At 71.6% G+C, this 57671-nt stretch carries 49 protein-coding genes and 2 pseudogenes (2 of these 51 cut by a window edge); 24 read left to right on the top strand and 27 right to left on the bottom strand.

Going from position 1 to position 57671, the window contains the following annotated elements; genetic code table 11:
* Window positions 1-173: the 3' end of a hypothetical protein gene (locus AB0B29_RS12425; protein ID WP_362237634.1), read on the top strand. 775 nt of this gene lie to the left of the window's left edge; only the last 173 of its 948 coding nucleotides appear in the window; its start codon lies off the left edge, out of view; the stop codon is at window positions 171-173.
* Here AB0B29_RS12425 and AB0B29_RS12420 read toward each other — a convergent pair.
* The gene (locus AB0B29_RS12420) at window positions 163-2214 is read right to left on the bottom strand and encodes a phosphocholine-specific phospholipase C (protein ID WP_362237631.1); all 2052 of its coding nucleotides are present in this window, start codon (window positions 2212-2214) and stop codon (window positions 163-165) included. The genes AB0B29_RS12425 and AB0B29_RS12420 overlap by 11 nt on opposite strands.
* Window positions 2215-2383: 169 nt before the next feature.
* On the opposite strand from AB0B29_RS12420, the gene AB0B29_RS12415 reads away from it, so the two are divergent.
* Window positions 2384-3667 carry an MFS transporter gene (locus tag AB0B29_RS12415; protein WP_362237628.1) on the top strand — a complete coding sequence of 428 codons (1284 nt, stop codon included), beginning with the start codon at window positions 2384-2386 and terminating at the stop codon, window positions 3665-3667.
* Here the strand turns inward: AB0B29_RS12415 and AB0B29_RS12410 are convergent.
* The 3 genes from AB0B29_RS12410 to AB0B29_RS12395 all read right to left on the bottom strand — a co-directional run bounded on the left by AB0B29_RS12410 (window position 3646) and on the right by AB0B29_RS12395 (window position 7687).
* A complete protein-coding gene (locus tag AB0B29_RS12410) occupies window positions 3646-4710 on the bottom strand; it encodes a hypothetical protein (protein WP_362237625.1) in 1065 nt (354 codons plus the stop codon). The two genes, AB0B29_RS12415 and AB0B29_RS12410, sit on opposite strands and share 22 nt — an antisense overlap.
* Before the next feature lie 176 nt (window positions 4711-4886).
* A complete protein-coding gene (locus AB0B29_RS37750) occupies window positions 4887-5327 on the bottom strand; it encodes a peptidoglycan-binding protein (protein ID WP_436845836.1) in 441 nt (146 codons plus the stop codon).
* Window positions 5328-5455: 128 nt separating this feature from the next.
* On the bottom strand, window positions 5456-7687 hold the full coding sequence (locus AB0B29_RS12395; RefSeq protein WP_362237623.1) for an alpha-L-fucosidase: 2232 nt from the start codon (window positions 7685-7687) through the stop codon (window positions 5456-5458).
* A gap of 651 nt (window positions 7688-8338) precedes the next feature.
* Between AB0B29_RS12395 and AB0B29_RS12390 the strand changes: the two genes are divergently transcribed.
* Window positions 8339-9751 (top strand): non-reducing end alpha-L-arabinofuranosidase family hydrolase, encoded by a 1413-nt coding sequence (locus AB0B29_RS12390; RefSeq protein ID WP_362237620.1) that lies wholly within the window; start codon window positions 8339-8341, stop codon window positions 9749-9751.
* 83 nt (window positions 9752-9834) lie between these two features.
* Here AB0B29_RS12390 and AB0B29_RS12385 read toward each other — a convergent pair whose 3' ends face one another.
* Window positions 9835-10941: a ricin-type beta-trefoil lectin domain protein gene (locus AB0B29_RS12385; RefSeq protein ID WP_362237618.1), complete on the bottom strand. Its 1107-nt coding sequence runs from the start codon at window positions 10939-10941 to the stop codon at window positions 9835-9837.
* 574 nt (window positions 10942-11515) lie between these two features.
* Between AB0B29_RS12385 and AB0B29_RS12380 the strand changes: the two genes are divergently transcribed.
* From AB0B29_RS12380 to AB0B29_RS12370, 3 genes are read left to right on the top strand one after another with little or no spacing between them, the layout of a single operon-like run.
* Window positions 11516-12586, top strand: a complete 1071-nt coding sequence (locus tag AB0B29_RS12380) for an aromatic ring-hydroxylating dioxygenase subunit alpha (protein ID WP_362237615.1) — start codon at window positions 11516-11518, stop codon at window positions 12584-12586.
* Window positions 12583-12762, top strand: a complete 180-nt coding sequence (locus tag AB0B29_RS12375) for a hypothetical protein (protein ID WP_362237612.1) — start codon at window positions 12583-12585, stop codon at window positions 12760-12762. The genes AB0B29_RS12380 and AB0B29_RS12375 overlap by 4 nt, the downstream gene beginning before the upstream one ends.
* Window positions 12759-13694 (top strand): PDR/VanB family oxidoreductase, encoded by a 936-nt coding sequence (locus tag AB0B29_RS12370; RefSeq protein WP_362237610.1) that lies wholly within the window; start codon window positions 12759-12761, stop codon window positions 13692-13694. The genes AB0B29_RS12375 and AB0B29_RS12370 overlap by 4 nt, the downstream gene beginning before the upstream one ends.
* A gap of 57 nt (window positions 13695-13751) precedes the next feature.
* Here the strand turns inward: AB0B29_RS12370 and AB0B29_RS12365 are convergent, their stop codons facing one another.
* From AB0B29_RS12365 to AB0B29_RS12335, 7 genes and pseudogenes are all read right to left on the bottom strand, one after another.
* Window positions 13752-14423 (bottom strand): GntR family transcriptional regulator, encoded by a 672-nt coding sequence (locus AB0B29_RS12365; RefSeq protein WP_362237608.1) that lies wholly within the window; start codon window positions 14421-14423, stop codon window positions 13752-13754.
* A gap of 37 nt (window positions 14424-14460) precedes the next feature.
* Entirely contained in the window at window positions 14461-15462 is a 1002-nt protein-coding gene (locus tag AB0B29_RS12360; RefSeq protein ID WP_362237606.1) for a proline racemase family protein, read from the bottom strand.
* 5 nt (window positions 15463-15467) lie between these two features.
* Complete coding sequence (locus AB0B29_RS12355; RefSeq protein ID WP_362237604.1) at window positions 15468-16358, bottom strand: dihydrodipicolinate synthase family protein; 891 nt, start codon at window positions 16356-16358, stop codon at window positions 15468-15470.
* Window positions 16355-17800, bottom strand: coding sequence for an FAD-dependent oxidoreductase (locus tag AB0B29_RS12350; RefSeq protein ID WP_362237601.1), 1446 nt, complete (start codon window positions 17798-17800; stop codon window positions 16355-16357). The genes AB0B29_RS12355 and AB0B29_RS12350 overlap by 4 nt, the downstream gene beginning before the upstream one ends.
* A 118-nt stretch (window positions 17801-17918) precedes the next feature.
* A pseudogene (locus tag AB0B29_RS12345) lies at window positions 17919-18215 on the bottom strand ((2Fe-2S)-binding protein); the annotation flags it as partial.
* Complete coding sequence (locus AB0B29_RS12340) at window positions 18212-19366, bottom strand: NAD(P)/FAD-dependent oxidoreductase (protein ID WP_362237598.1); 1155 nt, start codon at window positions 19364-19366, stop codon at window positions 18212-18214. The pseudogene AB0B29_RS12345 and the gene AB0B29_RS12340, both read right to left, overlap by 4 nt.
* An 82-nt stretch (window positions 19367-19448) precedes the next feature.
* The gene (locus AB0B29_RS12335; RefSeq protein WP_362237596.1) at window positions 19449-20108 is read right to left on the bottom strand and encodes an MmyB family transcriptional regulator; all 660 of its coding nucleotides are present in this window, start codon (window positions 20106-20108) and stop codon (window positions 19449-19451) included.
* Window positions 20109-20346: 238 nt separating this feature from the next.
* Between AB0B29_RS12335 and AB0B29_RS12330 the strand changes: the two genes are divergently transcribed.
* From AB0B29_RS12330 to AB0B29_RS12320, 3 genes are all read left to right on the top strand, one after another.
* The gene (locus tag AB0B29_RS12330; RefSeq protein WP_104781073.1) at window positions 20347-21006 is read left to right on the top strand and encodes a helix-turn-helix domain-containing protein; all 660 of its coding nucleotides are present in this window, start codon (window positions 20347-20349) and stop codon (window positions 21004-21006) included.
* Window positions 21007-21038: 32 nt separating this feature from the next.
* Window positions 21039-21569 carry a toxin-antitoxin system, toxin component gene (locus AB0B29_RS12325; protein WP_104781072.1) on the top strand — a complete coding sequence of 177 codons (531 nt, stop codon included), beginning with the start codon at window positions 21039-21041 and terminating at the stop codon, window positions 21567-21569.
* Window positions 21570-21746: 177 nt separating this feature from the next.
* A complete protein-coding gene (locus AB0B29_RS12320) occupies window positions 21747-21971 on the top strand; it encodes a hypothetical protein (RefSeq protein WP_031109019.1) in 225 nt (74 codons plus the stop codon).
* Between the two features lie 36 nt (window positions 21972-22007).
* On the opposite strand, the gene AB0B29_RS12315 is transcribed toward AB0B29_RS12320, so the two are convergent.
* Entirely contained in the window at window positions 22008-22667 is a 660-nt protein-coding gene (locus AB0B29_RS12315; protein WP_362237593.1) for a 4'-phosphopantetheinyl transferase family protein, read from the bottom strand.
* The gene (locus AB0B29_RS12310; protein ID WP_362237590.1) at window positions 22664-23524 is read right to left on the bottom strand and encodes a metallophosphoesterase family protein; all 861 of its coding nucleotides are present in this window, start codon (window positions 23522-23524) and stop codon (window positions 22664-22666) included. The genes AB0B29_RS12315 and AB0B29_RS12310 overlap by 4 nt, the downstream gene beginning before the upstream one ends.
* A gap of 254 nt (window positions 23525-23778) precedes the next feature.
* On the opposite strand from AB0B29_RS12310, the gene AB0B29_RS12305 reads away from it, so the two are divergent.
* On the top strand, window positions 23779-24915 hold the full coding sequence (locus AB0B29_RS12305) for an ATP-grasp domain-containing protein (RefSeq protein ID WP_362237587.1): 1137 nt from the start codon (window positions 23779-23781) through the stop codon (window positions 24913-24915).
* A gap of 47 nt (window positions 24916-24962) precedes the next feature.
* Here AB0B29_RS12305 and AB0B29_RS12300 read toward each other — a convergent pair.
* The 4 genes and pseudogenes from AB0B29_RS12300 to AB0B29_RS12285 form a co-directional block, all read right to left on the bottom strand.
* Window positions 24963-25076 (bottom strand): annotated as a pseudogene (locus AB0B29_RS12300) (alpha-L-fucosidase); the annotation flags it as partial.
* Between the two features lie 5 nt (window positions 25077-25081).
* A complete protein-coding gene (locus AB0B29_RS12295) occupies window positions 25082-28123 on the bottom strand; it encodes an alpha-mannosidase (protein WP_362237584.1) in 3042 nt (1013 codons plus the stop codon).
* Between the two features lie 55 nt (window positions 28124-28178).
* On the bottom strand, window positions 28179-29519 hold the full coding sequence (locus AB0B29_RS12290; RefSeq protein WP_362237581.1) for a 6-phospho-beta-glucosidase: 1341 nt from the start codon (window positions 29517-29519) through the stop codon (window positions 28179-28181).
* Window positions 29516-30280 carry a DeoR/GlpR family DNA-binding transcription regulator gene (locus AB0B29_RS12285; RefSeq protein ID WP_362237578.1) on the bottom strand — a complete coding sequence of 255 codons (765 nt, stop codon included), beginning with the start codon at window positions 30278-30280 and terminating at the stop codon, window positions 29516-29518. The genes AB0B29_RS12290 and AB0B29_RS12285 overlap by 4 nt, the downstream gene beginning before the upstream one ends.
* A 150-nt stretch (window positions 30281-30430) precedes the next feature.
* Here AB0B29_RS12285 and AB0B29_RS12280 point away from each other — a divergent pair, with 150 nt between their 5' ends.
* The 9 genes from AB0B29_RS12280 (at window position 30431) to AB0B29_RS12240 (ending at window position 43235) form a co-directional block, all read left to right on the top strand.
* Complete coding sequence (locus AB0B29_RS12280; protein WP_362237576.1) at window positions 30431-31483, top strand: carbohydrate kinase family protein; 1053 nt, start codon at window positions 30431-30433, stop codon at window positions 31481-31483.
* A gap of 44 nt (window positions 31484-31527) precedes the next feature.
* Window positions 31528-32805 (top strand): extracellular solute-binding protein, encoded by a 1278-nt coding sequence (locus AB0B29_RS12275; RefSeq protein ID WP_362237573.1) that lies wholly within the window; start codon window positions 31528-31530, stop codon window positions 32803-32805.
* Between the two features lie 126 nt (window positions 32806-32931).
* Entirely contained in the window at window positions 32932-33816 is an 885-nt protein-coding gene (locus AB0B29_RS12270; RefSeq protein ID WP_362238666.1) for a carbohydrate ABC transporter permease, read from the top strand.
* A gap of 5 nt (window positions 33817-33821) precedes the next feature.
* A complete protein-coding gene (locus AB0B29_RS12265; RefSeq protein ID WP_436845846.1) occupies window positions 33822-34661 on the top strand; it encodes a carbohydrate ABC transporter permease in 840 nt (279 codons plus the stop codon).
* 139 nt (window positions 34662-34800) lie between these two features.
* Window positions 34801-35787 carry an ectonucleotide pyrophosphatase/phosphodiesterase gene (locus tag AB0B29_RS12260; protein ID WP_362237568.1) on the top strand — a complete coding sequence of 329 codons (987 nt, stop codon included), beginning with the start codon at window positions 34801-34803 and terminating at the stop codon, window positions 35785-35787.
* Window positions 35784-38717: a glycoside hydrolase family 2 TIM barrel-domain containing protein gene (locus AB0B29_RS12255; protein WP_362237565.1), complete on the top strand. Its 2934-nt coding sequence runs from the start codon at window positions 35784-35786 to the stop codon at window positions 38715-38717. Before AB0B29_RS12260 ends, AB0B29_RS12255 begins: the two co-directional genes overlap by 4 nt.
* 94 nt (window positions 38718-38811) lie before the next feature.
* Window positions 38812-40647, top strand: a complete 1836-nt coding sequence (locus tag AB0B29_RS12250; protein ID WP_362237562.1) for a LamG-like jellyroll fold domain-containing protein — start codon at window positions 38812-38814, stop codon at window positions 40645-40647.
* A 19-nt stretch (window positions 40648-40666) separates the two neighbouring features.
* Window positions 40667-42355, top strand: a complete 1689-nt coding sequence (locus AB0B29_RS12245) for a PHP domain-containing protein (RefSeq protein WP_362237559.1) — start codon at window positions 40667-40669, stop codon at window positions 42353-42355.
* A 52-nt stretch (window positions 42356-42407) separates the two neighbouring features.
* Window positions 42408-43235, top strand: a complete 828-nt coding sequence (locus AB0B29_RS12240) for a PaaX family transcriptional regulator (protein ID WP_362237556.1) — start codon at window positions 42408-42410, stop codon at window positions 43233-43235.
* Here the strand turns inward: AB0B29_RS12240 and AB0B29_RS12235 are convergent.
* From AB0B29_RS12235 to AB0B29_RS12220, 4 genes are read right to left on the bottom strand one after another with little or no spacing between them, the layout of a single operon-like run.
* On the bottom strand, window positions 43226-43681 hold the full coding sequence (locus tag AB0B29_RS12235; RefSeq protein ID WP_362237553.1) for a MaoC family dehydratase: 456 nt from the start codon (window positions 43679-43681) through the stop codon (window positions 43226-43228). The two genes, AB0B29_RS12240 and AB0B29_RS12235, sit on opposite strands and share 10 nt — an antisense overlap.
* Before the next feature lie 8 nt (window positions 43682-43689).
* Window positions 43690-45192, bottom strand: coding sequence for an acyl-CoA synthetase (locus AB0B29_RS12230; RefSeq protein ID WP_362237550.1), 1503 nt, complete (start codon window positions 45190-45192; stop codon window positions 43690-43692).
* Between the two features lie 10 nt (window positions 45193-45202).
* Window positions 45203-46078 carry an amidohydrolase family protein gene (locus AB0B29_RS12225; protein WP_362237547.1) on the bottom strand — a complete coding sequence of 292 codons (876 nt, stop codon included), beginning with the start codon at window positions 46076-46078 and terminating at the stop codon, window positions 45203-45205.
* Window positions 46079-46089: 11 nt separating this feature from the next.
* Entirely contained in the window at window positions 46090-47007 is a 918-nt protein-coding gene (locus AB0B29_RS12220; RefSeq protein ID WP_362237544.1) for an SDR family NAD(P)-dependent oxidoreductase, read from the bottom strand.
* Between the two features lie 264 nt (window positions 47008-47271).
* Between AB0B29_RS12220 and AB0B29_RS12215 the strand changes: the two genes are divergently transcribed.
* From AB0B29_RS12215 to AB0B29_RS12200, 4 genes are all read left to right on the top strand, one after another.
* Window positions 47272-47697 (top strand): MarR family winged helix-turn-helix transcriptional regulator, encoded by a 426-nt coding sequence (locus AB0B29_RS12215; RefSeq protein ID WP_362238663.1) that lies wholly within the window; start codon window positions 47272-47274, stop codon window positions 47695-47697.
* A gap of 80 nt (window positions 47698-47777) precedes the next feature.
* Complete coding sequence (locus AB0B29_RS12210) at window positions 47778-49124, top strand: MFS transporter (RefSeq protein WP_362237541.1); 1347 nt, start codon at window positions 47778-47780, stop codon at window positions 49122-49124.
* Window positions 49121-50491, top strand: coding sequence for an alpha/beta hydrolase family protein (locus AB0B29_RS12205; RefSeq protein ID WP_362237538.1), 1371 nt, complete (start codon window positions 49121-49123; stop codon window positions 50489-50491). Before AB0B29_RS12210 ends, AB0B29_RS12205 begins: the two co-directional genes overlap by 4 nt.
* Window positions 50488-51231, top strand: coding sequence for an IclR family transcriptional regulator (locus AB0B29_RS12200; RefSeq protein WP_362237535.1), 744 nt, complete (start codon window positions 50488-50490; stop codon window positions 51229-51231). Before AB0B29_RS12205 ends, AB0B29_RS12200 begins: the two co-directional genes overlap by 4 nt.
* Window positions 51232-51350: 119 nt before the next feature.
* Here AB0B29_RS12200 and AB0B29_RS12195 read toward each other — a convergent pair whose 3' ends face one another.
* The 4 genes from AB0B29_RS12195 to AB0B29_RS12180 form a co-directional block, all read right to left on the bottom strand.
* Complete coding sequence (locus AB0B29_RS12195) at window positions 51351-52202, bottom strand: oxygenase MpaB family protein (RefSeq protein WP_362237532.1); 852 nt, start codon at window positions 52200-52202, stop codon at window positions 51351-51353.
* A gap of 132 nt (window positions 52203-52334) precedes the next feature.
* The gene (locus AB0B29_RS12190; RefSeq protein WP_362237529.1) at window positions 52335-53216 is read right to left on the bottom strand and encodes an SDR family oxidoreductase; all 882 of its coding nucleotides are present in this window, start codon (window positions 53214-53216) and stop codon (window positions 52335-52337) included.
* Between the two features lie 42 nt (window positions 53217-53258).
* Window positions 53259-54878, bottom strand: a complete 1620-nt coding sequence (locus AB0B29_RS12185) for a phytoene desaturase family protein (RefSeq protein ID WP_362237526.1) — start codon at window positions 54876-54878, stop codon at window positions 53259-53261.
* Window positions 54871-55380, bottom strand: a complete 510-nt coding sequence (locus AB0B29_RS12180; protein ID WP_362237524.1) for an SRPBCC family protein — start codon at window positions 55378-55380, stop codon at window positions 54871-54873. The genes AB0B29_RS12185 and AB0B29_RS12180 overlap by 8 nt, the downstream gene beginning before the upstream one ends.
* A 307-nt stretch (window positions 55381-55687) precedes the next feature.
* Here AB0B29_RS12180 and AB0B29_RS12175 point away from each other — a divergent pair, with 307 nt between their 5' ends.
* The gene (locus AB0B29_RS12175; RefSeq protein ID WP_362237521.1) at window positions 55688-57082 is read left to right on the top strand and encodes a glycoside hydrolase family 16 protein; all 1395 of its coding nucleotides are present in this window, start codon (window positions 55688-55690) and stop codon (window positions 57080-57082) included.
* An 87-nt stretch (window positions 57083-57169) separates the two neighbouring features.
* Here AB0B29_RS12175 and AB0B29_RS12170 read toward each other — a convergent pair whose 3' ends face one another.
* Window positions 57170-57671, bottom strand: partial view of a helix-turn-helix domain-containing protein gene (locus AB0B29_RS12170; RefSeq protein ID WP_362237519.1) — the 3' portion only. Its footprint extends 410 nt past the window's final position; the window shows 502 of its 912 coding nt (coding positions 411-912); its start codon lies beyond the right edge, outside the window; its stop codon occupies window positions 57170-57172.

Raw genomic sequence — 57671 nt, 5'->3', positions numbered from 1 at the left:
TCGCGTCCTGGGGCGTGGTGCTGCTGAGCCGGACGGCACCCGCGGCGGCCCCGGTCGACGACGACCACCCGGTGGCCGCCGTCCTGGCCCTGGAGCCCGGCTCGGCCACGCCCGAACCGGCTCTGGTGCCCCGGCCGCACGATCCGGGGCACCTCACTCCCGCTACGCGGTGATGATCGCCGGGTCGCTGACCCCCGGCTGCCCGTTCTCGACGTGCCCGGCGAACCGCCGAAGGAACGCCTTGTCGCCCTCTGCGGTGACGGTCAGGTCGTACCAGCGGTGGCCGGCAGCGGGGTCGACGGTCCGGCACACCTTCGCACCCGGACGGACGGTGACGGTCGCGGGCCGGCCGCCGTACGCGTCGGTGAGCTTCAGGCGGACCGTGCCGGAGCCCTTGTTGGTGAAGGTCAGCTCGATGTGGTCGCCGGTGTGGCGGGCCGTGACCTCGCAGCCGGCCGCCTTGTTCGAGCCCTTGAAGACGCGCACGAAGCCGCCCGGGCCGTGCACCGTCAGGTCGTAGGAGCCTTGGGAGTACGCCGAGTTCCAGGTGTCGGAGAGCGTCTTGCCGGCCCCGGTGGTGTAGGTCCAGGGGCCGTCGGTGCGGTTGCCCGAGGTGACGTGGAAGGCGCCGCCCGCCTTCGCGCCGGAGGCGAAGGTGAGGGTGAGCTTCCCGGCCGCGGTGTCGACCGCGGCGTCCACGTGCGGGGCGTACTTCAGCGGCCGGGTGCGGCGCAGGCCGCGTTCCTGGCGGGGCATGCGCGGGTCGGCCGGCGGGACCGGCTTGTAGTCGGGGTGGCGTTCGCGGTCCTGCGGCTCGTACGCGTCGGTACCGGGCAGCGGGGCGGGGCGCGCGTCCTTGCGGGAGAAGTCGAACGCGGACGTCAGATCACCGCAGACGGCGCGGCGCCAGGGCGAGATGTTGGTCTCGCGGACGCCGAAGCGGCGCTCCATGAACCGCAGGATCGAGGTGTGGTCGAGCGTCTCGGAGCAGACGTAGCCGCCCTTGCTCCACGGGGAGACGACCAGCATCGGCACCCGGGGGCCGAGGCCGTAGGGGCCTGCCGTGTTCTTGGCGTCGCCCGGGAAGAGGTCGAGGGAGACGTCCACGGTGGACAGGCCGCGCGAGGCGTCCTTCGGGGGCAGCGGCGGCACCACGTGGTCGAAGAAGCCGTCGTTCTCGTCGTAGGTGATGAACAGGGCGGTCTTCGACCAGACCTCCGGGTCGGAAGTGAGGGCGTCCAGGACCTGCGCGATGTACCAGGCGCCGTAGTTCGAGGGCCAGTTGGAGTGCTCGGAGAAGGCCTCGGGGGCGGCGATCCAGGAGATCTGGGGCAGCTTTCCGGCCTTCACGTCCGCCTTCAGCACGTCGAAGTAGCCGTCGCCGGCCTTGGCGTTCGTGCCGGTGCGGGCCTTGTCGTACCAGGGGTCGCCGGGCTTGGCGTCGCGGTACTTGTCGAAGTACAGCAGCGAGTTGTCGCCGTAGTTGCCACGGTAGGCGTCCTGGATCCAGCCCCAGGAGCCCTGGGCGTCGAGTCCGTCGCCGATGTCCTGGTAGATCTTCCAGGAGATGCCGGCCTGCTCCAGGCGCTCGGGGTAGGTCGTCCAGCCGTAGCCGAGTTCGTCGTTGCCGAGGACGGGGCCGCCGCCGGTGCCGTCGTTGCCGGTGCACCCGGACCACATGTAGTAGCGGTTGGGGTCGGTGGAGCCGATGAACGAGCAGTGGTAGGCGTCGCAGACCGTGAAGAAGTCGGCAAGGGCGTAGTGGAAGGGGATGTCCTCGCGGGTGAGGTACGCCATGGTCGTGGTGCCCTTCGCGGGCACCCACCGGTCGTACTTGCCCCCGGCGTAGGCCTGGTGGCCGTCGGGCCAGGAGTGCGGCAGACCTTCCAGGAACTGCATGCCGAGGTCGTCGGCGTCCGGGTGGAACGGCAGGATCTCCTTGCCGTCCTTCTCCTGGTGCCAGACCGGTTTGCCGTTGTCGAGGGTGACCGGGCGGGGGTCGCCGAAGCCGCGGACTCCTCTCAGGGTGCCGAAGTAGTGGTCGAAGGAACGGTTCTCCTGCATGAGGACGACGATGTGCTCGACGTCCTCGATCGACCCGGTGCGGTGGTTCGCCGGAAGGGCGGCGGCGCGCTGGATGCTGGCGGACAGGGCGCTGAAGGCCGTGGTGACACCCGCGAGTTGGAGAAAGCGGCGCCGGTTTACTTCGGACATGAAGGACAGACCTCTCATCCTGAGGTGCGGGATGGCCGGAACGTGACGGAATCTGCGCGGAAGGAGTGTTTCAGGCACACCAAACGCCAAGGAAGGGGCACGTGACACTCGTGTGAAAGTCGCCGGTACGGAGGGTGTGCCGGGGCCTTGTCAGGGGAGGGTGAGGGGCGTGACAGAGACGCAGACGGTTTCCCCGCCGACGAAACGGCCCGTTCGACAGCTCCTCGCCGCCTCGGTCGGCAACGCGGTGGAGTGGTACGACTGGTACGCTTACACGTTTCTGGCCACTTACATCGCCGCGCAGGTCTTTCCGAAGAGCGCGGACAACTCGCTGGTGCCGCTGCTGTCGACGTTCGCGGTGTTCGCGGTGGGGTTCTTCATGCGGCCGGTGGGCGGGCTGCTGATGGGCGCGGTCGCGGACCGGCACGGGCGGCGGGCCGCCCTGACCGTCACCATCCTGCTGATGGGCGGCAGCAGCCTGCTGGTGGGGCTCACCCCGACCTACGCGGCCGTGGGCGTCCTGGCGCCGGTGGTCCTCGTCCTCGCCCGGCTGCTGCAGGGGCTCTCGGTGGGCGGCGAGTTCGCAGCCTCCACGACCTTCCTGGTGGAGTCGGCGGGGTCCGGCCGGCGGGGGCTGTTCTCCAGCTTCCAGTACGTGTCGACGACCGTGGGGCAGCTGGTCGCCTCCGGCATCGCCACGCTGCTCGTGGACACGCTGAGCGACGGGCAGATGAACGGCTGGGGCTGGCGGGTGCCGTTCGTGTTCGGGGCCGTGCTGAGCCTGGTCGGGTTCTGGATCCGGCAGGGCGCGCAGGAGACGCGCAGCGCCGAGCAGCAGCGGGCGCCGCGCCCGGGACTGTTCGAGGCGCTGCGCCGGCACCCGCGCGAGTCGCTGCTCATCGGCGGCATCACGGCGGGCGGCACCATCGCCTACTACACGTGGACGTCGTACCTGCCGACGTACGCCGAACTCAACGCCGGCGTCGAGAAGGCGGACGCGCTGCTCGCGGGCACGATCTCACTGGCGTTCTTCGCCCTGCTGCAGCCGCTCGGCGGTCTGCTGTCGGACCGCTTCGGCCGCCGACCCCTGCTGCTCTTCTTCGGCCTGGGCTTCGCGCTGCTCGCGGTGCCTCTGCTGCACACCCTCAGCGACTCGTTCGCCGTGCTGCTGCTCGTGCAGTGCGCGGGCATGGTGCTGCTGACCGGGTTCACCTCGATCAGCGCGGCCGTGAACGCGGAGATCTTCCCGCCCCGGGTCCGCGCTGCGGGCATCGGCTTCCCCTACTCCCTGACGGTGGCCCTCTTCGGCGGCACCGCCCCGTACGTGGGCACACTGTTCAAGGAGCAGGGGCACTCGGGGCTGTTCCCGTGGTACGTGGCGGTGATCTGCCTGGTGTCGTCGGTGGTGTACCTGCGGCTTCCGGAGACGGCTCACGCGCCGCTGCGGCGGTGAGGGGGCGCTCCGTCGGGGGCGGGCTCGCCGTCCGACTCGGCCGCGGACGCCGGCCCGTGCAGTCCCACGCCGTCCCTGGACCCGGCCGGTGATCCCCGCGTGCCGGGCTCTCCCGCCGCCGGGCTGTCCTTGACGGCGGTCCGCTCCGGGTCGGCGATGGCCTCGGTGGGCCTGCCCACCTCCGACAACGTCTCCTGAGCCCGGTCGTCGACGAGCCGGGTCACCAGGTACTGCGCGGCGCCGAAGACCGCGGCCCAGCCGAGGACCTGCGCCCTGCTGTCGAGATCGCTCAGCCCGGGGACGAAGGCGCCCCTGATCAGCAGCAGCCCGAGGAAGGCCGTCAGCGCGCCCGTGGGGAACTTCAGCACCGCCGACGCGAGGGGCAGCATGTAGGGGGCGTCGGTGCCCCGGATGCGCCGCAGCGAGGCGATGACGGTGAGCGCGGCGCCGGCGAGCCCGGCGATCTCCACGGTGAGGATGTCCCTCGGTTTGGCCAGCCCGCTGGCGTCGGTGCCCGCCGGGAGGTTGTGGTGTTCCGCGGTGGGGCACACGACGGTGATCCGCTCCGCGGCCTCGGGACCGTTCTGGGGCGTGAAGCAGAGGCTGAGCGAGCTGGGCGAGAACCAGCCGTAGAGGGCGAGGCCCGTCACACCGAGCAACACGAGGAACGTGGCGGTCCACAGGATGTTGCGCAGACTGCGCACCCGGGCCAGTTCGTCGTCCAGGGCGTTGTACGCGGCGTCGAGCGCGCGGGTCATGAGGTCCCGGTCGCCGGGCTTGATGTCGCCGGAGATGATGGGCCTGATCCGCTGGGCCAGTCTGACCCGGCGGGGGTCGTCGATGTCCAGATGCCGCTTGACGAGGGCCATGACCTCGCTGGCGCGGCCTGCGGCCTCGGCGTCGGACACCAGCTGAAGCAGTATCACCTCCGCGCTGCGGATATTGGACCAGACGCCCTCGCGGGCGGTCGAACCCGACCACGGACGGCGCCAGCCGTATTCCTCATCGGCGGCGGCGCGGGCCTTTTCGAGATGCCCCCGCATTCCTTCGACGAGTGTCGTGCGCTCCTCAGGGCAGGGACTGACGCTTTCGTACTCGAGCTGCGCGGCCAGATAGGCGATCCGCGTTTTCGCGCGCGCACGCCATGACGACCGCGGCGGCCCGCTACGCAGGCCTTTGACTCGGCTGTGCGTAGGGGTCGGCCGGATTTCGGTTCTGGTCACTCGTAGACTGCGGGCACGCGCAGCTTGTTCCAGGATGTCTTGCCCGGAATGCCGTCAGCGTCGTCGCCGCCGTATCCGAGTTTGCGCTGCCACTTGGCGTAGGACTTCTGGTCCGCCGAACTCCACGTCGAGTCGGGGCCGCCGGAGTACACCGAGCAGTTCTCCTCGATGAGGCGGTACCCCATGGCTTCGATGATGGGACTGGTCACTGACGCCTGGAAGAAGTCTGCCCCTGGAAAGGGCTCGTACTCACCTTCCTCACCGTCGGTCTCGGGTGGCGGGGCCACGCGTATCCGCTGGTCGGGGTAGATCTTGTTTCGATCCTTGATCTGCGGGTTCCATTCCATGATCTGATCCACCGTCACATGGAACATTCCCGCGATCTTGGTGAGGTTGTCGCCGGTTTTCACTACGTAGAACTCTTTTGTCTTTTCCATACATCCATGCTAGAGGAATTCCCCGAAACGGAGAAGTGGGGAATTCCGTTTCGATTTCATTCTTTGATGAGGCAACGGTCCCTCCGCCGGGACGAAAGGACGGTTGCGGCGTCATGACGGTACGAGGGTCACAGCGCGGTGAGGGTCCACAGAAGGTTGGCACTGCTGCCGTAGGTCCACTGCTTGGTGAGGGAGCCGGAAGCGACGTTGCCGCCGCCGTCGAGTACGAGACCGGTGGTGCGGTTGTGGATCGAGTAGCGGTCGCCGCCCCTGGGGGCGATGGTCCACTGCTGATCGGTGCCGCCGTTCCAGGGTGCCTGGCGGGCCGGTGAGCCGTCGGCGGTGGCGCCCCAGCCGTCGGCGACCATGCCGTTGGTGCGGTTGACCAGCCTGTAGTAGCCGTCTGCGACCGCCTCGGCCCGCCATTGCAGGTTGGAACTGCCGTCCCAGGTCCACTGCTTGAGGGGGGAGCCGGAGGCGACGTCGCCGCCGCTGTCCAGGGCGAGTCCATTGGTGGCGTTGGTGATCCGGAAGTGGGTCGCCGGGTCGAACCGCACCTTCAGTGACGTGATCTGGTCGTTGTTGCCGGTGTTCCGCAGGTCGGGGTTCTCGGCGGTGAAGGTCCAGGAGGTGCCGGTGAAGTCGTCCCCGGAGTAGCCGATCACCTGGTACCCCGGGGCCGGCCGCAGGGAGGACAGGGTGCGCGCGCCCAGTCCGGACGCGGCCAGGTCGCCCGCGGTGTGGTCGCCGACGGTGAACACTCCTGCGGTGCCGGTGTAGTTGACGTCCGTGAAGGCGATGGCTCCCGCGAGCGGCCGAAGGCCCGGGATCGTGCCGGAGAAGGTGAGCTTGAGTACGTAGGCGCCGGCGCTGTAGGGCGCCGCGGAGGGCAGGGTGACGGTGAGGCCGGAGGAGTTCTGGGTGGGGGCGGGCAGGTCGATGTATGTGCCGGCGGTGGTGCCGAGGAGCTTCACCGAGGACAGCGAGGCGAGGTTGATCCGCTCCGAACCGAGGGTCTTGATCGTCAGTGAACTGCCGGGCCAGCCCAGGACGGTGGCGTACAGGACGGTGCCGGCCTTGTTGCGGGTGAAGCGGATGTCCTGCGGCGTGCCGGCGTGCGGGGTGGTGAACGACCCGCCGCCCATCTTCGTCGGGCCCTCGCCGTAGGCGGTCCAGGCGCGGGTGGCGTACAACGACTCGCCGAAGCGCTTCAGGTGGTCTCCGATACCGAGCAGGATGTCCTTCTGCGCCTGGGGGATGGTGCCGTCGGCCGTCGGCGCGATGTTCAGCAGCATGTTGCCGTTCTTGCTGACGCGGTCGATGAACGAGTGCAGCATCTGCTGGAACGTGTAGTAGCCGATGCCCTGGGTGTAGCACCAACTGCTGCTGGAGATGCTGTCGTCGGTCAGCCAGTACGGGGTGGTGAGGTCGGCCGGGCCGCCGCGCTCGTAGTCGAAGACCTCACCCTTGCCGTTCATGCCGTCCTTGTAGGTGGCGACGACCTCACGACCCCAGCTGTCGGCCTGGTTGTAGTAGTACGCCAGGAAGTTCAGGCGCTGCTGCTCGTCGACGGCGACCAGGTTGAAGTCCTGCCAGAGGATGTCGGGCCGGGCGCGGTCGACGACCTCCTTGAGCTTGTCGAACCACAGCTGGTTCTCGGCGGCCTGACCCAGTTGCCCGTAAAGCTTCTTGAGGCTGGGGTCCGTCTGGGCGGGGGCGAACTCGTAGAAGCCGGTGAAGTTGTAGGCGTGGTGCATGGCCACCAGCAGCTTGAGGCCCTTGGCGCGGATGGCCGTGGCGAAGAGCTTGAGCAGGTCCAGTCCCGGGCCCTTGTTCACCGAGTTCCACTCGTTGACCTGGCTGTCCCACATGGAGAAGCCGTCATGGTGCTCGGCGACCGGCCCGGCGAACCTCGCGCCGGCGTCGACGAACAACTGCGCCCACTCGTCGGGGTCGAAGTTGCCTCCGGCCGACTTCAGCTTCGGCGCGAACTTCACGAAGTTGCCCGCCAGGTCCCGGGCCCCGTCGATGAAGTTGTGGTACGGCCACGCGGAGGGCCGGCCGTAGGTCTCGATGTGGTGCTGATGGACGGAGTCCCCGGCCTGGTACATGGTGCGCGGGTACCACTCGTTGCCGAAGGCCGGAACACTGAAGACTCCCCAGTGGAAGTAGATTCCGAACTTCGCGTCCTGGAACCACTCCGGAGCCGCCGGGTGCCGGTCGACCGAATCCCAGTCGGGTGTGTACGCGCTCGGTGCTGCGTGGGCGACGCCGGCTCCGAGGCCGCCGCCGGCGACGGCTGCTGCCGCTACCCAGGTGGCGGCGGACAGGAGCTGGCGTCTGTTGAGAGAGCTCGACATGAGGACATCCCTGAAGTGGGGGGGCAAGGGGCCAGGGGGACATGCGCCGCCTGTGGTTCTGAAACACGGGGGTTACGCACGAAGTTCGACCATGTGACGCCCTGCTGTCAACGGGCGTGCAGGGATGAAAGCAGCCTCGCGCCTTGCATTTATGTACCATTCGAGTGTTATTCACTTATTGCCCTGGCTCAGACATGGCATGTTTGAGCCGGGTGAGGGGTGTGCCGCCGAAGAGGCAGGGATTCGGCAGGCAACCGTCGGGCGCAACGCGCCCGGACGACAACGTCATCCCGCTCTCGCGCTCCTCACTCCTCCTCAGAGACCCCATGTTTGATGTGGGGTCAGGGAGCGGGGCGGACGCCCGGACGCCTTATCGCAAGGGATATCAAGCCTTTCGTGTCACGAGACTGGACAGAGGCAACGTTCGTATCCGTTAATCCATCCCATGTATCAGCGCGGTCGGCTCACCGCGAGCCGCCGGCTTGAGGCCCTGCCCCGGAAACAGCTCGTGATCGCTCTCCTCCCTCCCGCTTGCACGAAGCTTCGACCATCGTTCGGCATGACGGACATCGCGGTCGAATCACAGCACGTCAACAGTCCGGACGGCTCTGGCGGGCCGACCGGAACGGCTTACTCATGGAATGAGGCCCCATGCGCAGACGTGGTTTCCACCTCAGGCAGCTGTCTGTGGTGCTCGCGGCCCTGGTCGCTTCGGCGGCGACGCTCGTCGCCGACCCGGCTCAGGCCGCCACCAGCGGTGCCTTGCGCGGCGCCGGTTCCGGCCGGTGTCTCGATGTGCCGAACGCCAGTCAGACGGACGGCACGAACCTGCAGATCTGGGACTGCACGGGCGGGACCAACCAGCAGTGGACGCTGACGGACGACAAACAACTGACGGTGTACGGCAACAAGTGCCTGGACGTACCGGGCCACGCCACCACTGCCGGTACCCGGGTGGTGCTCTGGGCCTGCAACGGCGGTACGAACCAGCAGTGGAGGGTGAATTCCGACGGCACGATCGTCGCCGTGGAGTCCGGGTTGTGCCTGGACGTCAGCGGCGGCGCCACGGCCAACGGCACGGCGGTGCAGCTCTGGAACTGCACCGGCGGCGGCAACCAGAAGTGGACCGGCCCATCCGCCCCGCCGGGCGGCACGTGTGCTCTTCCGTCGGCGTACCGGTGGGCGTCGACCGGCCCGTTGGCGCAGCCGTCGAACGGCTGGGTCGCGCTGAAGGACTTCACCACCGTGCCGTACGACGGCAAGCAGCTGGTCTACGCGACCACCTCTGACGGCTCGTCGTGGGGCACGATGGCGTTCCGTCCCTTCACGAACTGGTCCGACATGGCGACGGCCACCCAGACCGGGATGAGCCAGGGCCTGGCGGTGGCGCCCAAACTGTTCTACTTCGCGCCGAAGAACGTCTGGGTCCTGACCTCGAACGGGTGGGGCACCGCCTGGCCCTTCACCTACCGCACGTCCAGCAACCCCACCGACCCCAACGGCTGGTCCGCGCCGCAGCCGCTGTTCACCGGCAGCCTCCCCGAAAGCGGCCCGATCGACCCGACCATGATCGCCGACGGCCAGAACATGTACCTGTTCTTCGCCGACGACAACGGCAAGATCTACAAGTCGAGCATGCCCCTAGGGAACTTCCCGGGCAGCTTCGGCTCGTCGTACACCACGGTCATGAGTGACACGAAGGAGAAGCTGTTCGAGGCGCCGGAGGTCTACAAGGTCCAGGGCCAGAACCAGTACCTCATGATCGTCGAGGCGATGGGAGCGAACGGCCGCTACTTCCGCTCGTTCACGGCCTCCAGCCTGAACGGCCCGTGGACGGTCCAGGCCGGCACCGAGAGCAGCCCCTTCGCCGGCAAGGCCAACAGCGGTGCCACCTGGACCAACGACATCAGCCACGGTGACCTGGTCCGCACCAACGCCGACCAGACGATGACCGTCGACCCCTGCAACCTGCAGTTCCTCTACCAGGGCAGGAGCCCCGCGTCCGACGGCACCCCCTATGTGCAACTGCCGTACCGGCCGGGCGTCCTCACGCTGCAGCGCTGACCCGAACGCGCACCCCGCCGATCAGGCCCGCGAAGTCCTGCTTCGCGGGCCGGGAAGGCCCCCGTGGTTCCCGGCAGCAAGGGTCATCCGGCGGTCAGAGTGGTCCACTTCTGGTTGGAGCCGCCGTGGCAGTCCCACAGGTGGAGTTGCGTGCCGTCGGCCGTGGAGGAGCCGGGAACGTCGAGGCAGCGGCCCGAGGCGGGGTTGCGGTAGCCGCCGTTGTAGGGCTGCCAGACCTGGTTGGCGCCGCCGTGGCAGGACCAGAGCTGGACCTTGGTGCCGTTGGCGGTTGCACCGCCTGCGGCGTCGAGGCACTTGCCCAGGGAGCGCAGCGTGCCGTCGGGATAGGCGGACCAGAACTGGTTGGCGCCGTCGCCGCAGCTCCACGTCTGGACAGCGGTCCCGTCGGTGGTGGTGGCGCCCTTGACGTCCATGCACTTGCCCGCCACACCGGACTGTACGCGGGCGGGGGCGGGCGCGGGGTTCTTCAGCCATCCGGCACCGTCCGCGGCCTGGATGCCGCGGTGGAAGGCGTCGGCCATCTTCTGGTACCCGGAGTCGTTGGGGTGCAGGGGGTCGGCCAGGTCGGCCGTGGTCAGGCTGCTCATATCGACGTGTGCGACGTGCTTGCCCGCGGCCTGGGCCTCGCTGACGATGGTGCGGGTGGCCTGGTTGTACGCGCCCCGGAACCGCTCCTCCGAGCTGCTGGTGGACACGACGAGGGAGGCGACGAGAACCGTTGCGTCGGGGGCGTCGGCGGTGATCTGGTTGACCAGCGACTTCAGCCGGGCGATGGCCGTGTCGACCTCGGAGGCTCCTTGGAGGTCGTTGGTGCCGATGTGCAGCGTCACGACGTTGGGCCGATAGCGGGTGAGCGAGGCGTCGGCGAGTGCGGCGATCTGGTCGATGCGGTATCCCGAGTGGCCTTCGTTGTCGGGGTCGGACATCGAACCGGCCCGCCCGGTGCCCACGAAGTCCAGCGGATGGCCGTCCGCCCTGAGCCTGTCCCACAACGGCGCCCGGTAGCCGTTGCCCGTACTGCTTCCCACTCCCCAGGTTATCGAGTCGCCCAATGGCATGACCCGCAAAGGCGTGTCGGAGGCAGCGGAGGCAGGGGCCACACCTGCCGCTGTCACGCCGAGCGAGGCGGAGACCAGCGTGATCAGGGGAAGAAGCCAGGACTTTCTCATGGAGTTGCCTCTCTTCCGAGTGATTGCGCTTCAGTGGGGCTGAGGGCCGAACGCGGGGGCGCCATCGCTGTGCGGCTGCGTCCCGTGGGCGAGAACAAGGGGCTGAGCTGACAGACAGACATCCCATCGCTGCGACGAGATGTTCCGTCGAAGCGCTTCGATGCTGTTGCGAGGTTAAGTGACGACATGAGGGTGCACAAGGTCACCTACAACCCCTGTGTGCGGGCACACGTTCCGCCCACCAGCGCCACTCCGCGACTGCGGACGCCGTTCACGAGGCGCATCGAACGACCCGCTCTCGCAATCGCCCTCGGCGAAAAGATGGGATCCCTGCGTCAGTTCACGCCCACCCACCGGCGAGCATCCGGGCGTGACCCGTGGCCCGTACGCGGCCGGGTCGCAGGTTCCGTCTGGTCGTCGCTCCGGTCGCGTCACCGGGTCCTGACCAGTCCCCTCACGAGGCGGCTTCCGCCTGACAGAAGACGCCTTGCGCCGCAACAGCAGCGCTGAGGACCCTGATCCCAACCACGGCACGCGGGGCGACGACGCCCCGCCGACAGGGACGGGACCGCCCATGCCTCACATGACCGCCTTCGCCAGGAACCAGTGGTACGTCGCCGCCTACAGTCACGAAGTGGGGCGGGAGTTGCTCGGCCGCACGATCCTCGGTGAGACGCTCGTGCTCTACCGGACCGAGGAGGACGGTACGCCGGTCGTCCTGCACGACCGCTGCGTGCACCGCCGTTACCCGCTGTCCGAGGCGCCGACGCGACTGGACGGGGACCGGATCGTGTGCGGCTACCACGGGTTCACGTACGACACGTCCGGTACGTGCGTGTACGTGCCCGGGCAGAAGCGGGTGCCGCGCACGGCCCGGGTCGCCTCCTACCCGGTCGTCGAGCAGGACTCGCTGATCTGGGTGTGGATCGGCGACCCGGCGCTCGCCGACCCGCAGAGCATCCCCCGGGCCCGGCACCTCGACTCCCCCGGCTGGGTCACCGTGCGCGGCATGGAGCCCATCGACTGCGACTACGGCCTGCTCGTCGACAACCTCCTCGACCTGTCCCACGAGACGTATCTGCACGGCGGTTACATCGGCACCCCCGAGGTCGCCGAGACGCCGATCACCACCGAGGTCGACGAGGGCGCCGGGATCGTCCGGGTGAGCCGGCACATGGACGACGCCGCGTGCCCGCCGTTCTACGCCAGGTCGACCGGCATCGAGGGCCGCATCACCCGCTGGCAGGACATCGAGTACCACGCCCCCTGTCTGTACCTGCTGCACAGCCGGATCGCCCCGGTCGGGGTGCTGCCCGAGGCGGACGGCAGCGACCCGAACGGCTTCCACACCGAGATCACCTACGCGATCACGCCGTCCGGCGACGGCACGGTGTACGACTTCTGGGCGGTCTCCCGGGACTGGGCGACCGACGACGCCGAAGTCACCGAGTTCCTGCGGGGCAACAACCACACGGTGGTGATGCAGGACGTCACCGCGCTCAACCTGCTGCAGAAGACCCTCGGCACCGAACGCACCGGCTACCAGGAGCTGAGCATCAACATCGACACCGGTGGTCTGGCCGCCCGCCGCATCCTCGCCCGGCTGGTGGAGCAGGGCGAGAAGCCCGTGGAGAAGGTCCGGTGAGCGCTCCGACCGGCGAGGTCTACCGCATCGCCTGGCTGCCCGGCACCGACACCCTGCACGGCACCTGCCACTGCGGCCGTGAGCACACCGCGCAGGACCCCGTCGAGATGTGGGAGTGGATGCTCGCCCATCCGCAGGGGCACGTTGTCGACGAACCACGAGGAAGCAGTTCATGAGCCTGTACGAGTCCGAACTCGTCGTCGAAAGCAGGGAGTTCGCGGCCGATGGGGTGCTCGCCCTCACCCTGCGCCATCCGCTGGGCGAGCCGCTGCCCGCCTGGGAGCCGGGCGCCCACGTCGACGTCCTGGCGGCGCCCGGTCTGGAACGGCAGTACTCGCTGTGCGGCGATCCGGCGGACCGGTCGGCCTGGCGGATCGCGGTGCTGCGCGAGCGCCCCGGGCGGGGCGGTTCGGCCCATGTGCACGAGCGGTTGGGCGAGGGCGAGAAGGTGCGGGTGCGCGGGCCCCGGAACAACTTCCCTCTGGAGCCCGCTCCCCGGTACCGCTTCGTGGCGGGAGGCATCGGCATCACGCCGATCCTGCCGATGCTGGCGGCGGCCGAGGCGGCGGGCGCCGACTGGACCCTGCTGTACGGCGGGCGCACCCGCGGGTCCATGGCCTTCGCGGAGGAGCTCGGCCGCTACGGGGACCGCGTGACGATCGCGCCCGAGGACGAGTCGGGCCTGCTGGACCTGCCGACCGTGCTGGACGACGTGCCCGAGGGCACCCTCGTCTACTGCTGCGGTCCCGGGCCGCTGCTGGACGCGGTCGAGGCCCGGTGCCCGTCCGGGGTGCTGCGCGTCGAGCGGTTCCGGCCGAAGGAGCAGGAGAGCGACGGCAACACGGCGTTCGAGGTGGAGCTCGCGCAGAGCGGCCGAACGCTCACCGTCGCGCCGGACGTGTCCGTGCTCGACGCCGTGCGCGCCGCCGGGGTCGAGGTGCTGTACTCCTGCACCGAGGGCACCTGCGGCACGTGTGAGACCGACGTCCTCGGCGGCGAGCCGGACCACCGGGACTCGGTGCTGACGGCGGACGAGCGCGCGGCCGGCGAGACCATGATGATCTGCGTGTCCCGCTGCCGCGGGAAGCGGCTCGTCCTGGATCTGTGAGAACGCCCGCCCTGTCCGCTCGTCCTGGACCTGTGAGAACGCCGGGCCTGTTCGGGTTCAGGGCGCGGCCCACAGGCCCCGGACGTGTCCGAGGTGCCGGGTCATCACGGCGCGGACGGCTTCCTCGTCGCGGGCGAGCAGCGCGTCCAGGATGTCCAGGTGCTCCTCGGCGGACGCCTGCAGCCGCCCCTGTTCCACCAGCGCCGTCAGGCCGTAGAGCCGGGAGCGGCGTCTGAGGTCGCGTACGACGTCGACGAGGTGGCCGTTGCCGGCGAGGGCCAGCAGACCGAGGTGGAAGCGCAGGTCGGCCTCGACGTAGGCGATGAGGTCACCGGCCGCGGCGGACGTGACGATCTCCTCGGCGACCGGGCGCAGCGCTTCCAGGGCCACCGGGTCGGCGGTGCGGGCCAGTTCCGCCGTGGTCGGAATCTCGATCAGCGCCCGGATGTGGGTGTACTCGTCGAGCTGTCGCTCGGAGACGGCGGTGACGCGGAAGCCCTTGTTGGGCACGGTGTCGACCAGGCCCTCCTTGGCCAGGTCGAGCATGGCCTCGCGCACCGGTGTGGCGGAGACGCCGAAGCGGGCGGCCAGGGCAGGGGCCGAGTGGACCTCACCGGGCCGGAGCTCACCGGCGATCAGGGCGGCCCGCAGCGCGTCCGCGACCCGCTCCCGGTGACTGGGCTTCCTGCTGCCCAGCACGGGCAGGGCGGGGGTGTGCTGCGGAGCCATGACGGTCGGGGTTCCTCTCAGGTGCGCTTGTGGGGGCCTACAGGACGAACCCCGCCGGGAACGGGTCCTCGGGGTCGAGCAGGTACTGGGCGGTGCCGGTGATCCAGGCGCGGCCGGTGAAGCTGGGCAGCACGGCCGGGCGGCCGGCGACCTCGGTCGTGCCGAGCAGTCTGCCGGTGAAGCGGGTGCCGATGAAGGACTCGTTCACGAACTCGGTGTGCAGCGGGAGTTCGCCGCGCGCGTGCAGCTGGGCCATGCGGGCGCTGGTGCCGGTGCCGCAGGGCGAGCGGTCGAACCAGCCGGGGCGGATGGCCATGGCGTGCCGGGAGTGGCGGGCGTCCGAGCCGGGGGCGGCCAGGTAGACGTGGTGGAGGCCGCGGATGGACGGGTCCTCCGGGTGGACGGGCGGGTCCTCCGCGTTGACGGCGGCCATGAGGGACAGGCCCGCGGCGAGGATCTCGTCCTTGCGGGACCGGTCGAAGGGCAGACCGAACCGCTCCAGCGGCAGGATGGCGTAGAAGTTGCCGCCGAACGCGAGGTCGTACGTCACCGTCCGGCCGTCGCCGAGGGTGGCCTCGCGGTCGAGGCCGACGGCGAAGGAGGGGACGTTGCGCAGGGTGACCGCCCGGGCGGCGCCGTCCTCGACCGCCACCTCGGCGACGACGGCACCCGCCGGGGTGTCGAGCCGGATGGTGGTGACCGGCTCGGTGACCTCGACCATGCCGGTCTCGACCAGCACGGTCGCCACGCCGATGGTGCCGTGCCCGCACATCGGCAGATAGCCGGAGACCTCGATGTAGACGACGCCCCAGTCGCAGTCGGGCCGGGTCGGCGGCTGGAGGATCGCGCCGCTCATGGCGGAGTGGCCGCGGGGTTCGTTCATGAGCAACTGCTTGATGTCGTCGCGGTGTTCGCGGAACCACAGCCGTCGTTCGTTCATGGTGGCGCCGGGGATGGTGCCGATGCCGCCGGTGATCACGCGGGTCGGCATGCCCTCGGTGTGCGAGTCGACGGCGTGCAAGGCGAGTCTGCTGCGCATGGTCCTCAGCTCGATCCGGCCGCGACGGCCTTCTCGGTGGCGGCCCGGACGGCGGCCTCCTGCTCGGGCAGCAGCGGCACCCGCGGCGGACGGCAGGGCCCGCCGTGCCGTCCGGCGATGTCCATGGACAGCTTGATGGCCTGGACGAACTCCACCCGCGAGTCCCAGCGCAGCAGCGGGTGCAGTTGCCGGTACAGGGGCAGGGCGGTGTCCAGGTCGCCGCCGACGGCGGCCCGGTACAGCTCGACCGAGGACCGGGGCAGCGCGTTGGGGTAGCCCGCCACCCAGCCCTTGGCGCCCGCGACGGCCAGCTCCAGCAGGACGTCGTCAGCGCCGATCAACAGGTCGAGCTCGGGGGCGAGTTCGGCGATCCGGTAGGCCCGGCGGACATCGCCCGAGAACTCCTTCACACCCTTGATGTGCCCCTCGCCGTGCAGCCGGGCGAGCAGCTCGGGCACGAGGTCGACCTTGGTGTCGATCGGGTTGTTGTACGCGACGACCGGCAGACCCGCCCGGGCGACCTCGGCGTAGTGCGCGAGAACGGCACGTTCGTCGGCGCGGTAGGCGTTCGGGGGCAGCAGCATCACCGCGCGGCAGCCGGCCTCGCCCGCCTGCTCGGCCCAGCGGCGGGACTCGGCGGAGCCGTAGGCGGCGACGCCGGGCATCACGCGCTCCCCGCCGATCGCGGCGACGGCCGTCTCGACGACCCTGGCGCGCTCCTCGGGCGTGAGCACCTGGTACTCGCCGAGGGAGCCGTTCGGTACGACGCCGTCGCAGCCGTTGTCGACGAGCCATGCGCAGTGCTCGGCGTACCGGTCGTAGTTCACCGAGAGGTCGTCGTTCAGCGGAAGCGCGGTGGCGACGAGGACGCCGCGCCAGGGGCGGTGTTCGGTCATGACGGTCCCTCCTGGGAGTGTTGCCGGGCGAGGACGCCGAGCGGCACGGGACGGGCGAACGGACGTTTGGCCGGGGTGCGTGCGCAGCCTGCGAGAGCGGCGACCGCGGTGCCGCACATCCGGCCCTGGCACCAGCCCATCCCGGCCCGGCTGAGCAGTTTCACGGTGCGTACGTCGCCCGCCCCGAGGTCCAGGGCCTCGCGCACGGCCCCCGCGGTGACCTCCTCGCAGCGGCAGATCACGGTGTCGTCGGTGATCTGCTCGGGCCAGTGCGCGGGGAGTGCGTAGGCGGATTCGAGGGCGGCGGCGGATCGCTTGAGCTTCGTACGGGCCTTGAGGGCGGCGGGGGCCGGGCCGGGGACGGTGCCCGCTGTGCAGGCGGCGGGGGCCGGGCCTGGAGCGGTACCCCGCGGGTGTGCGGTGGCGGACGCCGGGGCGGGGGCGGTACCGCGCAGGTGGACGGCGGCGGAGCAGCCGGCGATGTGCCCCTCGGCGAGGGCGAGGGCGACACCGCCGATGCCGGTGGCCTCTCCGGCCGCCCACACGCCGGGCACGTCCGTGCGCTGCTCGTGGTCGACGGCCACGGTGAGCCCGTCGAGACTGCAGCCGAGACCCTCCGCGAGGTCGGTGTGCGGGAGCATGCCGTGGCCGGTGGCGAGGGTGTCGCAGGGCAGGTGCCGCTCGGTGCCGGGCCGGACACGGCCCTCGGCGTCGAGCGCGGCGACCGTGACGCCGGTCAGCCGGTCGTCGCCGTGGGCGCGGACCACGGTGTGCCGGGTGAGGACCGGGACGCGGTGGCGCAGCAGCCGGGCGGCGTGTCCGGCGCCCTCGGGGAGCTTGCCGGCAAGTGCCGGGGCGTGACGGGTGAGGCGCCCGGGGGCGGCCGACTCGACGAGTGCGGCCACCTCGACAGCGGCTGCGGCGAGCCCGGCCGCCACGGGCAGGAGCAGCGGTCCGGTCCCGGCCACGACGGCTCGTCGCCCGGGCACCACCAGTGCGCCCTTGAGCATGGCCTGGGCTCCCCCGGCCGTGACGACGCCCGGGAGGGTCCAGCCCGGGAAGGGCAGCACCTGCTCGTAGCCGCCGGTGGCCAGGAGCACGGCGCGGGCGTGCACCTCGGCGGGCTCCTCCTGGTCCGGCCCGAGCAGGGCGTGCACGAGGAAGCTCTGCGAGGTCCGCTCCACGCACCACACGTGGTGCTCCGCCAGGACGCGTACGGCACTGGCGGCGAGTCCGTCCCGCAGCCGCTCCCAGGTCCGCCACCGGTGGTGCAGCGCCTCGGGCCGCCCGGCGCCGAGCCCTGCGGCGGGCTGCCGGTAGAACTGCCCGCCGGGCTGCGTCGCGGCGTCGACGAGCGCGACCCGTACGCCACGCGCGGAGGCGGCCAGGGCAGCGGCGAGCCCGGCCGGTCCGGCGCCGATCACAGCGAGATCAGTCCGCATGCGGCACCTCCTCGTGCCTTGTTCCGTCCGACGCGCCGCTCAGACCTCCACGGTGGCCGGCCCCACCTGGCGTGCCGCTCACGCCCCCCTGGGCCGTTCCGCCCTGCATGCCGCGCACATCCGCATGGCCCGTTCCCTCCTGCGTGGTGATCGTGTCCCCCGGCCGCGCCGGCACCAGGCAGGCGCGTTGGTTGGGGCGTTCGTTGACCGTGACCAGGCAGTCGAAGCAGACGCCGATCCCGCAGAACACCCCGCGCGGACGGCCCTCGCCGCGTGTGGCGCGCCAGGATGTGACGCCCGCCGCCCACAGCACGGCGGCGACCGTCTGCCCGGGCAGGGCCTGCACCTGCCGCCCGTCGAACGTGACCGTGAAGGCGGGGCCCGGTCCGGCCCCCGCCGGTGCCGGCGGGTTCACGCGGCCTCCTCGGTGAAGCGGTCGGGCCGGAACGGGCCGAGATCCAGGTCGGGCGTCCGTCCGGTGAGCACCTGGGCGATCAGATGCCCGGTGCCGGTGGCGAGTCCGATGCCCGCGCCCTCGTGCCCGCAGGCGTGGAGGAGCCCGGGCGCCCTCGGGTCGGCACCGATCGCGGGCAGGTGGTCCGGCAGATACGGCCGGAAGCCGGCGTAGGTCCGCATCGCCCGGACGGTGGCCAGGAAGGGGAAGAGCCCGGTCGCCCCGGCCGCCAGCGCGCGCAGTGCCGGGAGCGACAACGACCGGTCGAAGCCCACCCGTTCGCGGCTGGCGCCGATGAGGACCGGTCCGGCCGGGGTGCCCTCGACCACGGGCGAGGTCTGCAGCGCCGCCGAGTCGCTGGCGACGTCGGCCACGTAGTCGGCGGCGTATACCTTGTGCCGGATGCGGGGCGGCAGCGGCTCGGTGACCAGGACGAACCCCCGCCGCGGCAGGACGGGCAGGGACACTCCGGCGCGGGCCGCCAGCTCGCCGCCCCAGGTACCGGCCGCGTTGACGACCGCGGGGGCGTGGAGGTCGCCGCCCTCGGTCCGTACGCCGCGCACCGCACCGTCCGGGCCGCGCAGGACTCCGGTCACCTCCCGACCGGTGAGCACCCGGGCCTTCGAGGCGCGCAGCAGGTGCGCCGCCGCGAGGGCGGGCATCACCTGGGCGTCCTGCGGGTAGTGCACGCCACCCGAGAGGCCGGGGGCCAGGTACGGCTCCAGCTCGGTGAGCCGGTCGGGCGGCACGGACACCGCCTCGACCCCGGCCGCGCGCTGCTCGGCCGCGAGTTTCTCCAGCCCGGCCAGGGCCCGGTCCGTGCCGGCGACGACGAGACCGCCCTTGGCCTCGTACTCGACGGCCCCGCCCAGCCCTTCCCGGGCCAGGTCGGCCCACAACCGGGCGGACAGCAGGGCCAGTTCGAGCTCGGGTCCGGGTTCCTTGTCGGAGACGAGGAGGTTCCCCTCCCCCGCTCCGGTCGTGCCGCCCGCCACCGGACCCCGGTCCACCACGACGGCGTCCAGGCCCGCGCGGGCTGCGTACAGGGCGGCTGCGGCGCCGACCACTCCGGCTCCGACCACCACGACATCGCAGGTCAGCGACTCGGTCACGGCAGTACTATGTCACACACCACAATGCCCGGGAAGGGTGCCGACGAGGTGGCGGACACCGGTGGTGGACGCCCGGTGGCGGTCAGTCGGCCGCGGGGACGACCTTCAGGTGGGAGGCGGTACGGCGGGTGCGGCGCTCCCGGGACGCGGAGCGGCGGGCCTCGCGCAGGACGAACGTGACCCGGGCGCAGCCCAGTTCCTCGAGCGTCCTGGACGTCTCGACGACGACCCGGCACTCCATGGCGCCGCGGTGCGGGTCCGGGTGCAGCAGCGGCCGCAGGGCACCGTCCTGTTCGACGGCGCCCTCGCCGACCGCGCGGACCCAGTGCGGCAGGCCGTGCCGGTAGGCGGCCTCCATGATCGGGTCCTGGGCGATGTCGCGGCGGACGGCCTGCAGCCCGTGGTCGGGGCCGTGGCTCTCCACGGTCCGTGCGAAGTGCGCGAGCATCGGCAGGCACCAGCTCGCCTCGTGATCGCCGAGCACGGTGGGGGCGTCGGGGTGGAAGAGGACGAACCTGAGGAAGTTGTCGCCCGGCATCGCCGTCGGGTGCGGGCCGACCTCACGGAAAAGTGACCGGAAGGCGCCGTTGGTGAGCACCACGTCCCAGCAGTGGTCGACGACGAGCGTGGGGAAGGAGACCCCCTCCAGGAGCCCGGCGTAGTCCTCCAGGTAGGCCTGGGCCTCGGGAGTCTCGGGGAGGGGCCGCGGTGCCGGCCGCTGCCCTCCTGCCTGATATGCCATCGGGAGGTCACCCCTCTTGCCTGTGCGGCCTTGACGCGGCGCCCCGATCCTGCTGCTCCGGGCCGAGGCGTGTCAACTATCGTGGCATTCCATGTCTGTTGACGGCTGAAATTGGCCACAGTTGTGGCGAGACCTGGATGTGAGTTCGAACCACCGGCTACGCTCCGGGAAGTTCACGCCGGGGTAGGTCACGGCATCCACTTGTGAGAAGCCTGTGAGATACGTAGGAGATCTGTCGGTGACGGGTGGCTTCGTCGAAGGTCCGGGCGTCACGCCGACGGCCGTGCTGCCGGCTGTCGTCTCCCGTGTCGGCGCGCTCGCCGACCGGCTCGGCGTGCCGCACGCCGAGGTCTTCGACATCGGCCGGCTGTCCGTCGCCTCCGGCGTCCCGGAGCCGGTGGTGAAGGCCCTGCTGTGCGGCAGGCCCGCGGGCGAGCCCGATGTGCAGGCCCGGTTCCTGCAGCGGCTGGACCTGCTGCGCCGGACCCGGCTCAAGCCCAACGGCCGCAAGTACACCCAGCAGGAGATCGCCGACGGCGCCGGCATGTCCCGGCAGCAGGCCGGCGCTCTCATCAACGGCGACCGGCGGCCGACCATGGAGCACTGCGACGCGCTCCAGCGGTTCTTCCGGGTGCACGCCGGCTTCCTGACGGCCGAGGACCCCGAGGCGCTCGTGAGCGCGCTCCAGCACACCGAGCAGGATCTGCTGCAGAAGCTCGCCGACCGTGAGCGGCAGGCGGCCGCGGCACAGGACGACCCGCTGGAGCGGCTGCTGCAGGACCACGGCGTGCGCGGCATCGCCTGGCGTGCCGCGCAACTGCCCACCGACCAGCACCGCGACAAGGTCGCGGAGTGGCTGGACATGCTCCTGGAGAGCGTCAAGCGGCCCGAGTCGTGACCGTGGGGAGAACTGTGGGCATCGGTAAGGAAATGCGCCGTCTGTGCGGCGAGCTGGTCGCGGAGCTGACCCTCCCCGCGCCGGCTCGGCCCGAGGAGCTGTACGCCGCCCTGTGCGACGGCATGAGCAGACGCCGCGGCCGACCCGTGCGCTTCCGCACGGCCGCGTTCCCGCCCGGGACCGCCAGCGGGCTCTGGCTGGACATGGCCGAGCAGGACCTCGTCGTGATCGAGGAACGCACCGCCCCCGATCACCAGTTGGTGATCCTGGGCCATGAGCTGTGGCACATGAAGGCGGGGCACTGCTCCCACCACGTCGAGGGGGCGGCCGTCGCGGCCCGGCTGCTCGACGACGGTGCCGACCTCCAGGCGACGGTGCTGAAGGTCGCCGCGCGCACCCGTTTCGACCTCGACGACGAGCGGGAGGCGGAGAGCTTCGGCCTGCTGCTCGCCAGCAAGTGCCGGGCGTGGCTGGCCGGTTCCTCCTCGCGGGGGCCGGTGCAGCGGGACCATCTGGCGGGACGGATCGAGGCGTCGCTGGGGTACCGCGGACCGCAGGGCTGACGGGCCGCACCGCGCGGCGACGTGGCGCGGTCCGCCTCCGCCGAGCGGGCGAACCGGAGGGCGGCGGGACCGGATTGTCAGTGGTGGGCGGCAAGCTGGAGGTGCGCCACCGCTGTGCGGGGCGTACGCGCCGCGAGGGCGCGGGACCGACGACGCCGACACGGGGAGAACCGACCGATGCCCACCGCAGTTCTGACCGATCGTGAACGCACCGCCGTCCAGGCCTATCTGCGGCTGCTGCACACCGTCCGGGCCGCCTTCGACCTGGAGGGCAGTCCGCCGCTCGTCCCGCCCGCGGTGCTCGCCGAGGCGGAGCAGGCCCTGGAGCGCGCCGGACTGACCGGCAACGAGGAGGCGTTCTTCCGCCTCCTGGAGAACTGGTGTCCGGAGCCCGGCCCCTGACCGGGAGTGCCACCGGGCGAGCGCCGGGGAGCGGGGTCAGGTGTGCGGTACGGCGATCGCCGTCGCGATCAGGCCCCGTTCCGCCGTCCAGCGGCCGTCGAAATGGCCGAGGCGGCGGGTGCCCACCCATGGCCCGGGGACGAGCAGCTCCGCGCGGAAGGTGCCGTCGGCGGTGAGCTCGATGTCGGCCTCCATGAAGTCCAGCCACTTCCCGGTGAGGGGGAACCACGCCTTGTAGACGGACTCCTTCGCGCTGAACAGCAGCCGGTCCCAGTGCACGTCGGGGTGTTCGGCCGCGAGCCGTCGCAGCCGGCCGGCCTCGGCCGGCAGGGACACGGCCGGCAGGACACCTTCGGGCAGCGGGCCGTGGATCTCGGCGTCGATACCGAGCGACGCCAGGTCGGTGGCGCGGACCAGCGCGGCGGCGCAGTAGCCGTCGCAGTGGGTCATGCTGCCGGTCAGCCCGGCCGGCCAGCGGGGGGCGCCGCGTTCCCCGGGCAGGATCGGCTGCGGTTCGACGCCGAGTTTCTCCATGGCTCGGCGGGCGCAGGAGCGCACGACGGTGAACTCCCTGCGCCGCTTGTCGACCGCCCGGGTCAGGAGGGCCTCCTCCTCGGGGTACAGCGGGGCGTCCGCGTCCTCGTACCCGTACGCCTCGACGCCGACCACCGTCTGGGGCAGCAGTTCCTCGATCACTGGTGTTCGCCCTCCCCCGGCAGGATCCGCCGCAGCCGTCCCGGTGGCCGGGACCGCTTGCTCCACTCGCGTGGATAGCCCACCGACACCTCCTCGAAGCGCACGCCCTCGTGGACGGTGGTGCGGGGGATGTGCAGATGGCCGTAGACCATGGTGTGCACGCGGAACCTGCGGTGCCAGTCTGCGGTCAGGTCCGTGCCGCACCACATGGCGAACTCGGGGTGCCACAGCACGTCCATCGGGTGCCGGTGCAGCGGGTAGTGGTTGACCGGGATCACGGGCAGGTCGCCGGGCAGTTCGGCGAGCCGGCGTTCGGTCGCGGCGACCCGCGCCCGGCACCAGGCCTCCCGGCTCGGGTAGGGGTCGGGGTGCAGCAGGTACTCGTCGGTGCACACGATCCCGGTGCCCTGCGCGTACTGCAGGCCCTGCTCCTTGGTGGTGCAGCCGGCCGGCAGGAACGAGTAGTCGTACAGCAGGAAGAGCGGGGCGACGACCACCGGGCCGCCGGGCCCCTCCCAGACGGGGTAGGGGTCCTCCGGTGTCGTCACGCCCAGTTCACGGCACAGGTCGACCAGATACGCGTACCGGTCGACGCCGCGCAGGGTGACGGCGTCGCTCGGATGGGTCCACAGCTCGTGGTTGCCGGGCACCCAGACGACCTTGCGGAAGCGGCCCGCGAGCGTCTTCAGCGCCCAGCGGATGTCCGCCACGGTCTCCGCGACGTCCCCGGCGACGAGCAGCCAGTCGTCGTCCGTCCCGGGCCGCATGTCCTCGACCAGGGCGCGGTTCTCCGGGTAACCGATGTGCAGATCGCTGATGGCCAGCAGTTGTGCGGCGCCACCGGCCGTCGACGTCACCTCTAGCCCCCTTAGCGCACCCCGGACGTCACCAAGAGATCACATTCGTGCGACCGGGACAAGAGCGGCCCGAGGGTCGTGGCGGGAGAACCTTCACACGCGCGTTGCACGAGGGGGCCCGCCGAAGCCGTATGATCTGGCCCAACACCACCGCTACGAACGTCCCTTCCCCAGGGGCGGTTTGGTGTCCCTCCCTTCTCCTGCCCGGGCACGGGCTGCTCAGTCCTGCCCGCGAACCGTGAAAGGCGGCCTGCATGGTCTCTCGCGTACGCGTCTGGCTCAACCGCACGTACGCGGAGAACGTGTTCTTCATGGATCAGCTGCGGAGGAATCCCAGCGACCGGGCGGTCGAGATCCATGCCACGCACGGCGACCCCGACTCGCCGGTGCTGGCCGCCGCCGACACCGCCGAGCTGGAGCCCGAGAGCCTCTCCCCCGCCGGATACGTCGAGTACGCGCTGGACCAGTGCGCGCGGCGGGGCATCGACGTGTTCGTGCCCCGGCTGCACCAGTCGGCGATCGTGGCGCACCGCGCCGAGTTCGAGTCGGCCGGCACGGCGGTGCTGGCGCCGCCGCCCGAGGCGGTGGCCGTCTTCCACGACAAGGTGATCGCCTACGAGGCGGTCCAGGCGATCGGTGTGCCGGTGCCGCCGTGGTACCGGGTCCGCTCGGAGGACGAACTCCTCGCGGCGGTCGAGGAGTTGGAGGCGCGTGGGCACAAGGCGTGCTTCAAGCCGGCGTCCGGGGCGGGCGGGGTGGGCTTCCGTGTGATCACGCGTACGCCCTTCTCACTGATGCAGCTGAGCGGGTTCCCCAGCCCGTACGTGCCGCTCGATCTGGTGCTGGAGGCGCTGCGGCAGGGTGCGGAGCCGGTGGACTGGCTGGTGATGCCGCGACTGGAGCAGCCCGAGGTGTCGGTGGACTGCCTGACCGGCCCGGACAACCGGGTCCGGCTGGCGGTGGGCCGCACCAAGAACGGCCGCCGCCGGGGCTTCACCCTGCACGAGCAGTGGCTGGACCCGGCCCGGCGGATCGCCGAGGGCTTCGGTCTGCACTATCTGTCCAACATCCAGTTCCGGATGTTCGGCGACCGGCCGGTCCTCATGGACGTCAACACGCGCCCGGCCGGCGGACTGCACCAGCTGTCCCAGTGCGGTGTCAACGCCCCCTGGGCCGCCGTGCAGCTGGCACTCGGCGAGGATCCGGGAGAGATGGTCCCGCCGTTCCTGGGCCAGGACTACACGGTGGTGTCGGGGCCGCGTCCGCTGCGGCCGGTGTCGCTGCCGCAGCAGCGGCCCGAGGCGACGGAGCCGCTCCCGGCGGTACCCGCGCCCGCCACGGCCGGGCAGACCGGCGCCGTCGGGGCGACGGCTCGGGCGCTGCCCCTCTGAGGCATCAGTTTCCGGCCGCGATCGCCTCGCGCCAGACGGGGCTGTCTGTCCCACAGGGCGACCCCGTCGTGGTGCCGGCTGGTCAGGACGGCGTACCTGGCGCCGGCCCGCGCGAAGAGCCTCGCCCGATCGCGCGGGGCGTCACGGGCGGCCGTGAACCGTGGAGTCAGCCCCTGCGCAGGCGCAAGGTCAGGATCTGGAAGGGCCGCAGCGTGAGGGCGACGGCCCCGTCGGTGATCTCCGTGTCCTCCAGCGGACGTTCCAGCAGGTCGGTGATCTGGGCGCCGGCGAGCGGGAACCCGGTGCGCAGGGCGCCGGTGGCGCGGCCGCCGCGGGACTCGTAGAGCCGGACGACGACATCGCCGGAGGTGTCGTCGGCGAGCTTGACGGCCTCCACGGTGATGCCCTCGCCCTCGGCGGAGACCACCGGGGCGGGGGCGCCGACCGCGTCGGCCACCCGCAGCGGCAGGTTGAGGGCGTAGCCCTCGGCGACGGCGTCCTCGATGGTCGCGCCGGGCAGCAGGGCGTAGGTGAAGCGGTGGCGGCCCTGGTCGGCCTCGGGGTCGGGGATGCGCGGGGCGCGGACCAGGGAGAGGCGGACGGTGGTCGTGGTGCCGCCGTCCTCGCGGACCGTGCGGGAGACGTCGTGGCCGTAGGTCGAGTCGTTGAGGACGGCGACGCCGTAGCCGGGCTCGCCGAGGTGCACCCAGCGATGGCCGGAGACCTCGAAGCGGGCCGACTCCCAGGTGGTGTTGGTGTGGGTGGGCCGCTGGATGTGGCCGAACTGGATCTCGGCGGAGGAGTGCGGGGCGCGGATGTCGACCGGGAAGGCAGCCTTGAGGATCTTCTCGGTCTCGTGCCAGTCGATGTCCGTCTCGATGTCGATGCGAGGGCTGCCGGCGCGGACGGTGATCGTCTGGGTGATCGTGGAGCCCTTGCCGAAGGACCGCTCGACACGGATCGCGCCGACCAGCGGGTCCTGCTCGACGACCGTGACGGACGAGACGTCGAGGAGGTCGGTGTAGCGGTTCTTGTAGTGCTTGTCGATGTCCCAGGCGTCCCAGTAGTTGGGCAGATCGGTGTGCAGACGGAGCAGGTTGCCGGGCTCTGCGAGCACCTCGCGGCCGGCGCGCAGGTCGCGGACGGAGGACAGGGTGCCGTCCGCGGCCACCTCCACCCGGACCACGCCGTTGTCGAGGACCAGGCCGTCCACCGTCACCGGCTGCGGCGGCGCGGTGTCGGCCAGGGGCGCGGAGCCGCTCGCGGGCACTTCCACGTAGACCGGTGCGCCGTCGGCGGTGCGGACCACTTCGGCGCGGTCGTATGGACTGGTGTTGAAGACGCGCGTCTCGCCGGTGCCCAGCGCGGCCACCGCCTCGGCGGTCAGCGCGTGCAGCTCCCGCGCGACGCGGGCGTACTCGGCCTCGGCCTCGCGGTGCACCCAGGCGATGGAGGAGCCGGGCAGGATGTCGTGGAACTGGTGCAGCAGCACCGTCTTCCAGAGCCGGTCCAGCTTCTCGTGCGGGTAGGTGTAGCCCGGCGCGTGCAGGGCGGCCGTGGTCGCCCAGAGTTCGGCCTCGCGCAGGAGGTGCTCGGAGCGGCGGTTGCCCTGCTTGGTGCGGGCCTGGGAGGTGTAGGTGGCGCGGTGCAGCTCCAGGTAGAGCTCGCCGACCCAGACGGGTGCGTCCGAGTACTCCGCGCGGGCCTTGGCGAAGAACTCGTCGGGGTGCTCGACGACGACCTTCGCGGAGCCTTCCAGGTCCGCCAGCCGGCGGGCGCGTTCCATGATCTCGCGGGTGGGGCCGCCACCGCCGTCGCCCCAGCCGAAGGGGGCCAGGGAGCGGGAGGCGCCGCCCTTCTCGGCGTAGTTGCGGACCGCGCGGCACATCTCCTCGCCGCTGAAGCGGGCGTTGTAGGTGTCGACCGGCGGGAAGTGGGTGAAGATCCGGGTGCCGTCGATGCCCTCCCACCAGAAGGTGTGGTGGGGGAAGGTGTTGGTCTGGTTCCAGGAGATCTTCTGGGTGAGGAACCACTCGTTGCCGGCGAGCTTGGCGAGCTGCGGGTAGGCCGCGTTGTAGCCGAAGGAGTCCGGCAGCCACACGCCCTTGGTCTCGATGCCGAAGTGCTCGATGAAGAACCGCTTGCCGTGCACGAACTGGCGGGCGACGGCCTCGCCGCCGGGCAGGTTGCCGTCGGACTCGACCCACATGCCGCCGACCGGCGCCCACTGGCCGTTCTTGACCGACTCCTGGATGCGGGCCCACACCTTGGGGTAGTTGTCGCGCACCCATTCGTACTGCTGGGCCTGGGAGCAGGCGAAGATGAAGTCGTCGTACTCGTCGGCGAGCGAGGTGACGTTCGAGAAGGTGCGGGAGGTCTTGCGCTTGGTCTCGCGGATCGGCCAGAGCCAGGCGGAGTCGATGTGGGCGTGACCGACGCCGGAGATGGTGTGCGCGCTGGCGTGGGCGGGCTTGGACAGGGCGGGCTTCAGCGCTTCGCGCACCGCGGCGGCCGAGCCGGAGACGTCGTCCAGGTCGAGGAGATCCATCGCCCGGTCGAGGGCGTGCGCGATCTCGTGCCGGCGTGGGTCGTGCTCGCCGAGCTCCAGCATCAGCTCGCGCAGCACCTGCACGTCGAGGTCGAGGTGCCAGACCTCCTCGTCGAGGATCGCGATGTCGGCGCTGCGGAAGGTGTAGAGGGGCTTGTCGCCCGCGGTGAGCTTGTCGCCGAGCCAGGTGATCTTGGAGAAGTTGTCGGCGAGGATGTCCGGGTTGGAGGCGGCCTCGACCAGGTAGTCGACCGTCTCGCCACCCTGCGCGGGGTTGGCGATCGCCACGTACTGGTTGAGCGGGTTGACGGCCTTCAGGGGGGTGCCGTCGGTGAGATGGACGAGGGCCTCGGCCTGGTTGCCGGGCCAGTCGCCGACGAAGCCGAGGTCGATGACGGCCTCGACGCGCCGTCCCGCCCACTCGGCGGGGACCTGTCCGCGCATGCGGAACCAGGTGGTGCCCCAGGGCGGGCCCCACGGGGTGCCCATCGTGAACGGCTCGTACGGGGCGGCGGCGGCCTCCTCGAACGGGACCGGCTCCCCCGGGGCCTGCCAGGCCTCCACCTCGAAGGGGACGGTGGCCGCGTAGATCGCGGACTTGATGCGCTGGTCGTGAAGGCGCTGCACGCGCTCCTCGATGCGGCGGCTTTCGTCGTGCATGGGATGTCTCCAGGAAGCGGGGAAGAGCGGGGGGAAAGCGCTTACCTCTCGGCGCTCACCTAAGGTACGCCAGCCCGGGGTGGACCTCGGTATAGCCCTCCACCAGCCTGCGGGCCACGTTGACGGAGTCGACGAGCGGGTGCAGGGCGAAGGCCTTGACGGCGGTCGTGCGGGAGCCGGAGTCGGCGGCGGCGAGCACCTCGCGCTCGACGGCCTTGACCGCGCAGACCAGGCCCGTGGCGTGGCCGGGCAGCGGGTCCACGGTGACGGGGTGGGCGCCGTTGGCGTCGACGAGGCAGGGCACCTCGATGACGGCGTCGGTGTCGAGAGCCGACAGCGTGCGCTGGTTGCGGACGTTGAGGATCAGGGTGGTGCGCTCATCCCGGGCGATCGCCCGCATCAGCGCGAGGGCCACCTTCTCGTAACCGCCGGACAGGTCGTCCTCGTCGCGCTCGCCGGCGCCGGCGGTCTCGCGGTTCTCGGCCATGTACGTGGCCTCGCGCTCGGCGCGGGTGCGGTCCCAGACCGTGAGGGCGGGGGCGTCCGGCTTGGCCATCTCGGCGTAGAAGCGGGCCTGCTGGTCGTGCAGGAAGGCGCCGCGGGTCTTCTCGGCCTGCTGGTAGGCGCGGACGGCCTCGCGGTTGAAGTAGTAGTAGTGCAGGTATTCGTTGGGGATCGCGCCGAGGGAGCGCAGCCAGTCGGCGCCGAAGAGCTTGCCCTCCTCGAACGAGCCGAGCAGGTCGGGGTCGGCGAGCAGGCGCGGGAGCTCGTCGCGGCCGGCGACGCGCAGGCCGCGCACCCAGCCGAGGTGGTTGAGGCCGACGTAGTCGATCCACGCCTCCGCCGGGTTCTTCACGCCGAGCACCCGGGCGATACGGCGGCCGAGACCGACCGGGGAGTCGCAGATGCCGATGACGCGGTCACCGAGGTGGCGGGACATGGCCTCGGTGACCAGTCCGGCCGGGTTGGTGAAGTTGATGACCCAGGCGTCGGGGGCGAGCCGGGCCACCCGCCGTGCGATGTCGACGGCGACCGGGACCGTCCGCAGGCCGTAGGCGATGCCGCCCGCGCCCACCGTCTCCTGGCCCAGCACTCCTTCGGCCAGGGCCACGCGTTCGTCGTTCGCCCGTCCCTCCAGACCGCCGACGCGGATCGCGGAGAACACGAAGTCGGCACCGCGCAGGGCGTCGTCGAGGTCGGTGGTGGCGCTCACCTCGGGGGCGTCGGGGACGCCGGCCGCCTGTTCGGCGAGGACCCGTGTCACCGCCGACAGCCGTCCGGCGTCCAGGTCGTGCAGGACGACCTGGGTCACCCGGCCCTCGGCGTGGTCCTGGAGGAGCGCCCCGTACACCAGCGGCACGCGGAATCCGCCACCGCCCAGAATCGTCAGCTTCACGCTTGCACCTTTCCCGCCACGACCACCTCGACGCCCGCCTCCTGGAAGGAGGCACGCGTCGCCGCGTCGACCGGCTCGTTCGTCACCACCGCGTCCAGGTCCTCGGGACCGCAGACCTTCGCCATCCCGTGCCCGGGGAACTTCGCCGCGTCGGCGAGCAGCACCACCTTCTCGCCGGCCTTGATCATGGCCCGTTTGACCGGCACCTCCACGACCGTCGTGTCCATGACCTGCCCGCCGGGCCGCACCCCGCTGGTACCGAGGAAGAGCCAGTCGGCGTGCAGCTGGCGCAGGTTGTCCTCGGTGAGGAAGCCGACCAGGGAGCGGTACTCGCGGCGGACCATGCCGCCGAGCAGCACCAGCTCGATGCCCTCGTCGTCGGCGAGTTCCTCGTAGACCACCAGGTTGCTGGTGATCACGGTGAGCCGGCGGCCGTGCAGCTGCCGGGCCAGCCGGTAGGCCGTCGTCCCGATGTCCAGCAGCACCGACTGACCGTCCCTGACCATCGCGGCGGCGCGTTCGGCTATGGCGTCCTTCTCGGTGACGCGCACCTCGGCGACCTCGGCGAAGGGCTGGTCGCCCTCCTCCACGACGGCGCCGCCGTGCACGCGGGTGAGCAGTCCGTCTTCTTCCAGTTTGACCAGGTCACGCCGGATTGTGGCAGGGCTCACGCCCAGCTGCTCCGAGAGGTCGGTCACGGACGCGGGACCACCGGACCGCAGGGCCCGCAGGATGAGTTGGTGTCGTCGTTCAGCCAGCACGGCGTGCACATTACTCGTCATCTTCAATCATCGCCATGCTTATTTCTGCTCAGGTATTGACCAATCTCGGCCGAGCGGCGCACGATTCCGCTCACCGAAATGAAGAGTTTTGACGATCTCCGTCGAAGCCGTGAGCGAGAGGACACATCCGTGGACGACGACCGGCCCGATGTGCTGCTGACCGGGCTGCTCTTCTACGACCTCGTCCTCACGGGTCTCGGCAAGCCGCCCACCCCGGGCGAGGAGATCTGGACCGGGGGCATGGGCTGTGGGCCGGGCGGCATCGCGAACCTCGCCGTGGCCGCCTCCCGCTTCGGCCTGCGCACCTGTCTGGCCACGGTGTTCGGCGACGACTTCTACGGCGAGCACTGCCGGGACGTCCTGTGCGACCAGGAAGGCGTCGACCTCTCGCTCTCGCGCACGGCCGGCGGCTGGCCGACCCCGGTCACCGTCTCCGTCGCTTACGGCCACGACCGGGCCCTGCTCACCCACGGCCAGGAGCCGCCCTACTCGCAGGACGCGCTGATGGGCGACCCGCCCGACGCGCGGACCGCCCTGGTCCACCTCGAGGCCCGGCCGCGCGAGTGGCTCGCCAAGGCCGCCGCGAACGGCACGCAGATCTACGCCGACGTCGGCTGGGACCCCACCCAGGAGTGGCCGACCGCCCTCCTGGAGCAGCTTTCCCTGTGCCACGCCTTCCTCCCGAACGAGACCGAGGCGATGGCCTACACCCGCACCGACAGCGCACTGGCCGCGCTCGGCACGCTCTCGGAGCTCGTGCCGGTCGCCGTGGTGACCCGGGGCGGGGACGGCGCCATCGCCGTCGACCAGATCACCGGCGAGTACGCCGAGGTGCCGGCCCTGGACACCGACGTCCTGGACGCGACGGGCGCCGGCGACGTCTTCGGCGCGAGCTTCGTCGCGGCCTCCCTCGGCGGCTGGCCGCTCGCGGAGCGGCTGCGCTTCGCGGTGCTCGCGGCGGGGCTGTCCGTCCGGCACCACGGCGGCGCCCTCGCGGCCCCCGGCTGGTACGGCGTCGCACGCTGGTGGCGCTCCCTGAGCGACCCGGAACTGCGACGCGCCTACGGCTTCCTGGCCGACCGCGTCCCCGCCGACCCCGGGCCGCCCGTGCACCACGCCCCCGTCACCCCGCCCGCCCCTCATCCCCCCGTGGGTCCGCGCGCCTGCGAAGGGCCGCTCTGACCCTCCCCCCTCTCCACGTCGAACAGGAACAACAGGAGTGACCCGTGGACCTTTCTCGTAGAGGCTTCCTCCAGGCAGCCGCGCTCACGGCGGCCGCCTCCGGTCTGACCGTCGCCTGCGGCGGCGGCTCCGGCTCGGCCGGCAGCAAGAACGGCAAGAACCTCACCTTGTGGTACTGGGGAGGCGCGCTCAGCGACAAGGTGGTCGCCGAGGCAAAGTCGCACTTCAGCGGCCAGGTGAAGCTGACCGCCGCCTCCATCGGCGGCGACTTCAAGCAGAAGCTGACCACCACCCTCGCGGCGGGCGCCTCCGTGCCCGACATCACCGGCATCAAGGGCGAGGACATGGCGTCCTTCCTGCCCAACGCGGGCCGCTTCCTCGATCTGAACGACCTGGGCTTCAAGAAGATCTCGTCCCAGTACCTGGACTGGAAGACCAAGCTCGCCCGCACCGAGGACGGCAAGCAGATCGGCTTCCCGATCGACATAGGCCCGACCGCCCTCTTCTACCGAGCGGACCTGTTCGACAAGGCCGGACTGCCCACCGACCCGGACAAGGTCGCCGCCCGGGCCGGAACCTGGGAGGAGTACTTCGCGCTCGGCACCGAGCTGCGCAAGAAGGTGCCGGGCACCTACCTGGTCAACAACATCGGCTCGGTGTTCACCATGGCGGTCGGACAGGGCACCGAGCGGTTCATCGACAAGGACAACCACTTCATCGGCGACCAGGACCACATCCGCAAGGCGTGGACCACGGCGGTCCGCCCCTACACCCTCGGCCTCGACGCCAAGATCAACGACAACACCTGGAACGCCGCCGTCGGCAAGACCCTGACCACCGAACTCGGTGCCGCCTGGCACGCCCTGGACATCGAGCAGGCGGCCCCGAAGACCAAGGGCAAGTGGCGGGTCTGCGCGATGCCCGGCGGACCGGCCAACCAGGGCGGCTCCTACCTGGCCCTGCCCAAGCAGTGCCGGAACCCCGAAGAGGCGTTCAAGATCATCAGCTGGATCCTCAGCCCGGAGAACGACGCCCGCGGCTTCACCGACGCCGCCATCTTCCCCGCCGCACCGGCGGCCTACTCCATGCCGGCCATGACGGGCGGTGACCCGTTCTTCGGCGGGCAGAAGATCATCGAGGTCTTCGGTCCGGCTGCCAAGGCCATCCCGGCCAGTTACGAGGCACCCGCCGACGCCGCCGTCATGGCGCCTTTCATGACCGAGCTGTCCAGCATCGAGGCCAAGGGCAAGAAGCCCGACGACGCCTGGAAGGACGCGGTCGGTCAGGCCAAGCAGATCGCCCGGCGACAGGGGGTGAGCTGAGCGATGGCCTCCCCTCCGGTCACCGGGTCCGCCGCGGTGCCCCGGCACCACGGCGGACCCGGCCCGGCCCGCTTCCGCCCGCGGCGCACCCCGCCCGCGGACACCGTGCGGCCAGGGCGCCGCGGGGTGCTGTCGCACTGGCGGCAGTACCTGGCGATCTCGCCCTTCTTCCTGATCTTCGGCGTCTTCTCGTTCTTCCCGGTCTTCTACTCGCTCTACCTCTCCTTCCAGCGCTGGGACGGCCTGGGCACCGTGCAGTTCGTGGGGCTGCAGCAGTTCCGGTTCCTCTGGGACGACCCGGTCTTCTGGCTGTCGATCCGCAACACCCTGGTGATCTGGGTGCTGTCCACCGTCCCGACCCTGTTCGGCGCCCTGGTGCTGGCGACGCTGCTGCATTCGGTGCGCCGCTTCAAGGGCTTCTACCGCATCGCCCTGTACATCCCGAACGTCACCTCGATCGTCGCCGTGTCGATCTTCTTCGGCGCGGTGTTCAGCAACAACTTCGGCCTGGTCAACGCGATTCTGGGCACGGTCGGCATCCCACCCGTCCCGTGGCTGAGCAATCCGTGGCTGATCAAGCTGGTCATCGCGCTGCTGATGACCTGGATGTGGACCGGCTACAACATGATCATCTACCTGGCCGGTCTCCAGGCCATCCCCACCCAGATCTACGAGGCGGCCAAGCTGGACGGGGCCGGACCGGTCCGCACGTTCTTCCGGATCACCGTGCCCATCATGCGGCCCATCATCCTGTTCACCGTCGTCATCTCGACCATCAACGGCCTGCAGAGCTTCAGCGAACCCCAGGTCCTGTTCGGCAGCAACGCCGCCAACCCCAACCTCGGCGGCCCCGGCCAGGCGGGCCTGACCACGCTCCTGTACTTCTACCAGTCGGCCTTCGTGAACAACGACTACGGCTACGGCGCGGCCATCGTGTGGGCCTTCTTCGTACTGATCATGGTGCTGGTCGTCATCAACTGGCGTGTCGTCCAGCGCGGGAGGAAGTCATGACCGCAATGGCCCCGAGGCGGTCCCGGCGCCCCAAGGGCCTGACCGCGCACATCGTCCTCGCCCTGGCCGTCCTGATCTCGGTGTTCCCGTTCGTGTGGACGATCGTCATGGCGACGAACACCACCGAGGACATCTACAAGAGCCCTCCCAAGCTGACCTTCGGATCCCACCTGCTGGAGAACATCCGGCACGTGCTCGACACCATCGACTTCTTCGGGTCGATGCTGAACACGCTCGTCGTCGCCTGCGTCACCACCGTCCTGGTCCTGTTCGTCGACTCCCTGGCGGCGTTCGTCTTCGCCAAGTTCGACTTCCCCGGCCGCAGGGCGCTGTTCGCCATGCTGGTGGGATTCATGATGCTGCCGCTCCAGCTGGCCGTCCTGCCGCAGTTCATCCTCATGTCCGACATCGGCTGGGTCGGCACGCTCAAGGCCCTGGTCCTGCCCGCCCTCGCCAACGCCTTCGGCATCTTCTGGCTGCGCCAGTACATCGAGAACGGCGTGCCGGACGAACTGCTCGACGCCGCGCGCATCGACGGCGCGGGATTCTTCCGCCAGTACTGGAACATCGTGCTGCCGATGATCAGGCCCGCCCTGTCCTTCCTCGCCATCTACGCCTTCGTCGGCGCCTGGAACGACTACATCTGGCCACTGATCGTCCTCAACGACCCGGGGCACCTCACCCTCCAAGTGGCGCTGGCCCAGCTCCACGTCGGCCACACCACCGACTACAGCATGGTCATGGCCGGTGTGCTCATGGCGTCCGTGCCCCTGGTCGTGGTCTTCACGCTCTTCGCCCGCGGCTTCATCGCGGGCGCGACGGAGGGGGCGGTACAGGGCAGTTGACACGTTCCAGGACCCACGCCCCTTCGGGGTGCGCCCCGGAAGGGGCGCGGGGAACTGCGCGACCGGCCACGTCGGACGTGCAGCCAAGAACCGGCAGCCGGTCCCGAGCTCGTAGTGGTCGCACCAGGGAGGCACCCCCGTGACGGACGTCAACGCCGAGGCCCGACGCCCCAAGGTACTCGTCGTCGGCATGGACGGCCTGCGCTACGACCGGCTGACCCGCTCACCCGCCAACGCCCCGGTCCTGCACGCCCTGATGGCCCACGGCACCGTCGGCACGAGCCTGCTGCCCTACGGCCGATCCGACGACGAGACCTCGTCCGGCGCGGCCTACACCGACTCCGGCCCCGGCTGGTCGAGCATCCTCACGGGGGTGTGGCCCGAGCGCCACGGCGTCACCGGCAACGACTTCAGGGGCGCCGACTACGCCCGCCACCCCGACTTCCTGACCCGCGCCGCCACCGCCCGCCCCGGTCTGCGCACGGCGGCCGCGGTGTCCTGGCCGGCCCTGGTCCGCCGGGGCACCCTCGGTCGGGCCATCGGCCGACGGGTGCGGTACAACGGCGAATTCCGGGGTTACGAGAAGGCGGACCGCCGCGTCGCCCGCACCGCCCTGCGCTGGCTCACCACGTCCGACCCGGACGTCATGTTCGTGTACTTCGGCGCCACCGACGAGGCCGGTCACGCCACCGGCCCCCTCTCCCCCGCCTACGACCGGGCCCTCCTCGCGCAGGACACCCACCTCGGGCACCTGCTGGACGCGATCGAGGCCCGGGCGTCGGTTCCCGGACGCGCCCGGGAGCGCTGGACCGTGCTGATCACCACCGACCACGGTCATCTCGACTCCGGTGGCCACGGTGGCGACTCGCGCGCCGAACGGGAGGTCTTCGTCATCCTCGCCGAGCCCGACAGCCCCGGAGGCTTCCGGCTCACCGAACCCGGCGGGCCCGCAGGCACCCCGCCCGACGCGCCCCGCGGGCGCGTCGGCACCCGGCTCGACGAGCCCCGCCTCGTCGACATCGCCCCGACCGTCCTGGACCGTCTCGGCATCCCCGTCGACCCCGCCTGGGGACTGCAGGGCCGCGTCCTGCCCCGCCCCACCGCACCGACTTCGGAATGGTCATGACCGACGAACGCCCCGATCCCCTGATCGCCCTGCGTCCCTGGGAAGCACCCGAGGTGACCTCCTGGGGCCGGCTGCCGATGAACGCCGTCGACCGGCGCCCCGGAGCCGTCCTTCTCGACGGCGACTGGCGCTTCCAGCTGCTGCCCGCGCCCGACGCCCCGCTCGGGGAGGTCTGGTCGTCGTCGTGCGTCCCCGGTGTCTGGACCGTGCAGGGCACGGACGATCTGCCGCGCTACCTGAACGTCCGCATGCCGTTCGCCGAGTTCCCACCGCACGTGCCCGTCACCAACCCGACCGGAGTGTACGAGCGTCCCGTGGATGTCCCCGCCGAGTGGGCCGGGCGGCGGATCATGCTTCAGGTCGGAGCCGCCGAGAGCGTGCTGCTGGTCCATGTGGACGGGCGGCCCGTCGGGATCTCCAAGGACTCGCACCTGGCCGCCGAGTTCGACCTGACGGACCTGGTGCGCCCCGGGGAGCGGGCCACCGTGCGCCTGACCGTGGTGAAGTGGTCGGACGCCTCGCACATCGAGGACCAGGACCAGTGGTGGCACGGCGGGATCACCCGCTCGGTGCTGCTGTACGCCGTCGACCCGCTGCACCTCGCGGACGTGACCGTGCGGGCCCGGCGGGACGGCGACCTGCTGGTGGACTGCCGGGTGCGGGACACGGGCGGGGCGCTGTCCGAGGGCTGGTACGTCAGCGGGGAGCTGGAAGGGCACCTGCTCACGCAGGACGCGGAGTTCGACCGCGCCAACGCCGAGGACGAGCGGGTCTCCGGCTTCCTCGGCGAGGCCCGGCTGCGCACCGTCGTACCTCAGGTGCGCACCTGGAACGCCGAGACGCCCGAACTGTACGGCCTGACCGTCCGCCTGCACCGGGCCGACGGCACGGTCACCGACACCTCCCGGCACCGGGTCGGCTTCCGGGACGTGGCGGTCAGCGGCCGGGACCTGCTGGTCAACGGTGAGCGCGTGTTCATCCGGGGCGTCAACCGGCACGACTTCCACCCGCTGACCGGCCGGACGGTGACGTACGACGCCATGCGCGCGGACCTCGTCCTGCTGAAACGCTTCGGCTTCAACGCGATCCGCACCGCGCACTACCCGAACGACCCGGCCCTGTACGACCTCGCCGACGAGCTCGGGTTCTACGTCGTCGACGAGGCGGACATCGAGTCCCACGACCACGCCCACGAGATCGCCGACGACCCGCGCTACCTGAACGCCTTCGTGGACCGTGTCTCACGGATGGTGCTGCGGGACAAGAACCACCCGTCCGTCATCGTCTGGTCGCTGGGCAACGAGTCCGACTACGGCGCCAACCACGACGCGGCGGCGGGCTGGGTGCGCCGCCACGACCCGACCCGGCCGGTGCAGTACGAGGGGGCCGCCAAGCGCGGCTGGGCCGATCCGGACGTGGCCTCCGACATCGCCTGCCCGATGTACGCCCCGCTGGAGGAATGCCTCGCGCACGCCCTGTCCGGCACGCAGACCAAGCCGCTGATCCAGTGCGAGTACTCGCACGCCATGGGCAACAGCAACGGCACGCTGGCGGACCATTGGGCGGCCATCGAGACCACCCCGGGTCTTCAGGGCGGGTTCATCTGGGAGTTCTGGGACCACGGCATCCTCCAGCGTGTGAACGACGGCAGACCGGCCGGGCGTGGGGGCGCCGGGCTGTATGACAACGGTGTCGCCGCGCCCGGGTATCGCTGGGCCTACGGCGGCGACTTCGGTGAGACCGACCACGACGGCGCCTTCATCGCCGACGGCGTCGTCTTCCCCGACCGCACTCCCAAACCGGTGATGTTCGAGCACCGGGAGATCGCCGCGCCGGTGCGCATCGATTCCCTCGGGCACGAGGGCGTGGTCCTGGGCAACCACCAGCACTTCCGGGGCCTGGACTGGCTGTCCGGCGAGTGGGAGCTGTCCCTCGCCGACGGCACGGTCCTGACGGCTCCGGCCGAGCTGCCTGCTCCGGGCCCGGGCGAGACGGCCGCGGTGCCGCTGCCGTTCGACCTGCCGGAGGACGGTGGCGAGGCATGGCTGACGCTGCGCGTCACGACGGCCCGGGACGAGCCGTGGGCGCCGCGGGGCACGGTCGTGTGCCTGCCGCAGGTGCGGTTGCGGGCGGCCCTCCCGGTCGAGCACACCCCTGTCCCGGACCGGCCGGTGGAGGTCGACGAGGACGGGCTGCTGGTCCATCCGCTGCTGACGGCCGCGCCCACACTGTCGCTGTGGCGGGCGCCGACCGACAACGACGAACTGGGCGGCATGGCGGCCCGCTGGCGGGACTGGGGGCTGGACGCGCCCGCCCGCGAGGTCGTCTCCGTGCGGCGCGAACCCGGGCGGGTGGCCGTGGTGTCCGACTACCTGTGCGCGGGCGGGACCGTCCGGCACGAGCAGGTGCTGACGGCCGTGGCGGACGGGCTGCTCGTCGAGGAGTGCGCCGAGCTGCCCGAGGCGCTGTACGACGTGGCCCGGGTGGGGACCGTGTTCGAGACGGCCGCCGGACCGGATCTCCTTCAGTGGTTCGGGCAGGGTCCCTGGGAGTCGTATCCGGACCGGGCCGGGGGTGCGCCGGTCGGCCACCACCGCCTCCCGGTGGACGACTTGTTCACGCCGTATCTGCGGCCCCAGGAGAGCGGCGGACGGCACGGAGTGAGGCGGTTCACGCTGTCCGCGCCCGACGCCACCGGTCTCGCGGTGCGGCTGGACCGGGCCCGCCAGGTCTCCGTGACCCGGCATCGCGCCGCCGATCTCGCCGCCGTCGCGCACCATGACGAACTGGTGCCGCGGGCCGGGTGCGTGGTGCACATCGACGCGGCGCACCGCGGGCTGGGCACGGCCTCCTGCGGGCCCGACACCTTCGCCTCCCACCTCGTCGGGACGGGCGTCCATCGCTGGAGCTGGACGCTGCGCGTTCTCTGAAGTCCCTCACTCCTCGGTCACCCACGTCTCAGTCACCCACGTCTCAGTCACCCACGTCTCAGTCACCCATGTCTCAGTCACCCATGGAGCACCCATGTGCGTTTCGCATGACCACGACCCGGGCGAAGCGCCCCAGGCCGGTGCCGGACGACGCGGTTTCCTCCGCGCCACCGCGCTGCTCGGCGCGACCGCCGCCGCGGTGAGCGCTCTCCCGGCCGTCACCGCGCAGGCGACGCCCGCGAACTGGCGTCCCGATCCGCGCAGCCGCCGCTTCACGCTCGCGGTGATGCCGGACACGCAGTACCTCTTCGACGGTCCGAGCATCGACACGGCTCCGGTGGAGGCGTCGCTGCGCTATCTGCTGGAGCACGGCGGGCAGGAGAACATCGTCTTCCTCTCCCACCTAGGCGACCTCACGCAGAACGGCGCGAAGGAGGAGTTCGCCGCGATCGGCAAGGCGTTCGGGCTGCTGGACCGGCGGGGTGTCGGCTACAGCGTCCTGGCCGGCAACCACGACGTGAAGTCGTCGACGACCGACCAGCGCGGCGCGACCCCGTACCTCGACGCCTTCGGGCCGCGACGGTTCGAGGGGAAGCCGGCCTTCGGCGGCGCGTCCCCGGACGGCTACAACACCTGGCACCGGTTCGGGGCGGGCGGCCGGGAGTGGCTGGTGCTCGCGCTGGACTGGCGGCTGTCGCCCCAGGGGTACTCCTGGGCGAAGGATGTCCTGGCGAAGCATCCGAGCACACCGGTGATCCTCACGACCCACGAACTCGTCGTGGAGGACGACACGTTGTCGGACTACGGGCAGCAGCTGTGGGACCAGCTGATCGAGGACCACGACCAGATCTTCCTGGCCCTCGGCGGACACTACTGGCCCGCCGGGCGCGCGACGCGGAAGAACGCGGCCGGGCACGACGTCCATCTGCACCTGACGAACTACCAGAACCGCTACTTCGGCGGCGCGGCGATGATCCGTCTCTACCGTTTCGACCTGGACCGCGGCGTCATCGACGTGGAGACGCTCTCACCGTGGATCCTGGGCCGGGCCGCGAAGGGGCTCAACGAGCTGGAGCGGCAGGAGATGGAGCTGAGCGGCGACGCGGACCGGTTCTCCGTCGAGATCGACTTCGAGGAGCGCTTCTCCGGTTTCGCGCCCGTGCCCGCCCGTCCGGCCCGGCCCGCCTCGAAGGTGCTGCTGCCGGGCACGGTGGCGTACTGGCGTTTCGACAAGCCCGTCGACGGCACGGCCGGCACGGTCCGCGACCTGTCCGGCCGGGGCAACGACCTGTCCCTCGTCACGGTGGGCGGTGGCACGCTGGGCTGGTCGGCCGACCACCACCCGGACCAGCCGGGCCACGGCAGTCTCGAGTTCCAGGGCTTCAAGTCCCCACTGAAGGGCGCCTACCTGCGCACCGTCGACGGCGCCCCACTGAACAGGGCCACCTTCGAGGACGGTTACACCATCGAGGCGTTCTACCGGCTGCCCGCCGACTGGGACCCGGACCACCACGCCTGGTCGGGTCTGGTCTCGCGCACGGGCACGGGCGGCGCAGCCGGGAAGACCGGCGACGACCCGGACGAGCCGCTGGCAACGCTGTCACTGTCCAACGACCGTGAGCCGCAGTGGGCGATGCGCCCGCTGAACCAGCAGGGCATCGCGACCAACTGGGGCCAGGAGACGCCGCTGGAGACCTGGTGGCACCTGGCGGTCGTCAACGACGGCAGGCACACCACGCTGTACGTCGAGGGCTGCCCGGTGGTCCGCAATCCCAAGGCGTCCGCGGTCGGCATCACCTCCGTCGGACTCCCGTGGCTGCTGGGCGGCTACGAGTACGGCGGGAAGATCGACCAGATCTTCCACGGACGGCTCGGCGACGTCCGGATCGTCGCCCGGGCCCTGCCCGTCACCTCCTTCATGAACCACTGATTCCGAGGGGCCCCCGATCATGACCGAGCAGCAGCTGCCCGCTTGGGCCGATCCGTCCGTCTCCCCCGCCGCCCTCGATCCGCAGGGCGTGTCCCGCCGCGGGCTGCTGCGCCGCGCAGGCCTGTTCGGCGCCGCGTTCGCCCTCGGCTCGGCGGCCACCGGCCGGACGCCCGCCCTGGCCGCCGGTGACAGCGGCCGGCCGGGCGGTGAGGACCCGCGCCTCGCCTACCTCGTCGGCGACCACCACATCCACTCCGTCTACAGCCACGACGCCAAGTACACCTTCTCCCAGCTGGCCGCGAAGGGCGCCGAGTACGGCCTGGACTGGATGGTGTTCACCGAGCACTCCAACTTCGGGCACGCCGAATTCGGGGCCGCGATGGAGCACCGGGAGATCCTGAAGGCGCGGGCACAGAACCCGCGGCAGCTGATCTTCCAGGGTCTGGAGTGGTACATCCCGGCCGCCGAACACTGCACGGTGTTCACCGCGCCCGGCCCGCACGAGGTCGATGTACTGACCCGCTTCGAGAGCGCCTACGACGGCAAGCTCCTCGCCTACGACAAGGGCGGCCCCGCCGACGCGGACACCGCCCGCAACGAGGCGCATGCCGTGAAGGCCATCAAGTGGCTGGCGCAGCAGCGTCGTTCGGGTTACGTCGACGACGTACTGGTGCTCGCCAACCATCCCATGCGCCTGGGCATCGACTCCCCGCACGAGATGCGAGCCTGGCGGGACGCGGCGCCCGAGATCATGATCGGCATGGAGGGCGCGCCCGGTGCCCAGGGCGCCGCCATCCCCGGCTGGCGCGGCGCGAGCTCGATACGCGGCGAGTACGAGAACAAGCCGTCGGCGCAGTCCTGGCCCGGCTACCCGGCGGACGCCTACCTGACCTACGGCGGCTTCGACTGGGCGACGGCGACCGTCGGCGGCCTGTGGGACTCGATGCTGGCCGAGGGCCGGCTGTTCTCGGTCACCACCAACTCCGACGCCCACCGCATCGTCTTCGACACCTGGAAGAACGGCGACTGGCAGCCCGGCCAGACCTTCGACAACACCGGGAAGTTGCCCGACCCGGTGAACACCGGCACCCCGCAGCCCGGCAGCGACTTCTGGCCCGGCCAGTTCAGCCGTACGCACGTGGGCGTGACCGGCTACGGCTACCGGGCGGTGATGGCCGGGATGCGCGCGGGCCGGGTGTGGCTGGACCACGGGCACCTGCTCGACGGGCTCGACGTCCGCCTGACCCGCGACCGCGACCGGGGCCGGGGCCGGGGCGTGACGCTCGGCGGCCGGCTGCGGGTCCGCAAGGGCGAGAGGCTCACCCTGAACGTCACGGTGACGACCGCCTCACGGCCCAACCCGCAGGGCACCGTGCCCGAGTTGGCGCACGTGGACGTGATCCGCGGCGCGGTGCGCGGCCCGGCCGCCGACCGCGACAGCTGGAAGGCCCCGGACACCCGGGTCGTGCGGACCGAGGAGGTCTCCGGCCGGGAGGGCACCTATACCCTGCGGATCCCGCTGACCGCCGGCGAGGAGTCCTTCTACGTCCGGCTGCGCGGCAGCGACGGCAACCGCAACGGCGCCGGCTACCTCGGCGCCGCGGTCGACCCGCACGGGCCCGTCCCGCACGCGCCGGGGGACGGTGATCCATGGGCGGACACCTGGTTCTACTCGAACCCGGTGTTCGTGGACGTCGAAGGGTCCTGACCCGGCGTACCAGCAGGTCACCGACGGATGGCGCGGAGGTACGGTGGGCCGCGTGACCGGTGAAGAGCCGCTGCGGCCCCAGTCCCTGATGCTGACGTTCCTGGGCGACCAGGTGCTCGGCCGTGACGTGTGCGTGTACTCGGGGAGCGTCATCGACGTGTTCGCCCGGGCCGGGATCGGCGAGCAGGCGACGCGCTCCACGCTGAGCCGCATGGCGGGCCGTGACCTGCTGCGCCGGCAGCGCGAGGGCCGCCGGATGTACTTCGGGCTGACCGAGCGCTCGGAGGCGGTGCTGCGCGACGGCGAGCAGCGGATCTGGCGGACGGGTGCCGTCAACCGCCGGTGGGACGGCACCTGGACGCTGCTCGGCTTCTCCCTGCCGGAGTCCTGGCAGCGCCAGCGGCACGACCTGCGCTCCCGGTTGGCCTGGAGCGGCTTCGGCCCCCTCTTCAACGGCCTGTGGATCGCCCCCGGCGAGGTCGACGTGTCGGCCCTGGTGGCCGAGCTCGGCCTGTCCGCCCATGTGAAGGTCTTCCGGGCGCACGCGGACACCGGCACGGACATCGGCCGGATGATCGAGGAGACGTGGGAGCTGTCCGACCTGGCCGGGCGCTACGCGGGGTTCGTACGGCGCTGGCAGTCGTGGGAGGAGGACCTGCCGGACGCCGACGACGCCCTCGTGCTGCGGCTGCGGCTCCAGACGGAGTGGTTGCAGATCGTCCGGCGCGACCCACGGCTGCCCGTCGGGCACCTGCCGGACGACTGGCCGGCCGAACAGGCCGAGAAGACGTTCCGGACCGTGTACGAGCGACTCTCACCGCTCGTCCGCGACGCCTCGGAACGCCTTCTGGACCTGGTGCCCGCGCGGCCTCAGGCGTAGAACCGCGAGAGGCTCTGCAGCACGGCGGCGGGCTTGCTGCCGCCCTCGATCTCGATGGCCCCCTCGACGGTGATCTGCACGCCGCCCGGCACCTCCTCGACCTCGGCGAGCTTCGCCGTCAGGCGGATGCGGGAGCCGACCTTGACCGGTGCGGGGAAACGCACCTTGTTGAGGCCGTAGTTGACCTTCGTCGTCACGCCCTGGACGTCCAGCAGCTCGGTGAACAGGGGGATGAACAGGGACAGTGTCAGGTAGCCGTGCGCGATGGGGGCGCCGAAGGGGCCCTCCTTGGCTCGCTCGGGGTCCACGTGGATCCACTGGTGGTCGCCCGTGGCGTCGGCGAAGGTGTCGATGCGCTCCTGCGTGACCTCGATCCACTCGCTGGTGCCGAGGTCGCTGCCGGCGAGCTTCTTGAGTTCGTCGAGACCGTTGACGGTGATGCTCATGCGGATCCTTACTGGTTGCCGTAGCGGGTACGGACACGGGACTTGAGGAGTTTTCCGGAGGCGGTGCGCGGGAGTTCGTCCGCGAGGACCACCGACTTCGGGATCTTGTACTTGGCGAGGCGGCCCGCGAGCGACGCGAGCACCTCGTCGGGGTCGAGCGAGGCGCCCTCGCGGGGCACGACGACCGCGCGCGGCACCTCGCCCCACTTGTCGTCCGGCACCCCGATCACCGCGCACTCGGCGATGTCCGGATGGGCGAGGAGCCGGTCCTCGATCTCGGCGGGGTAGACGTTCTCGCCGCCCGAGATGATCATGTCTTTGATGCGGTCGACGATGTGGACGTAGCCGTCCTCGTCGACGTGTGCCGCGTCGCCGCTGCGGAACCAGCCGTCCGCGAAGGAGGCGGCGGTCTCCTCGGGCAGCCCCCAGTAGCCGGGCATGACGTGCGGGCCGCGCACGACGACCTCGCCGACCTCCCCGACGTCGGCCGGCGCGAGGTCCGGCCGGACGACGCGGACGTCGCTGAAGAAGTGCGGCACACCCGCCGACCCCGCCTTGCTCACGGCGTGCTCGGCGTCCAGGAACAGCGTGCCGGGGGCGGCCTCGGTCATGCCGTAGCCCTGGAGGAAGGTCAGACCTCGCTCCTGGTAGGCGGCGATCAGGGGGGTGGGGACCGGGGAGCCGCCGCAGGTGAGGATGCGGAGCGAGGACAGGTCGGCTTCGGGCCAGCGGGGGTGGCGGGCCACCTGGTCGAACATCGTGGGCACGCCGAACATGAAGGTGATGCGGTGCCGTTCGATGAGGTCGAAGGTGGCCTCGGGGTCGAAGGCGTCGACGAGGACGCAGGTGCCGCCCTTCAGCAGGACCGGCAGCGTCAGCATGTTCAGGCCCGCCGTGTGGAACAGCGGGGCGGAGACCAGAGCGCGTTCGTCGGCGATCAGGTCGGTGTCGACGAGGACGTTGACCGCGTTCCAGGTGAGGTTGCCGTGGGTGAGCATGGCGCCCTTGGGGCGGCCGGTCGTGCCCGAGGTGTACATGATGATGCAGGTGTCGTCGGCGCCGACCGGTTCGTCGACCGGCTCCTCGGACGCCTCCGCGACGGCCGCCTCGTACTCGCCGCCGACCTCCAGGTAGAGGCGTACGTCCGTACTGCCCGGCAGGCCCGCGACGAGACCCGCGTAGGACGGGCCGTAGACGAGTGCCCGCGCGCCGGAGTCGGCGAGCTGGTAGGCGATCTCGGGGCCGGCGAGGCGGATGTTGAGCGGGACGAAGACCGCGCCGAGCGTGCCCGCCGCGAACAGGGTCTCCAGGTAGGAGGGGTGGTTCGGGCCGAGGTAGGCGATGCGGTCGCCGCGGCGCACGCCCCGCGCGCGCAGGGCGTGGGCGAGGCGGGTGGTGCGGCCGTACAGCGTGGCGTAGTCGGCCGACGTGTCGCCGTGGATCAGGGCGGTGCGGTGCGGGGTCTTACGGGCCCGGCGTGCGGGCCATGACCCCAGTCCCTCGTTGCGCATGTCACGCCCCTTACGGTGTCGTCAGCCCGAGCAGGCGGGCGGCGTTCTCCTTGAGGATCTTCGGCCGGACCTCGTCCTTGATCGTCAGCTTGTCGAAGTCGGCGAGCCAGCGGTCTGGCGTGAGGACGGGGAAGTCGGAGCCGAAGAGCACCTTGTCCTTCAGCAGGGTGTTCGCGTACTGCACCAGCTGCGGCGGGAAGTACTTCGGCGACCAGCCGGACAGGTCGATGTGCACGCCCGGCTTGTGGGTGGCGACCGCCAGGGCCTCGTCCTGCCAGGGGAAGGACGGGTGCGCCAGGATGATCTTCAGATGCGGGAAGTCGGCCGCCACGTCGTCCACGTGCAGGGGGTTGGAGTACTTCAGCCGGATACCGCCCCCGCCGGGGACCCCGGCACCGATGCCCGTCTGGCCGGTGTGGAAGAGGGCGATCGCGCCGGTCTCCTCGATCACCTCGTACAGCTCGTACGCCACCGCGCGGTCGTTGGGGAAGAAGCCCTGGATGCTGGGGTGGAACTTGAAGCCCTTCACCCCGTACTCCTCGACCAGCCGCCGGGCCTGCCTGACGCCCGCCTTCCCGCGGAAGGGGTCGATGGAGGCGAAGGGGATGAGGACGTCGGAGTTCGCGGCGGCCGCCTCGGCGACCTCCTCGTTCGGGACGGGCGGGGTGCCGGTGGCGGACTCGGCGTCGACCGTGAAGATCACGGCGGCCATGTTCCGCTCGCGGTAGTACGCGGCGGTCTCCTCCAGCGTCGGCCTCCGCTTGCCTTCGACCTTGAAGTAGGCGGAGGAGGCGTCGTGCAGGTCGTCGTCGAGGGAGGAGTGGCCCTTGGAGGACACCTCGGCGTGGGTGTGGACGTCGATCGCGACCAGGTCGTCGACGTTCATCGAGCGGTCCATCACGCCTCCGGGAACTTCGGCGCCGGGATGCCGACCGTCTGGAGCTCGGCACCGACCGAGGTGGGGAAGGCGTCGGCCAGGGCGCCGGGGGTCCAGCCGCCGTCTGCGTACGCCGCCTTGATCTCCTGCGGATGCGACCAGAGTGCCACCTTGTCGCCCCCGATGCCGATGGCCTGGCCGGTGATGCCGCGGGCGGCTTCGGAGGCGAGGAAGGGGACCAGGGCGGCGCAGTCCTCGGGGGTACCGAAGCCCTCGCCCTTGCGGAGGAAGTCCGGCAGCGGCTCGCCGCTCTTCATGGCCTCGATGTACGGGGCGAAGGCCGGGATCGTCTCGGTCATCGCGGTGGCGGCGACCGGCACGATCGCGTTGACGGTGATGTTCGCGCGGCCCAGTTCCATCGACCAGGTACGGGCCATGGCCGCGATGCCGGCCTTGGCGGCGGCGTAGTTCGTCTGGCCGAAGTTGCCGCGCTGCCCGGCCGGTGAGCCGACCAGGATCAGCGAGCCGCCCTCGCCCTGCTCGCGCATCCGCACGGCGGCGGCACGGGCGCAGGTGAAGGTGCCCTTGAGGTGGGTGGTGATGACCGCGTCGAAGTCCTCGTCGGTCATCTTCCACAGGACCCTGTCGCGCAGGATGCCCGCGTTGGTGACGAGGACGTCCAGTCGGCCGAACTCCTCGACCGCGCGGTTCACCAGCCGCTCGGCGGCCTCGGTGGTGCCGACCGGGACGACTTCGGCGACGGCCCTGCCGCCCGCTTCCGCGATGGACTTCACGGCCGCCTCGGCCACGGCCTCGTCGACGTCGTTGACGACCACGGACGCGCCGTGCGCGGCCAGGGCGTGGGCGTAGGCGAGGCCGAGGCCGCGGCCGCTGCCGGTGACGACGGCGACCTTGCCGGAGAGATCGATGCTGGGCACGGGTGGGTCCCTTCACACGGGTTCGACGGTGCGTCGCACGGGCTCTGCTGCATGCCGCACGGGTTCGACCGCGGGTTCTGCTGCGTGCCGCACGGGTTCGACTGCGAGATCGAAGCTAAGAGCAATAATTGTTGTCGTCAATAGTTGTTGCCGACCCATGGGTGCGGGATGCTGGAATCAGCAGGAAGCAGCACCGAGCCCAGGGAGCCCGCCATCACACGCGAGAACGTCACCGCGAAGCCCATCGACGCCCACGAGCCGTGGATGCGCGGCCTGCACGCCGACACGGGCTACCTGCTGTACCGCCTGGGCCTGCGCTCGGGGCAGCTGTTCAACGCCTGCCTCCAGGAGTCCGGCCTGCGCCTGCGCCACTACGCGGTGCTGCGTTTCCTCGCCACCACCGACGGCGCCCTGCAGCGCGAACTCAGCGCACGGCTCGGCTACGACCCGAGCGCGATCGTCGGCCTGGTCGACGACCTGGAGAAGCTGGGCTTCGCCGAGCGCCACCCCTCCCCGGACGACCGCCGGAGCCGGATCGTCGTCCTGTCCGGGAGCGGCCGCGACTTCCTCCGCGACACCGACGAGGCCGGCCTGCGGGTGACCGGCGAACTGCTGGGCCCGCTGGAGCCGGCCGAGCGGGAGACGTTGCACGCGCTGCTGCTGCGGATCGCGGAGGACGGCCTGAACTGATGTTGTGCAAATGATTGACGGCTGCACGTTGGGTGCATAACTTCACGGACCAACCGCGCCCCGTCCCCAGGGAGCCCACCGTGCAGCCATCTCCGTCCACCCCCCAACCCTCCCCCGATTCACGGCAGTTGCGCCGCGTCGCCGTCTCCGGCCTGCTCGGCACGACCGTCGAGTTCTACGACTTCCTCGTCTACGGCACCGTCGCCGCGCTCGTCTTCGGCGAGCTGTTCTTCCCGCGGGCCGACCCGGCCGTCGGCACCATCGCGGCGTTCGGCACCTTCGCCGCGGGCTATCTCGCCCGGCCGCTCGGCGGCATCCTCTTCGGCCACTTCGGCGACCGGCTGGGCCGCAAGTCGATGCTGCTGCTGACCATGGTCCTGATGGGATCCGGCAGCTTCCTCATCGGCCTGCTGCCGACGTACGACACCATCGGCGTCTGGGCGCCGGTGCTGCTGGTCGCCCTGCGCGTGGTGCAGGGCATCGCGATCGGCGGCGAGTGGGGCGGCGCGATGCTGATGGTCGTCGAACACGCCGAGCACGCCCGCGGCACCCGGCGCGGCCTGTGGTCCAGCTTCACCCAGCTCGGCGCCCCGCTCGGATCCGTGCTGTCGGCCGGTGTGGTCACGCTCGTCGCCACGCTGCCGGACGACGACTTCCGCTCCTGGGGCTGGCGGGTGCCGTTCCTGCTGAGCATCGTGCTGCTCGCCGTCGGCTTGTTCGTGCGTCTGAAGGTCGCCGAGAGCCCCCTGTTCGCGCAGGTCAGGAGGGAGCCGGTGGACCGGCCCCCGATCGTGGAGGTGCTGCGCCGCCCGAAGCCCGTGCTGCTGGCCGCCTGCGTGGGCATCGGCGCCTTCACCGCCCAGTCGCTGCTGACCAGCTTCATGATCTCCTACGCCGTCGACGAGGGATACACCCGGCCGCAGGTGCTGACCGCGGTGACCGTCGCCTCCTGCGTGGCCCTCGTCGTCCTGCCCGCCGCCTCCGCCCTGTCGGACCGCGTCGGGCGCCGGCCCGTCGTCCTCGCCGGTGCCGTCGCCTCGGCGGCGCTCGCGTTCCCGGTGCTGGCCCTGGTCGACTCCGGCTCGCCCGGCCTGCTGATCCTCGCGCTGGCCGTGGGCCACGGCGTCGCCCAGTCGACGATGTACGGGCCGCTGGGCGCCCTGCTCACCGAGATGTTCGGCACCCGCGTCCGCTACACCGGCGCCTCCCTCGGCTACCAGGGGGCGACCCTGATCGGCGCCGGGTTCTCCCCGCTGATCGCGGGCAGCCTCCTGGCCTCCTCCGGCGGCGGCAGTACCCCGGTGTCGCTGCTGCTGTGCGCCGGAGCGACCGTCACCGCGGTCACCGTGTGGCGGCTGCGCGAGACGCACACGGACGCCTTGGACTCCCCCACCACCGCCCCCGCCCTGGAAGGGACCCCGCGTTGAGGATCCGCCTCGCCCTGCTGACCGCCTGCCTCTCCCTGGGAGCGACCGCCCTGCCGGCTCAGGCCGCCGCCACCGATTCCCACCTGGAGGGCCGGCTCTCCTCCGGCGCCGCGTACGTGATGGACGTCCCCGCGTCCTGGAACGGCACGGTCCTGCTCTACAGCCACGGCTACACCCCGGCCGGTGCCCCCAACCCGGCCCAGAACGCGCCCGGTTCCGCCGCACGCGACAAGCTGCTGGCCCAGGGGTACGCCCTGATCGGCTCGTCGTACGCGACGAACGGCTGGGCGATCACCGAGGCGGTGCCCGACCAGCTCGCCACACTGGACCTGTTCACGCAGAAGTTCGGCGCGGCCCGCCGGACGCTCGCCTGGGGCACCTCGTACGGCGGCTTCGTCACCAGCATGCTCGCCGAGCGGCACGGCGGCCGGTTCGACGGCTCGCTGTCGATGTGCGGGCTGGTGCAGGGCGGCGTCGCCAACTGGAACAGCACCCTGGACCCGGTGTTCGCACTGCGCACCCTGCTCGCCCCGGACTCCGGTGTGCGGCTCGCGGGGTTCGCCGACCAGGCCGAGGCGGTCGCCGCCGGCAAGGCCCTGACCTCCAAGGTCGACGCGGCCCAGCAGACGCCCGCGGGCCGGGCCCGGATCGCCCTGGCCGCCGCCCTGCACAACATCCCCGGGTACAACGACGCCTCGCAGACCGAGCCGGGCCCCGGCGACTGGAAGACCGCGCAGTCCAACCAGTACGCCGCCGTACGGGGCCTGCTCCAGCGGCCCGCGTTCAGCTGGCGGCAGGAGGCCGAGAGCCGGGCGGGCGGCAACCCGTCCTGGAACACGGGCGTCGACTACTCCTCGATGCTCGCCCGGTCCCCGCTGTACAAAGAGGTGACCGAGCTCTACAAGGAGGCGGGACTGTCCTTGCGCACCGACCTCACGGCCCTGGGCCGGGCACCCCGGGTCTCCGCCGACCCGTCCGCGGTGCGGTGGATGCGGAACACCAGCGTGCTCTCCGGCCGCCTCACCGACCCCCAGCTGAACATCCACACCACCGGCGACGCCCTGATCCCGGTGCAGTCGGAGAGCGCCTACCGGCGGGCCGCCACCGCCTCGGGCGCCGCCGGGCTGCTCCGCCAGGCGTACGTGGACGCGCCGGGCCACTGCACCTTCAGCCCGGGCGAGACACTGGCCGCCCTGCACACCCTGGAGCACCGCCTGGACACCGGCCGCTGGGACACCTCGCCGGGCGCCCTCGACTCCCGTGCGCGGGCCGAGGACCCGACGACGGAGCCCCGCTACCTCCCGTACCGCCCGAGCACCTACCCCCGCCCCTACGATCTCGCCCACCCTGGAGACGCCCGGCCATGACCGCCCCCACCGCGCCCGGCCGGCTGCTGTCCGTGCTCGCGGCCTTCGACCACGAGCACCCGGCGCTGTGCCTGACGGACATCAGCCGGCGGGCCGGGCTGAGCCTGACCACCGCGCACCGGCTGGTGGGCGCGCTCACCGAGTGGGGCGCCCTGGAGCGGGACGAGTCCGGCGTCTACCACGTCGGGCTGCGGTTGTGGGAACTCGCCGCGCTGGCCCCGCGCGGGCTCGCGCTGCGGCAGATCGCGCTGCCGTATCTGGAGGACCTGTACGAGGCGACGCACGAGAACGTGCAGCTGGCCGTGCGGGACGGCCGGGACGTCGTCTACATCGAGTGGCTGTCGGGGCGGTCGGCGGTGGGTGTGCACATCCGCGTCGGCGCCCGCTGGCCGCTGCACGCCACCGGGGTCGGCCTCGCCCTGCTGGCCCACGGCGACCCGGTGTTCCAGAAGGAGTACTGCGCGGGAGAACTCGCCTCCTTCACCCCGTACACGATCAACGAACCGGAGCGGCTGCGGCGGGTGCTGGCCGAGGTGCGCAGATCGGGGGTGGCGGTGAGCGACCGTCAGGTCACGGAGGACGCCCTGTCGGTGGCGGCTCCGGTACGCGGCGCGGACGGCACGGTGACCGCCGCCGTGTCGATCGTGGTACCCCACGCCGACGCCCAGGTCCCGGTCCTGGGCCCGGCGGTGCGGGTGGCGGCGCGGGGGATCTCGCGGGCTCTGGGGTGGCAGCCCTGAGCGGTGCCGGGGTTGCCGGCTCGCTCTGAACGCCCGTGGGTCGAGGCTGCCCGGGCCGGGGTCATGGCTCAGCGGGAGCGGGTGCCGGGCCTGCCGGCGGGCTTTGCACGCCGTTGCGTTCAGGCCTCCCGGGCCGGGGTCATGGCCCAGCGGATGGTCCGGGTCAAGGCCCGGCCGGTGGGGCGTACGGCGAGGTCCTCGACGACCGGGACCCGTGGCAGCCACAGCATGCCGCGCGCCCAGGGCGGCAGCAGGGTCACGGCGTTCGCGGCCAGCCCGCCGTAGAAGGGGCGGACGGCCAGGGGCAGGGGAGGCTGGAACAGCAGGAAGCGGGCGGCCGCCCGGGCCTCGGGCGTGGCCCGCAGTTCGGGCCGGTAGGCCGCCAGGCACTCGGCCAGTTCGGTGCGGCTTCGCGGCGGGTCGACCCCGCCCAGTGCCTCGGCGACGCGCGCGGTGTCGGCGACGTAGGCGTCGTAGCCCGCGTCGTCCAGCGGCCCGGCCCCGTAGCGTTCGTGGGCGCGCAGGAAACTGTCCGTCTCGGCCGCGTGCACCCAGCCGAGCAGATGGGGATCGGCCGCGTGGTACGGCACGCCCGCCGCCGTCCTGCCGCGGATCCGTTCGTGGATGCCGCGTACGTGATCCACCGCCTGCTGGGCGTCCGCGGCGGTGCCGTACGTCGTGACGGCCAGGAAGGTGCTGGTGCGCTGCAACCGGCCCCACGGATCGCCACGGAAGCCGGAGTGACCGGCTACCGCCGCCATCGCGAGGGGATGCAGCGACTGCAGGAGCAGCGCGGTCAGCCCGCCGATGAACATCGAGGCGTCTCCGTGGACCGTGCGGATCGGCCGGTCCGGCCCGAACCAGCGCGGGCCGGGGGTGTGGTGGATGCGGGCACGGGTCGCGGGCCCGCCCGGCCCCGCGACACGGCGGAACAGGGCCTGGCCCAGCTGGTCTCGGACTCCGGTCAGCACGGTCGGCCTCCCTTCCCCTGCTGACCAGTGTCCGGCATGACGGCACCCGACCGGACGTCGCGGGCCCCGCACCACCGGCCGCCAGACCGCCCGGCCACCGCGCACCGGCGGGGCCATGCCGGGACCCCGTCGTCAGGAGCCCGGCCCGGCCGCCGCGCGGTCCGCCCGGCCGCCGGCGCCGAGCGGACCGGTGTAGCGGACCGGGCCCGTGGCCTCCAGGCGGGGCAGTGCGCGGCGCGCCACGCGCAGGACAACCGGGGGCATGGCGGGGCGGATCGGCTGGGCCAGCCGCAGCCACGCCGGGGCGTACACGGCGGTGCGCCGCCGCTCCATGCCTCTGACCAGGCGGGCGGCGACGACGTCCACGGGGTACACGCGGCGGGCCGGCGGGGGCATGTGCAGGCGCAGCTCTCGCAGGACCGCGTACCGGTCGGCGTCGCGGATCATGTCGGTGTCCGTCCAGTTGAGGTAGGCGATGCCGACCCCGACGCCGCGGTGCGCCACCTCCGCCCGCAGGGAGTGCGCGAAGGCCTCGACACCCGCCTTGGAGGCGCAGTACGCGCTCATCAGGGGGGCGGCGCCGATCGACGCCAGGGAGGCGACCTGGAGGAAGTAGCCCGCCGTGTCGAGCAGGTCCGGCAGGAACGCCCGGGCCGTCAGGGCGCTGCCGGTGAGATTGACGTCGATCACGCGGCGCCAGGCCTCCGGGTCCGAGGCGAGCAGCGAGCCGCCCTCGGCGATGCCGGCGTTGGCCACCACGGCCGAAGGGCGGCCGAGACCGCCCCGCACGGCCTGCGCGGCGGCGTCCAGCGCCGAGAGGTCGGTGACGTCGGCTTCCAGGGCGAGCGCCGGGCCCGGCAGCGAGGCGGCCACCGCGTCCAGGGCGGTCTTCTCATGGCCGAGGAGCGCCACCCGGGCGCCGCGCCGGGCCACCTCGCGGGCCAGGGCCGCGCCGACGCCGCGGGCGGCTCCGGTGACGACGATCGTGCGGTCGGCGAGCGGGCTGCTGTGCATGAGCTGCCCTCCTTCCGGCGTCCCGTCCCTGGTGGGCCGGGATCAGCTCCTGGCTCCTGTGCGGTCGCGACGGGCGAGGAGCCGCTGGGCGCCGGCGAGGCCGGGGGCCCGGTTGCGGCGCAGGGCGGCCCGGGCGGCGTTGGCTCCGGGCGCGCCGTGCACCCCGCCGCCCGGGTGGGCTCCGGAGGAGGCGAGGTAGAGGCCCGGCACGGGCGTCTCCGGGCGGCCGGTGCCGGGCAGGGGGCGGAAGACGAGCTGCTGGTGCATCGCCGTGGTGCCCCCGTTGATGGCGCCGCCCGCGAGATTGCCGTCGAGGGCCTCCAGCGTCGGGGGCGCCAGGATGCGGCGGCCGCGGATCAGGGAGCGGAAGCCGGGCGCGAAGCGCTCCACCTGGCGTTCGACGCGGTCGGCCATGAGTTCCTGGTCCTTGGTGTCCCAGCGGCCGGTGATGCCCTCGTCGGCGGCGTCGGCGGCGATCTCATGGGGGACGTGCGTGTAGGCCCAGGCGGACTCGGTGCCCTGCGGGGAACGGGAGGCGTCGGAGGTGGTCATCTGGCCGAAGATCACGAACGGCCGGTCCGGCACCTGCCGCATGGCGATCTGCGCGGCGAAGCGGGTGAGTTCGTCCATCCCGTCGGCCAGGTGCACGGTACCGGCCCGGGACGCCTGCTCGTTCTGCCAGGGCACGGGGCCGTCGAGCGCCCAGTCGACCTTGAACGTGGCGAAGTCCCACTGGAAGCGCCGCAGGTCGTCGAGGGTCTGCGCGGGCAGGTGCTCGGGCTCGACGAGCTCGCCGTACAGGAGCGGCACCGACACGTCGGCCAGCACCGCCCGGCGGGCCCGCACCGCGTCGCCGGCCGCCGTGCGCACGCCGAGCGCCCGCCCGCCGCGAATGACGATCCGCTCGACGCGCTGCCCGCAGCGCACCCTTCCGCCCCGGGACTCCAGGCGGCGTACCAGGGCGGCGGTCAGGGCGCCGGAGCCGCCGGCCGGGACCGGGAAGCCGTAGCTCTGGCCCAGCATGGCCATCAGCCAGCCGAAGCCGCCGCTGCCCGCCGACTCGGGGGCGAGGTCGGCGTGCAGGGCGTTGCCGGCCAGCAGCAGGCGCCCGCCCTGGCCGCGGAACTCCTCCTCCCCCAGGCGGCGCACCGGCAGGACCAGGGAGCGAGCCATGCGCAGTCCGCCGGCGGCCCGCAGCCGCAGTGCCAGCCGGGCCGTCGCGCGGACGGGCGGGAACGGGGTGAACAGCGCGTCCAGGAGGTCGGGGCGCAGGCTCTCCCACACGTCGTGCAGGCGCTGCCATGCGGCCCCGTCGCCCGGCTCGAAGGCGTCGAGGGACGCGGCGGTGGTGTCGATGTTCCGGTCCAGGACGGCGCAGCTGCCGTCGGTGAGGGGGTGGGCCAGCACGCTCGGCGCGTGGCTCCAGCGCAGTCCGTGCTCCTCGGGGTGCAGCGCGGCCAGGACGGGCGAGGCGGCGGCCAGGGGGTAGAAGGAACTGAACAGGTCGTTGACGAACGCCGGGTCGACGCCCCGGTCGTGGCGCACGGCACCGCCCGGCTCGGGCTGCTCCTCCAGCACCTCGACGTGCCATCCGGCGTCCGCGAGGACGTTGGCGGCGACCAGGCCGTTGGGGCCCGCGCCGATCACCACGGCGTCAGGCATGCCGGGCTCCGCCCGCGTCAGGTCCGGCGGTCACCTGGCCGAGGCCGCGGCGGGTGCCTCCCGGGACCTGTGCCTCCGCCTCGCACAGCCTGGCCAGCCGGGCGAGCATGGCGCGGTGGCGCAACTGGATCAGCGCCTCGAAGCCGACGTTGTGCAACCGGCCGCCCGCGCCGCGCAGCGGATGCTCGTCCACGATCACCAGGCAGTGCTCTCCCCAGGGCCGCAGCTCGATCGCGATGCGTGCGGTGCCGAGCAGACCGGCGTTCGCCTCCAGCTCCAGCCGGGAGCCCTCGTCGCAGTAGCGGACGGTCGTCTCGTTCTCGAGCCGTACCGGGCCGAGCCGGACCTCGTAGCGGATCGCCGCCCCGGTGCGCGGCCAGTGTCCGCGCACCGGGTGGGACCCCGAGGTGCCCACCACCCACTCGGCGTAGCGGTGGCCGTCGGCGAGGACGTCCCACACGGCGCCCGGGCCGACTCGGATGAGGTGATGGCGAACGGCCACGGATGCCTCCTGCTGCCTCGACCGGTAGTCCGTCGATGCCCCGAGTGCCCCGCAAGCCCTTCTTCAACAGCGCGGACCCGGACAGGGCAGGGCCGACTGGGCAGGGCAGCGCAAGACCGGACTGGGCACGGCAGGGCAGCGCAGGGCCGGGCCATGAACCCGTTCAAGGAGTGCACTCACGCACCTCCCCGCACCAATCCCGGCTTTACCTCTTGACGCCCCAGACCGCGGGGAGCACATTGACGACACTTTGAGAGCGCTCTCACTGTCGCCCCCACTCCGTCTCCCCTCCGAGAGGCATCCCCACATGAGCGACACCACCGGCACCTCCCCGAGACGGCGTCCGCTGCGGCGGGCGTTCGTCGCCGTGGTCAGCACCCTCGGGCTCGCCGCGGCCGCCACCATGGTCGCCACCCCGTCCGCCGACGCCTCCGCGCCCCCGCCCCCGTCGGGCTGGACGCAGCTGTTCCTGGACGACTTCAACGGCGCCGCCGGCACCGGCGTCAACACCTCCGACTGGCAGTACGCGACCGGCCGGGGCTACCCGGGCGGCCCCACGGGCTGGGGCACCGGCGAGATCGAGACGATGACGAACAGCACGGACAACGTCGCGCTGGACGGCAACGGCAACCTGCGCATCACGCCCCGGCGCGACGCCGCCGGCAACTGGACCTCCGGCCGCATCGAGACCAACCGCACCGACTTCCAGCCCCCGGCCGGTGGCAAGCTCCGTGTCGAGTCGCGCATCCAGGTGCCGAACGTCACCGGCGCCGCCGCCAAGGGCTACTGGCCGGCGTTCTGGATGCTGGGCGCCCCCTACCGCGGCAACTACTGGAACTGGCCGGCGGTCGGCGAGCTGGACATCATGGAGAACACCCAGGGCATGAACACGGTGTTCGCCACGATGCACTGCGGCACATCCCCCGGCGGCCCCTGCAACGAGACCAGCGGCATCGGCGGTTCGACCACCTGCCAGGGGACCTCCTGCCAGGCCGGCTTCCACACGTACCGGATGGAGTGGGACCGCTCGACGAGCGTGGAGGAGATCCGCTTCTCCCTCGACGGCGTCAACTACCACACCGTGCGCGCCGATCAGGTCGACGCGACGACCTGGAAGAACGCCACCGACCACGGCTTCTTCGTCATCCTGAACGTCGCGATGGGCGGCGGCTTCCCCGACGCGTTCGGCGGCGGCCCGGACGCAGGGACGCAAGCAGGCCACGCGATGGTCGTCGACTACGTGCAGGTGCTGTCGTCCGGCGGCGGCACCACGCCCCCGCCGGCCGGGAACCGCGACGCCTACTCCGCCATCCAGGCCGAGTCCTACGACGGCCAGTCCGGCGTGATCACCGAGACGACCTCCGACTCCGGCGGCGGGCAGAACGTCGGCGCTCTGGCCAACGGCGACTGGCTGCACTTCAAGGGCGTGGACTTCGGCTCCTCGGCGGCCCGGCAGTTCAGCGCCAGGGTCGCGAGCGGAGCGGCGGGCGGCGTCAGCGGTCTGGTCGAGGTGCGGCTGGACAGCCGGAGCAACGCGCCCGTCGGAAGCTTCGCGGTGGGCAGCACCGGGGGCTGGCAGTCGTGGCGGACCGTCCCGGCGAACATCAGCGCCGTGACGGGCACGCACGACGTGTTTCTCACCTTCACCAGCGGTCAGCCGGCCGACTTCGTGAACGTCAACTGGTTCACGTTCGGGCACTGACGGCATGTGAGGAGGGGGCTCCACGCGCGCGTGGAGCCCCCTCTCGCTGCGCCGGGCCGCCCTCGGCTTGGTGAACGCCCGTCGCCCTCAGCGCAGTTCCGCCCGGAAGGCCGCCGGGGTCTGTTCCGTGTGCTGGTGGAAGAACTTGGAGAAGTTCGCGGCGTCGGGGAAGCCGACCGCCACGCCGACCCGGCCGATCGGCAGCTCGGTGTGGGCGAGGAGCCGTTTGGCCTCCAGGACCACCCGCTTGTCGATGAAGGCCTTGGGGGTCTCCCCGGTCGCGGCGCGCACGGCACGGACCAGCGTGCGGCGGGAGTAGCCGAGCGCGTCGGCATAGGCGCTGACGCTGTGATTGGTGGCGAAGTCCCGCTCCACGGCGTCCCGGAAGAGGGTGAACGTCGAGTCGGAGTACTGCCGCCGGGCCTCGGCCGAACTCGCCGCGAGGTGGGCGAGCCGCAGCAGGAACGCCGTCAGCGTGTGGCGCAGGACGGCGGTGTGCAGACTCAGCGGGAGCGTGGCCGTGTCCTCGTACTCGCGCCGCAGCTGGCTCAGCGCGGCTTGCAGGGCGGCGAGTTGGGGTGGGTGGGGG

The organism is Streptomyces tibetensis (assembly GCF_040647715.1).
Lineage (GTDB): Bacteria > Actinomycetota > Actinomycetes > Streptomycetales > Streptomycetaceae > Streptomyces > Streptomyces tibetensis_A.
Note: the sequence above shows the minus strand (reverse complement) of the source record. Positions and strands in the feature narration are given on the sequence as shown.

Coding starts and splice junctions, on each gene's coding strand:
- AB0B29_RS12245 (WP_362237559.1), top strand. CDS start 40,667: ATGACCGAGCAGCAGCTGCCCGCTTGGGCCGATCCGTCCGTCTCCCCC.
- AB0B29_RS12410 (WP_362237625.1), bottom strand. CDS start 4,710: ATGCGGGGGCATCTCGAAAAGGCCCGCGCCGCCGCCGATGAGGAATAC.
- AB0B29_RS12235 (WP_362237553.1), bottom strand. CDS start 43,681: ATGAGCATCACCGTCAACGGTCTCGACGAACTCAAGAAGCTCGCCGGC.
- AB0B29_RS12200 (WP_362237535.1), top strand. CDS start 50,488: ATGACCGCCCCCACCGCGCCCGGCCGGCTGCTGTCCGTGCTCGCGGCC.
- AB0B29_RS12360 (WP_362237606.1), bottom strand. CDS start 15,462: ATGCGCAGCAGACTCGCCTTGCACGCCGTCGACTCGCACACCGAGGGC.
- AB0B29_RS12255 (WP_362237565.1), top strand. CDS start 35,784: ATGACCGACGAACGCCCCGATCCCCTGATCGCCCTGCGTCCCTGGGAA.
- AB0B29_RS12380 (WP_362237615.1), top strand. CDS start 11,516: ATGCCTCACATGACCGCCTTCGCCAGGAACCAGTGGTACGTCGCCGCC.
- AB0B29_RS12355 (WP_362237604.1), bottom strand. CDS start 16,358: ATGACCGAACACCGCCCCTGGCGCGGCGTCCTCGTCGCCACCGCGCTT.
- AB0B29_RS12185 (WP_362237526.1), bottom strand. CDS start 54,878: ATGCCTGACGCCGTGGTGATCGGCGCGGGCCCCAACGGCCTGGTCGCC.
- AB0B29_RS12305 (WP_362237587.1), top strand. CDS start 23,779: ATGGTCTCTCGCGTACGCGTCTGGCTCAACCGCACGTACGCGGAGAAC.
- AB0B29_RS12325 (WP_104781072.1), top strand. CDS start 21,039: ATGCGCCGTCTGTGCGGCGAGCTGGTCGCGGAGCTGACCCTCCCCGCG.
- AB0B29_RS12395 (WP_362237623.1), bottom strand. CDS start 7,687: ATGTCGAGCTCTCTCAACAGACGCCAGCTCCTGTCCGCCGCCACCTGG.
- AB0B29_RS12230 (WP_362237550.1), bottom strand. CDS start 45,192: ATGCGCAACGAGGGACTGGGGTCATGGCCCGCACGCCGGGCCCGTAAG.
- AB0B29_RS12320 (WP_031109019.1), top strand. CDS start 21,747: ATGCCCACCGCAGTTCTGACCGATCGTGAACGCACCGCCGTCCAGGCC.
- AB0B29_RS37750 (WP_436845836.1), bottom strand. CDS start 5,327: ATGGAAAAGACAAAAGAGTTCTACGTAGTGAAAACCGGCGACAACCTC.
- AB0B29_RS12175 (WP_362237521.1), top strand. CDS start 55,688: ATGAGCGACACCACCGGCACCTCCCCGAGACGGCGTCCGCTGCGGCGG.
- AB0B29_RS12215 (WP_362238663.1), top strand. CDS start 47,272: ATGCGCGGCCTGCACGCCGACACGGGCTACCTGCTGTACCGCCTGGGC.
- AB0B29_RS12295 (WP_362237584.1), bottom strand. CDS start 28,123: ATGCACGACGAAAGCCGCCGCATCGAGGAGCGCGTGCAGCGCCTTCAC.
- AB0B29_RS12265 (WP_436845846.1), top strand. CDS start 33,822: ATGGCCCCGAGGCGGTCCCGGCGCCCCAAGGGCCTGACCGCGCACATC.
- AB0B29_RS12350 (WP_362237601.1), bottom strand. CDS start 17,800: ATGCGGACTGATCTCGCTGTGATCGGCGCCGGACCGGCCGGGCTCGCC.
- AB0B29_RS12390 (WP_362237620.1), top strand. CDS start 8,339: ATGCGCAGACGTGGTTTCCACCTCAGGCAGCTGTCTGTGGTGCTCGCG.
- AB0B29_RS12335 (WP_362237596.1), bottom strand. CDS start 20,108: ATGGCATATCAGGCAGGAGGGCAGCGGCCGGCACCGCGGCCCCTCCCC.
- AB0B29_RS12420 (WP_362237631.1), bottom strand. CDS start 2,214: ATGTCCGAAGTAAACCGGCGCCGCTTTCTCCAACTCGCGGGTGTCACC.
- AB0B29_RS12365 (WP_362237608.1), bottom strand. CDS start 14,423: ATGGCTCCGCAGCACACCCCCGCCCTGCCCGTGCTGGGCAGCAGGAAG.
- AB0B29_RS12250 (WP_362237562.1), top strand. CDS start 38,812: ATGTGCGTTTCGCATGACCACGACCCGGGCGAAGCGCCCCAGGCCGGT.
- AB0B29_RS12190 (WP_362237529.1), bottom strand. CDS start 53,216: ATGCACAGCAGCCCGCTCGCCGACCGCACGATCGTCGTCACCGGAGCC.
- AB0B29_RS12370 (WP_362237610.1), top strand. CDS start 12,759: ATGAGCCTGTACGAGTCCGAACTCGTCGTCGAAAGCAGGGAGTTCGCG.
- AB0B29_RS12385 (WP_362237618.1), bottom strand. CDS start 10,941: ATGAGAAAGTCCTGGCTTCTTCCCCTGATCACGCTGGTCTCCGCCTCG.
- AB0B29_RS12225 (WP_362237547.1), bottom strand. CDS start 46,078: ATGAACGTCGACGACCTGGTCGCGATCGACGTCCACACCCACGCCGAG.